Below are 48,804 nucleotides of genomic sequence, written 5' to 3' on the forward strand. Positions count from 1 at the left end.
TCACGAAGCGGCATAGGTCATCGACGTGGCCGTGCGTGTCGTCGCCCGCAATGCCCGCGCCCAGCCAAATCACATTTGTCACGCCCAGACAGCGGCGGAATACGTCTTCGTAATTCGCGCGGCTGAAACCGGGGTTTCGCACCTGCGCGCGCGGGTCGAGCAGGCATTCTTCCGTAGTCAGCAGCGAGCCGCGGCCGTTGCCGTCGATGGCGCCGCCTTCGAGGACTACGCGCATGGAGGCGGCGTCCCCGCCGCCTGGTTTTGAATCCGCACGCGACGGGGACGTCGCGTCTACCGTGTGCATTCCCAGCAAACGCGCAATGTGCCCGGCCCACGCGGCATCGCGCGCGAAATTGTCGTACTTGGCCCAGCCGTTGAAACCGAAGCGCACCGCAGTCAGGCCCCTCTCGGGACAAAGCACGAAACACGGCGAGATGTCGCGCATCCAGCCGCGGTCGAGCGGTGTCTGCACAAATGTGATGGCCGTGCTGTCCGCGCCCGCGCGTTTCAGGACACGCCGCGCGCGCGCCTCTTGCGCCGCCGACTGCACGGCGAGGCAGATGCGTTCACCCGGCAGCATGTGACGCGCGATTTCGGCGAAGACCCAGGGGATTGGCTGGAACTTGCCGGGCCAGTCGCTGGTATTCGCGGGCCACGCGAGCAGCGTCGCCGCGTGAGGCTCCCACTCCGCCGGCATCCGCGCCGCAGCCATGGTCACGAATCCTCGAGGAAACGCTGGTCGAGCCCCTGATACGCGTCGATGCGCCGGTCACGCAGGAAGGGCCAATTGCGGCGGATGGTTTCGATGTGCGCGAAATCGGCTTCGGCGATGAGGACTTCCTCGCGGTCCTCCGACGCCTGGGCCAGCATGACGCCTTGCGGGTCCGCGACGAAAGACGAGCCCCAGAACTCGATGCCGGCGGACTCCGGCGCGGGCCGCTCGAGGCCGACGCGGTTCACCGCCGCGACGTAGACGCCGTTTGCGATGGCGTGGCCGCGCTGCACCGTGATCCAGGCGTCGCGCTGTGCCGCGCCGTAGCGCGCCTTCTCGTGCGGGTGCCAGCCTATGGCGGTGGGAAAGAACAGGATGGATGCGCCCCGCAGGGCCATGAGCCGCGCGCCCTCCGGGTACCACTGGTCCCAGCAGATGAGGACGCCGATACGGCCGTATGCCGTGTCAAAGACGCGAAACCCGAGGTCGCCCGGCGCGAAATAGTACTTCTCGTAGTACGCGGGATCGTCCGGGATGTGCATCTTGCGGTACAGGCCGGGCACGGCGCCGTCCGCGTCGATGACGGCCGCGCTGTTGTGATACACGCCGGCCGCGCGCTTCTCGAAGAAGGGCACGACCACGACAACGCGCAATTCCGCGGCGAGCTCCTGGAACAGAACCGTGGACGGGCCCGGGAAAGGTTCCGCAAGGTCGAATGTGCGCGTGTCTTCTTTCTGGCAGAAATATTGCGAGCGGTACAACTCGGGCAGGCAAACGACCTGCGCGCCCGCGGCGGCCGCGGCGCGCACCTGTTCCGCCGCTCCGCGCATGTTGGCCGCGGCGTCGCGGCCCATCGACATCTGGACCAGGCCGATCTTGGCGCGCGATGCCGTCGCCGTCATGGTTTTTCCGCGCTCCCGCCGGTTGCGTTGTGCAGCAGCACCAGATTGTCGCGATGGATGACCTCGTCGAAGTCCTTATGGCCCAGAATCCCCTCGATTTCGGAGCTCTTCCGGCCGCGAATCCGCCCGATGTCGCGGCTCGAATAACTTACGAGGCCGCGCGCGAGATGCTGGCCGGCCGTGTCGCTGACGAGCACCGCCGCGCCGACGTCGAATTCGCCCTGCACCTCGACAATGCCCGCGGGCAGCAGGCTCTTGCCCTGTTTCGTCAGCGCCTTGCGCGCGCCATCGTCGATGACCAGCCGCCCCTGCGTCACGCGCCCAAACGCAATCCAGCGCTTCCGGTGCGAGAGCGTCTCCCGCGCAGGCGCGAAGACGGTGCACGGCGCCGTGCCTCCAAGCACGCTGTGGATGATGCCTTCGATGTACCCGTTCGCGATGACGACCGGCACGCCCGCGACAGACGCGATCCGCGCCGCTTCGATCTTCGTTTTCATGCCGCCGGTCGAGGCGATGCTGCCCGCGCCGCCCGCGCCGGCTTCGATCTCTTCCGTAATGTTTTCGACGTAGGGGATAATCTTCGCGCCGGGAAACTGCGCCGGGTTGTGGTCGTACAGCCCGTCCACGTCGCTCAGGATGATGAGCAGGCCGGCGTTGATTTTCGCGGCGATCTTGGCGGACAGCGTGTCGTTGTCACCGAAGCGCAATTCCTCGACCGCGGTCGAGTCGTTCTCGTTCACGATCGGCACGACCGTCTTCAGGCTGAACAGCGTGTTCAGCGTGTTGCGCACGTTGAGGTAGCTCTGGCGCTTGTCCAGGTCGGATGACGTCAACAGCACCTGTGCGCTGCGCAGGCCGTCGCCGTAGGTCTGCAGCAGCGTTTCGTAGTAGTGCATGAGCGTGGCCTGGCCTACCGCCGCGACCGCCTGTTTGTGGCGCAGGTCCGCGGGGCGTTTCTTCAGCCCCAGCGCGTTCATGCCGCAGCCGATGGCGCCCGAACTTACGATCAGCACGTTCAGGTCGTGCTGCCGCTTGAGCGCGGCGATCTCCTTGACCACCGCTTCCATGACCATGCCCTCGAACGCCTTGCGTCCGCTGAGCAGTTGCGTGCCGATCTTCACGACCAGCGTCTCTATCTTGTCCGGATCGAACTTCACGACCGCGTTTCCAGGTGTTGCCCCAAGAATGCACAGCTTACCGCGCTCCCTTGGCCAAAGACAACTGGCCCATGCCGTGTCACGCGGCAAGGATACGTGCTTCTGCCTGGATGCGAGGCGGCATAAGCGTCTTGGCGTTTGCCCCAAGGTATGACATACTCGATGGTACGAGCGAAGTCTCATGTGGGGCGATGGACTTGGAGGGAACTGCAAGTGAGGCGTGAATTACGCCGCCGCATTCTGTCTATGTGGGCGCTATTCACATTGTTCCAGAAGGGCGAGTCGCAACACGATGGAGCGGTCGCGCCCGCGGACCAGGAAGAAGACGCGCGCCCCAGGCGCATTCGCTGTCCGCAGTGCCGTTGGCGGCCCAGTGCGGGCAGCCGCTGGGTGTGCGGACCCTGTGCGGACCCCGAGCTCTTTTTCGGTGGATGCGGGACCGCGTGGAACACGTTTGATACGGGCGGCGTTTGCCCGGGATGCGGGCATGCGTGGCAATACACGGCATGTCCGCGCTGCGACGAGTGGTCGCTGCACAAGGACTGGTATGAAGCAAGGGCGGGAAGGCGCGGCAGATAGCAGCATTCGTGAAAGCCGGCAAGAACGGACCAGACCTCGCAAAGCCGCCTCGTCGCACTCAGCGACGATGCCTTCCGGCGTTCGGGCGGGGCATCCTTTTCCTGAGGCCGATTTCTCGCGGGCATCTCCGTATTTCCGCTCAAAATTGACGGGTTTTTCGTATTTCCGTATAATAGAAGGCCCTGGATGAAAGCCCAAACCAACCCGGATGAAGGAGGGCGACATGGCCGTTGTAACGAAGGGAATCCCCGCTATCGAGGCGAATCTGCCATTCAAGGTGGCGGACTTGGGCTTGGCGGAGTGGGGCCGGAAAGAGATTATCATCGCCGAGAAAGAGATGCCCGGCCTGATGGCGGTGCGCGCGAAATACGCGAAGACCAAGCCGCTCGCGGGTGCGCGGGTCATGGGTTCGCTGCACATGACGATCCAGACCGCGGTGCTTATCGAGACGTTGCAGGCGTTGGGCGCGCAGGTGCGCTGGGCCAGCTGCAACATCTTCTCGACGCAGGACTGGGCCGCGGCGGCGATCGCGCAAGCGGGCACGCCGGTTTTCGCGTGGAAGGGCGAGACGCTCGAAGAATACTGGTGGTGCACGTATCAGGCGATGTGTTTCCCGGATGGCGGGATGCCAAACATGATTGTGGACGACGGCGGCGACGCGACGCTGCTCATCCACCGCGGCTACGAACTGGAGGAGCACTTCAACAAGACGGGGGAACTGCCGCCCGTCTGCCGCGACAACAAGGAAGTCCAAATCGTCGATACGCTGCTCCACACGGTGCATGCAAGCGACCCGGATCATTGGCATCGCGCGGTCGCGGGCTGGATCGGCGTGTCGGAGGAGACCACGACGGGCGTGCATCGGCTTTACCAGATGATGGCGGAGGGGCGGCTGTATACGCGCGCGATGAACGTGAACGATTCGGTAACGAAATCGAAATTCGACAACCTGTACGGCTGCCGCGAGTCGCTGGGCGACGGAATCAAGCGCGCGACGGACGTTATGGTGGCGGGCAAGGTAGTCGTTGTTGCGGGCTATGGCGACGTGGGCAAGGGCTGCGCGCAGGCGATGCGCGGACTCGGCGCGCGCGTCATCATCACGGAAATCGACCCGATCTGCGCGCTTCAGGCGGCGATGGAAGGCTACCAGGTGATGCGCATGGTCGACGCCGCGCCCATCGGCGATATCTTCGTCACTGCCACGGGCTGTTGCGACGTAATCACGGGCGAGCACATGAAGCTGATGAAAGATCAGGCGATTCTGTGCAACATCGGCCATTTCGACGCCGAAATCGAGATGGCGTGGCTCGAGTCGCAGCCGGATATCCGCGAGGAGAACATCAAGCCGCAGGTGGACAAGTTCCTCTTTCCCGACGGCAAGGCCCTGATCGTGCTGGCGCGCGGACGCCTCGTGAACCTGGGCTGCGCGACGGGGCACCCCTCTTTCGTGATGTCCAATTCCTTTGCCAATCAGGTGCTGGCCCAGATTGCCCTCTACGCCGAATCGGACAAGTATGAAGTGGGCAAGGTCTATACGCTGCCGAAGAAACTGGACGAGGAGGTGGCGCGGCTGCATCTGGGCAAACTCAACGTTGACCTGGACACGCTGACCGGGAAGCAAGCCAAGTATCTCGGCGTGCCGCCGGACGGACCCTTCAAGCCGGAGTGGTACCGGTATTAGGCAAGACAGTACGGTGCGGGCCGCCACCCTTTCATGAGGGCGGCGCACTGTATAGAATAGAGGATATCGCCGGTTGCACGCGGCCGGTTATGGTTTTCGCGAAGCGCGCCAAGCTGGGTTCCATGGGAACCGCTGCACGCGGGAGGATAGGGCCCATGGCGGAAATGGACCGGTATTTCAAGCTGATGGTGGAGCACAACACGTCGGACCTGCACCTGTGCACGGGGTGCCGGCCCATGTTTCGCAAGGACGGTTCTATCGTGCCGCTCAAGACGGCGGAACCGCTCACCAACGACCAGGTGTCCAGCCTCTTGTTCGAGGTGATGCCGGAGAAGAACAAGGAGGAGTTCCGGAAGACAAACGACACGGACTTCGCCTATGAATTGGCCGGCGTGGGCCGGTACCGCATGAATATCTTTCGCGACAACAAGGGGATCGGCGGCGTGGCGCGGCTGATCCCGTCCGAAGTGCTCACGCTTGACCAACTGAAGGCGCCGGAGGTTCTCAAGAAATTCTGTCAGCTCAGCAAGGGGCTTGTGCTCGTGACCGGTCCAACGGGCAGCGGCAAATCGACGACGCTCGCGGCCATGCTCGACCACATAAACAAGACACGCAACGACCACGTTATCACTATTGAGGACCCGATCGAGTTCGTGCACCGGAACCAGCGGTGTCTGATTAATCAGCGGGAAGTCGGGGTGCACACGGACAGTTTTAAGCGGGCGCTGCGCGCCGCGTTGCGGGAAGACCCCGATATCGTGCTGGTGGGCGAGATGCGCGACCTCGAAACGACCCATATCGCCATCGAAACCGCCGAGACGGGCCACCTTGTCTTTGGGACGCTGCACACCACGACAGCTATCTCGACGGTGGACCGCTTGATCGACCAGTTCCCGCCCGAGCAGCAGCAGCAAATCCGGCTGATGCTCGCAAACACCTTGAAAGGCGTCGTGGCCCAGAACCTGCTCAAGAAGAAGGGGGGGGGCCGCGTGGCCGCCCTCGAAATCCTCTTTGTGAACGCCGCGGTCGCCTCGCTCATCCGGGAGGCCAAGAGCGCACAGATCATGAGCATCATGCAGACCTCAAAGAAGGAGGGGATGACCCTGCTCAATGAGGAACTCCGGCGTCTGGTCAAAGAGGATATTGTCGAACCGGAAGAAGCGTATCGCAAGGCGGTGGACAAGGACGGCCTCCTGAAGCTGCTCCAATCGGACAATATCAAGTTCCAGGCGCCGCAGGAGGACTAGGCGTTCTGCCCCCGTCGGGGCGTATTTACTTTCAGCGAGAGACCGTATATACTATATGTTGTGTGGCGGGGAATGTCCGGCCCGCATCCCTAGCATGCCGAGGAAGAAGCAGGAACTGTCAAGGAAGGGATACTGGAGACCATGAAGCACATCAGCGTGACCTCGAAAGGCCCGGGACGGGCGCAGTTGTCCACCAGCGAGATTCTCACCATTGTAGCCACTGCCTTGTCGGCGGTTGCTACGGTGCTGGCCGCGGTCGTGCCCTTGATCGGCGAGAAATAGTCGCCGGACAAGCGGAGCGCTCGAGAAGAAGCGGGGGCGAAGCTGCGGCACGAAAAGTCGCCGCATTTTGCTCCTTCTGTTGGCGTAGAGGATTTGGCGCTGCCATCCAGCTGCGCGTGTTTCCATGTGCCTTGATGACCCTGGAAGGCCGGTGCTACCATGCGATGTGAGTCAGCACGGGGCCCAGTGATTGCCCGGGAACATAGCATGCTGCGTTGGACCAAGAGCGCCAAGCCGGAAGGCGTCGCAAACCCGTCGGCCTCCGCGCCGCCGCGCCCGGCCGTTGAGGCAAGGCCCGGGCCGCCGGTGCAGCCCGACGGGTTACCGTCCCGGCGGAGTCTGGCGGAGGTCTTGCTTGAGGCGGGCAAGGTCGGCCGTGAACCCCTGGACCGCGCTCTCAAGGTACAGGCGGAAACGGGTGAGTTTCTGGGCGAAATCCTGGTTCGCGAAGGCATCCTCGATGAACGCTCCTTGACGTCGTTTCTCGCCAAGTACTGCAAGATTCCCCATCTGAGCCTGCTGGACTACCTGATTGACCAGGAGGTCGTCCGGATTTTGCCGAGAGAGGTCTGCCTGCAGTATCGCGTGCTGCCCATCGACAAGCTGGGCCAGAACCTCACCGTCGCCATGGTGAATCCGCTGAACGCGGAGGCGCTCGACAAGGTGCGTGAGCTATGCCCTGACCTGCGGATCAAACCCATTCTCTGCGCGTACCAGCATTTTGTGATGGTCACGCAGAGGCTGTTTCAGGGAAAAGAGTCCGGCGGACCGATCGAATTGACGGCGTCGAGTCTGGGCCTTTGCATTGAGCGTACGGCGCCAGGTTCGGCCGCGGAGGTTTCAGCCTCCGTGGCCGCGCCCACAACTGTCCCGCCCGTCGAAACGGTGGAGGAAGAAATCCCCGAGGCCGTCGAGATACTTGCGGAAGCGGCCGAACGGCCCTTCGACCACGACGCGGTCATCGCCGGTGCGTTTCCGGCAGGGGCGGCCCCACCCGCCGTGGAAGCCGCCTCGGAGCCGGTTTTACCACCGCAGCCGGAGGCGGTGCCCGAAGAAGCGACGGGCATCATGCAGGAACTGGCCAGCGTCATGATGGACAGCATGCGCGATACGTACAGCATGCTCGCCCGTCGCGTGGACCTGTTCCGCGGCGTAGCGCCCGAAGACGTGGCTACGATCTTCGCCAGGGGCATGACCGAAGAGTATGAAGCGGGTCATGTGCTGTTCCGCAAAGGCGACCCGGGCGACAAACTGTACATTATTTTAGGCGGCAGTGTGGAAGTCTTTGACGAAGACCGCGTGATAGCCGTGCTCAGCCGGGGCGAAATGGTGGGCGAAATGGCTTTGCTGAGCAAGGCGCCCCGCAGCGCGGGCGTTCGCGTGCGGGAGACTACCAGCCTGCTTGCGCTGAGCGACGAAATCATCTGGAGCGTGATGCCGCGGGAAGTGTCCATGCGACTCCTCATCAATATCGTGGCAACGCTTAGCGACCGTCTGCGCCGCGCCAATCAACGCTGAGGCAGGCCCTTCTGCACCCGGCCGCGCGCGGCCGTCATCGCCAGATATACCAGACGAGCAGGGCCGCGGGCACGACGGCGGCGATGGTGAAGGGGACGGAAATCCTCGCGAACTCACGGAAGGTCACGGGGTGTCCCGCCTGCCTCGAAAGGCCGCAGGCAACGATGTTCGCGGACGCGCCGATGGGGGTGATGTTTCCACCCAGGCTCGCGCCGATGAGCAGGCCGAAAAGAAGCAGCGAGGGCGCGACTCCCAGCGACTGCGCCATGTTCTGCGCCACCGGCAGCATGGCCGCCAGGAACGGCACATTGTCTACAAATGCGGACACAAGGATGGCGAAGACGACGAGCCCCGCATAGCCCAGGAGGGCGTTGCCGCCGGTCAGGCCCGAAAATGCGTTCGAGATGGAGTCAATCCAGCCCGTGACGGTGAGGCTCTCGACGATGATGAAGATGGCCATGAGAAAGAAGGTGGTATCCCAGTCGAGTTTGCGCAAGGTGGCAAAGGTGTGCGCGCCGCTCAGGCGTGTCTGCCACAGAAGCATGAACACGCCGAACACCATGCAGATAACGCCCGCCAGGAATGAGAATCCCGTGTCGAAGAAGGATGACACGGCGAGCGCGGCGATCAGCGCGATGAGCAGCACGGGCGGCAGCCAGGAGCGCACCTGCTCGACCGGCTCCAATTCCGGTTTCTGGGTCAGCCGGCGGAAGATGAAGAAGAGCACGAAGAAGGACGTGATAGCGCCGAGTTCGACCGCGAAGAAGATACTCGGTTTCCCCTGATAGACAAAGAAGTCCATGAAGGTCATCTTCGCGTAGCCGCCCAGGATCATGCTGGGCGGGTCGCCGATCAGGGTGGCGGTCCCTTGCAGATTGCTGCTGATGGCGATGGCGATCATGATGCTTTTCGGGTCCAGGCGAAGTTTCTGGGCCAGCGACAGAGCGATCGGCGCCACGATGAGCACCGTGGCCACGTTCTCGACGAAGGCCGAAATGACGCCCGTCATCATGCAGATGAACAAGAGCGCCCAGGCGGTGTTCCGGGCGCGATTCACGATTACTTCCGCGAACCAGGCGGGGAACCGGCTCTCAATGAATACGTCCGCCGCGATGAGCGTGCCCACAAAGATGCCCATGACGTTCCAATTGACGGCGGTCAGGGTCTCGCGGGGCGAAAGGACGCCCGCCGCCACCAGTATGCCCGCGGCCACCACCGCCACCAGGCTGCGAAAGCGGGGCAGAAAGACGAACAGGAGGTAGGCCGCGACAAATACCAGCAGGGCGATGTTTTGATGGTCCATGGGTTCCCAACTTCCTTACAACTGATCTTCCTGAAGTGCAGGGACGGCCGCGCTGTGCCCCGCGCCGGCATGCGGCGGGCTGGCGGTCAATCGTTCCGGCCCCAGAAATCCCCCCGACATGATCAAAGAGATGGCCTCCTCCATCGAGATTTGGAGCACAGGCGTCGTGGCCGCCGGCACCAGTTCCAGAAAGCCCGTGGTCGGGTTGGGCGTCGTAGGGATGAATACCTTGAAGTATTCGAGTCCATCCGGCCCGGTAATCCTGCCCGTGACAAACCCGAACGCCCGCAACCCGGGACCGGGGAATTCGACCAGTACCACCTGCTGGCCTTCGCCCGGCCGCTGGTTCAAGAACAGGTCGATGACCTGTTTCGAGACGGAGTACACCGTCTTCACCAGGGGAATCTGGTCCACGATCCATTCCGCGAGGTGAATGAGCCTGCGGCCGATGACGAGCGACGCCAGCATGCCGGTCAGATACAATGCGAGGAACAGCACCAGAAACGAGAAGAGCGCTACCACCGGGTAGGGCATGTCCACGAGAAAGGCATGGGCCAGCGGCACGACCATGCCAACCGTTACATTATAGAAGAAAGACAGTATCAGCAGGGTGATGCCCGCGGGCACCACGACGAGGAGGCCGGAGACGAGCCGCTTGCGAATACTTTGCAGGGTGCTATCCGATTTCATGCGCGGAACCTGTGATATGCCTGAAGAGTAGATCTATGAGGAGCTGGAATCCTGGGACAGTTCATCATAGCACGGCAGCGGCGTGTAACGCGACAGGCAGGTCGCGCACTTGACGCCGTCCCGCTGTTATGGAACCATGCATGCGCTTGCGCCGCCCGTGTCCCGCGCACGGTGGGAGAGACCCAACGGCAAGGAGGAGAGGAATCGTCATGGCTGAAGTGCATCAGCGCACGTTACGCACCATACTGACCGGCACACCCGGCTTATTGGCGCTGAAGAACGGCCAACTCGCCTACGAAGTGGCCAATCCCCGTTTTTGCCAGTTCGTGGCGAAGGCCCCCGCCGAGATCGTTGGTAAGACCGACGCCACGCTTTTCCCCAAGGAAGAAGCGGAACTCTCCGCGCGCGAGGAACGGACGGTCGTTGAAACGGGTGTCGCACGCCGCCTCGAGCAGCTACTGACCGGTGCGGAGGGGCCGCGTTGGTTCGAGGTCTCCCGGTCCCCCATTCTGGACGACAACGGCACCCCGGCTGGCGTTCTTGTCTATGCGCAAGACATCACCTTGTTCAAGAAACGCGAGCAAGCCCTCAAGGAGGGGGAAGCGCGCCTGCAAGAGGTGCAGCGGCAGGCGGCCGAGGCCGCCGACCGGGTGCGTCAAGCCGAGGAGAATTTGCAGACGCGCGAGGCGGAACTGGCGCAAGCCGGGGGCGAGCTGGAGGTGCTGAAGACGCAGACCGCCGAATGCGAAAAACAGCGCGCGGCCCTCGAAGAGCAGCTCGCCGTGGTGCAGGACCAGGCCAGGAAACAGGTCAGTGAACTGGAGGCGGCCCTCGACCGATCCAGGACGGCGCAGCAAGAAGCGGCCAAGCTGGCCAAACAACTGCTAAGCAAACTGGACACGAAGCAAGAGCAATGCGGAAGTTGAAAAGGGGGGCCGCCCGGTGGGGGTGGACCGGACGGCCCGGATAAGTAACCCTTGGCGGCGTATTGCGCGCCGCCGTGGGGAGGGGAGCGTTTAGTACATGTCGCCCATGCCGCCGCCGGGCCCGCCGGGGCCGCCGGGCATTGGCTTCTCGGGCTCGGGGATTTCGGCCACGAGCACTTCCGTCGTCAGGAGCAGGCTGGCGACGCTCGAAGCGTTCTGCAGCGCAGTGCGCGTCACCTTGGTCGGGTCGATGACGCCCGCCTTGAGCAGGTCTTCGTATTCGGCCGTATCGGCGTTGTAGCCGACGGCACCCTTCTTGCCCTTGACGGTCTGAACGACCATGGCGCCCTCGTCGCCGGCGTTGGCGGCCAACTGGCGCAACGGCTCTTCAAGCGCGCGGTTGACGATCTTCACGCCGATCGCCTCGTCGCCTTCGAGCTTCATGCCTTCCAGCGCAGACTGGCAACGCAGCAGCGCAACGCCGCCGCCCGGCACGATGCCCTCTTCGACCGCGGCGCGCGTAGCGTGCAGCGCGTCCTCGACGCGGGCCTTCTTCTCCTTCATCTCGATCTCGGTCGCGGCGCCGACGCTGATGACCGCGACGCCTCCGGCCAGCTTGGCCAGGCGTTCCTGCAATTTCTCGCGGTCGTAGTCGGACGTGGTCTCTTCGATCTGGCGGCGGATCAGGTTGATGCGGCCCATGATGTCGCCGCTCGAGCCGGCGCCCTCGACGATGGTCGTACTGTCCTTATCGACCGTAACGCGCTTGGCGCGGCCCAGTTCGCTGAGCGTGATGCTTTCGAGCGTGCGGCCGAGGTCCTCGGTGATGCAGAGGCCGCCCGTCAGGATAGCGATGTCTTCGAGCATGGCCTTGCGGCGGTCGCCGAAGCCCGGCGCCTTGACGGCGCATGCCTGGAACGTGCCGCGAATCTTGTTGACGACCAGCGTCGCCAGCGCTTCGCCCTCGACGTCTTCCGCGATGATGAGCAGCGGCTTGCCGGCCTTGGCGATCTGCTCGAGGAGAGGCAGCAGGTCCTTCAGGCTCGTGATCTTCTTCTCATGGATGAGGATGTAGGGCTCTTGCAGCACGCACTCCATCGCCTCGGAATCCGTGACGAAGTACGGCGAGAGGTAGCCCTTGTCGAACTGCATGCCTTCGACCACTTCGAGCGTGGTCTCGATGCCCTTGGCTTCCTCGACCGTGATCGTGCCGTCGTTCCCGACCTTTTCCATGGCCTCGGCGATGATATTGCCGATTTCCATGTCGCTGTTGGCCGAGATGGCGGCCACGTTCTTGATCACTTCCTTGTCGTTCTTGACCTGCTTGCTGAGCTTCTTCAGCTCTTCCACAACGACCTCGACCGCCTTGTCGACGCCGCGCTTGAGCGCCATCGGGTTCGCGCCTGCGGTCACATTGCGCAGGCCTTCACGGAAAATGGCCTCGGCAAGGATCGTCGCCGTGGTCGTGCCGTCGCCCGCCACGTCCGACGTCTTCGACGCGACTTCTTTAACCATCTGCGCGCCCATGTTCTCGTACTTGTCTTCCAGTTCGATTTCTTTCGCGACGCTCACGCCGTCCTTGGTCACCGTCGGGGCGCCCCATTTCTTGTCCAATACAACGTTGCGCCCCTTCGGGCCCAAGGTCGCCTTGACGGCCTTGCTCAACTTCACTACGCCGTCCAGTACCTTGCGGCGCGCGTCTTCTCCAAACGATAACTGTTTCGCAGCCATTGCAACATTCCTCCTGTATGACGCTTACGCCGTCCCTTAGTCTTCAATTACCGCGAGCACATCGTCCTCGCGCATGATGATGTGCTCTTCGCCGTCGATCTTGACTTCCGTGCCCGCGTACTTGCCCATGAGAATCCGGTCGCCCTTCTTCACCTCGAGCGCGACCCGCTTCCCGTTCTCATCGAGCTTGCCCGGGCCGACTGCCACGACCTTGCCCTCTTGCGGCTTCTCTTTCGCGCTGTCCGGAATGATGATCCCGCCGCGCACCGTTTCTTTTGGCTCTTCCCGCTTCACCAGAATGCGGTCTGCCAAGGGACGTACCTTCATGCCACTTCTCCTCCGTTTGTTCTTGTATTGCCCAGAAGTTTCAGAGCCGTGCAGCCCGGCCTACAAACAGGCTATTGCCATTTTGGCAAGACTGACCCGGCTCGTGAGCGCGCTTAGCACTCACTACGCTGGAGTGATAATAGCACGAGAAGGCCGCGCCTGTCAATAGGCATTAAGTTGTTGCACGATAATATTTTATAACAAGACACCCTGCAACACGCCTCGCACATGCACGCCGTCTTTCCATGGATCGCGCCCGCGACGAGACCAGAGAGCATGCAGGAGGTTGTCAAATTGACACAAACATGCGGGCTGCACCTGCCGGATGCGCGTACGCACTCTTGCCATGCACTGGGGCAATGTTCCCGAGGCGCCTGTTGAATCGAGTCAAGCAGTCAGAAAGAGGTACGGGAACGCGTAGAAAGGCGTTGCCCCGGCAGCTGGGCCTGATTTCACCTCTTCTCCCTGTGTATAATGTATGACATTGCCTCCTCAGGATTCCGCATGCCATGAAGCCGCTCGTGTCTGTTGTCATACCCTGCTTCAACGAGCAGGAGAACGTGCCGCGCCTTTGGGAGAAGGTTGCGGCGGTGTTCGCCACACTGCCGGATTACGAGTATGAGATTCTCTTCGTGAACGACGGCAGTTCAGACGGCACGCGCGCGGCGATGGACGCGCTGGCGGCACAGGACCCGCACGTGCGGCCATTGCATCTGGTGCGCAACATGGGCCAGTCCGCGGCGGTGTACGCGGGGATGATGCGGAGCCGGGGCGATTACGTGCTCACGCTGGACGGGGATCTTCAGAACGACCCGGCGGATTTCCCGCGTTTTCTGGAATTGCTGCAGCGATACGATTGCGTATGCGGCTATCGGGCGGAGCGGCACGACGCGCTGGTGCGCAAGGTTTCGAGCAAGGTGGCGAACGCGGTGCGCAATTGGGCGCTGCGCGACGGGGTGCGCGATTCGGGCTGCGGCGCGAAGGGTTTCCGGCGTGCCTGCCTGGTCCACCTGCCGCCTTTTAACGGTCTGCACCGGTTCATGGCGGTGTTCATTCGCGCGGCGGGATTGAGTCTGGTGGAAGCGCCGGTGCGGCATCATGCGCGGCAATTCGGCGTATCCAAGTATGGCATCGGCAACCGGCTGTGGCGCGGCATCTACGACTTGATCGGGGTGCGCTGGCTGCGCCGCCGGTTTGTAGCGGTGCGGGTGGAGGGGGAAGAGCCGCGTGTGTGACTGGTTTCAGGCGCCCCTCGCGCCCAAGCTGTGGGAACTGACCGGTATCGTCGGGGCCTGCATTTTTTACGGGCGCTTCTACCTGCAATGGATTGTGTCGGAAATCAAGAGGCGCAGCGTGATACCGGTGGCCTTCTGGTATATGAGCTGCGTTGGTTCGCTGATGCTGCTGGGTTATGCCGCATATATCCGGTCGCCTGTAGGCGCGCTCAGTCACTGCTTCAACATCGTCGTCTATTCCCGGAACCTCGTGCATATCTGGCGGGAACGCGGCGCGCTGACGCGGGCGCTCTATGTGGCGGTGCATGCCGGGGTGGCCGTGGTCGTCGCGGGCGCGCTGGCGCTCGCGGTTCACACGTGGTTGCGCGAATATGAGGCCACGAAGGAAGCGCCTGCCGCGGCGGCGAACTGGTTCTGGATCGGTGTCGGCGCGGCGGGTCAGGGCCTGTTCGCATGCCGGTTCCTGGTCCAGTGGGTGGCCACGGAGATGCGGCGGAGAAGCGTGGTGCCCGCGGCATTCTGGTATTTCAGCGTTGCGGCGGCCGCGCTGGTCTGCGTATCGCACCTGCAGCGGCTTGAATGGGTGTTCGCGGCGGGGACAGCCTCGACGCTGCTGGTGTATCTGCGCAATGTCTGGTTTATTCACCGGTATGGCGACGCGCCAGCGGACGACTGAAGGGACGGAAACGGTTGCCCTCCGGAAGGCGCGCCCGCGGTCGTCCACCGGAGGGGCGGCCTTGGCTTGGCGGAGGGGGCCGCGGGTCTGCTGGCCAGTAAGCAGGCCAGACGTCGGGTGCGGTGTTATCGCCCGGGGCCGCACATTCGTTACAATACCGCGCGTTGCCCCGGGTGGCGTAAGAGGAGGAATCAGGGTATGTGGAAGACGTCATATGTCGTGCTGGCATGCCTGCTCGCGGGAACCTGGCCCAGCGTGGCCCAGACGGCGTCCCAGGCGCCGGTCATTCTCAACTACTGGACCCACCTCAACGACATCCTGAGCAACGAGACGTTTCGCCGCAACACCACTTCCGTGCGTCCAGGCGGGCGTTATTTGCCCCGAAAGGTGTACCCTTTCGAGAACGTGCAGCATCTGCGCGCGCGCGACTTGATGCGGGCGGTGCAGGAGGGGATTAACGCGGCCCGGACGGCATCGTGGGGCAAGCCAGCGGAGGAGGTCCAGCGGCAAATCCGGCAGAACATTGTGACCGCGCTCGAGTACTATCCGCTGGTCGCGCAAGATGAACGGGAACTCAAGCCGTTGTATTACGCGATGGCGGATGTCAACGGGGAAGTGGAACTGCGGATGTTTCTGCTGCGCAGCAGCATGCCGGGCGCGTCGCGTCCGTCGTTGTTCGGTCTTTATCTTCGGGAAGCACTGGCGCATAACACCGGAGAGACGCGCAAGTACCTGAAGACCATCGTGGACCACGTAACGGAGAATCCGCAGGTGCAGCGAACCGCTATCGAGGCGTATTTCTACTACATGGAACTGGCCTATACGCAGGTGCTGAAGACCGACCCGGCGGTGGCCGCGTTCGCGGCAGACCGGGGCCAGGCGTTTCGCCCGGCGATGTTGATGGAGGCGGGCGCGCCCCAGCCGTCGGGAAGCGTGGCCCAGTTGCTCAAGGACTACGACGCGCAATGGTTCGATTTTGCGCTGACGCTCTCGGGCTACGCGCAGCCGGGCAGCAACCGGCCGATCGAGGTCCGCGAGGCATCGCGCGCATGCCTCGAACGGATATACCGTGAAATGCCGCTGTCGAATCGTGATGTCATAAAGGAATTGCTGGACCAGACGGCTCCGGTAACGCCCGCGTGACGTTGCGGGCCGGTCTGTCTGTAGCGCAAGTGCAGAGGCGGCGAAGGACGCAATCATGAAGCCGACAGTGCGGCAGATGTGCCTGCTGGGTGTCCTTTCTTTCTTTCTTTTCGGGTTTGGCATCAGTGGGTACGACCTCTGGCCGCCGGACGAGCCCCGCTATGCGCAGGTGGCGCGTGAAATGCGCGACCGAGGGGACTTCCTGACCCCCCACGTGAATGGCCAGCCCTACTATGAGAAACCGCCGCTCCTGTTCTGGGCCATGGCGGCCTGTTCCGCGCCATGGGGCGATGTTACGGAACCCGCCGCGCGCATTCCATCCGTCGCCAGCGGGGTCGCGACGGTCCTGCTGACCTGCCTGCTCGCGCTGCGGCTCTTTGACCGCCGTACGGCGTTCTGGGCGGCAGTGATTCTCATGACCGGCGCGCGGTTCTGGTGGCAGGCGCGCACGGGCCAGATCGACATGCTCCTGACGGCCTGCGTCACTGCGGCGCTGTACGGACTGTGGCGCTGGGAGGAAGACCGCCGCGGCGGCTGGCTGATTCTGTGTTACGCGGCCACGGCGGCCGGCGCGTACGCCAAAGGCCCCGTGGCGCTCGTGTTTCCGCTGCTCTTTATCGCGGTATTCTACTGGCGCAACCGCCCGGCGCGCCGCCGCACGCACTGGCTGCTGGGCGCCGGCTGCGTACTGCTGGCCGTGGCGGTATGGTATGTCCCCGCGCGCGTGTTCGCGGCGGAGACGGCGGAACAGGCCGTTGCTTCCGGCATGGGCGGGAATCTGTTCCGCAATATCGTTGGTCGCCTCTTCCTGGGCGTGAGCAAGGCTCAGCCGCCGTGGTACTACGCGACCACACTACCGGTAGACCTGCTGCCGTGGACGCTGGTCCTGCCTTGGGCCTTGCCCTGGGTCTGGCGGCGGCGCGCTTCCGAGAAGGCCATGTGGTTTCTCTGGTGCGCAAGCGTGCCCGCCCTGATCTTCTTCTCTCTTTCCGTGGGCAAACGCGCCGTGTACCTCCTGCCGCTATTCCCGGTCTTGGCGATATGGCTGGCCGTTTCCACGCTTGACCTGGTCGATGGGGCGCATGCCCGCGGGCGCCGCCGGATTGGGCTGGCCTGGTCCGTTGTCTTGTTGCTGATGGCCGGCGCCCCGGTCGCCCTGCGGCACACGGAATACGCGGCGCTTGCCACGCGGCAGGTGACGTATTTCGCCGTGCTCGCGGGGTGCCTCGGCCTCGCGCTGCTTGCCGGGAGCCTGCTCACGGACATGAAGCGCCTGCATGTGGCCCTGGCGGCCTCTTTCGCGGTGCTGGCCACGGCTGCCGTCTGGGCAGTGTTCCCGGTGGTGAACACCGTGAAATCCGCGCGCGCCATCTGTGCGCCGGTCCGTGCGCTGGCGGACGCCGGGGCGGACTTCCATCTGTATTCCGTGGGATTCTCCCGCGAGGAATACGTCTACTACAGCCGTCATCCCCACGAAGAGGTGTTCACGAACCTGGTCGGAAACGTACCCGCCGATTCCAAGGCCCTGCTGCAAGCGGCGGAAACGCAAAAGGCGGCCCGAAAGCGTATCGCCGGGGCAGTGGACGGGGTGCCCGTCGCCAATATCGCCGCGGTGACCGTCGAGGAACGCGCCGCGCTGCGCCATGCCATCGAAAACGCCATCGAGAGTGCCGAAGAGGATATCCAGGCCCTGCGCACCTTTGAAAAGGGCCTGACCGAGGAAATCGACGCGTTCGCGGCCCTGTTTGCCGCGCCGGACCCGGCCTTTGTGTTCGTGCAAGAGGAGGACTGGCGCTGGCTGGTGCCGTTGTTCACCACGGTTCCGGCCTATCATGTTGTCCAACATCGGGAGGTCGGGCGGCGCGAGGTGCTCCTGCTTGCCAACGACGCAGCCATGCGCTTGGCGGCAGGGACGGTCCTGTGAGGTTGACGTCCGGAGTCTTGCCGGGGCCGGGTATTGTCCCGGGGAGCCGGCGCAGAGGACTGGCCCGGTCACAATGCTCATCAGAACGGACGAGCACGGCATCTTGAAGGGTTGTTTCCGCTGCTGTAGCATGGCGGGGAAGGAGGAACGGGCGTGAAGAACATCCTGGTGACCGGCGGCGCGGGGTTTGTTGGGTCATGCCTGGCCTTGGGCGTGAAGGCGCGGCGCGAGGGGATGCGCGTCGTTGCGCTGGACAATCTGAAACGGCGCGGTTCGGAATTGAACCTGAGCCGGCTGCGCGCGGGCGGGGTCGAATTCCTGCACGGTGACATCCGCAACCCTGAAGACCTGGAAGCGGCGGGTAAAGTGGACCTGATCCTGGAATGCAGCGCGGAGCCGTCCGTACTGGCGGGCTACGACGGGTCGCCGCAGTACGTGCTGAACACGAACCTGACCGGCACGCTGCATTGCCTGGAGCACGCCCGCCGCCATGGCGCCGCACTGGTTTTCCTGTCGACAAGCCGGGTGTATCCCATCGAAACGATAAACCGCTTGCCGTTGGAGGAGACGTCGACCCGGTTCGAACTGGCGAAGGCGCAGGACACGCCCGGGGTCTCCGCGTCGGGTTTTTCGGAGGCGTTTCCGCTCGACGGCGCGCGGTCGCTTTATGGCGCGACGAAGCTGTGCTCGGAACTGGTGCTCCAGGAGTATCTGGCCATGTACGGGCTGCGCGGCGTGATCAACCGTTGCGGCGTCATCGCGGGGCCGTGGCAGATGGGCAAGGTGGACCAAGGCGTTGCGGTGCTCTGGGCGGCGCGGCACGTTTTCGGCGGAACATTGAACTATATCGGTTTTGGCGGCACGGGCAAGCAGGTTCGCGACCTGCTGCATGTCGAGGACCTGCTCGAACTTGTCCTTTACGAAATCGGCCATCTGGATGCGCTGTCAGGCAGCGTGTTCAATGTGGGCGGGGGGCGCGCGGTGAGCCTGTCGCTGCTCGAAATGACTCGCGTTTGCGAAGAACTGACCGGGAACCGGCTCGAGATCGGGCGTATCCCCGAAACGCGCGCCGGGGATATCCCGATCTATCTGACCGACCACGGTCTTGTAACGTCGGCGACGGGATGGCGGCCCAAACGGGATGCAAGGGGTATACTGGAAGACATATGCCGCTGGATTGCGGACCACCGGGATTCCCTGGCGGTGATCCTGGGTTAGAGGTCGCGGAACGGCCCGTTCCACGGCGTTGAGATGGGTCTTGCAGTTGACGATGCCGCGCCGGAACAGGCGCGGAACTTTCGATGAAAGGCGCGTATTCATGAGAACAGGCGGGCGCAGCGGCGACTCCCGGTTCTCGCGCGAGCCACCAGGTGCGTTCCATAAGGAGCGAAGGGGTACGGAAATGAGCATCCGGCATTTTCTCAAACGTTCACGTCAAGCGCTCGTTATTCTCGCCTTTGCGGCGGCGCTCGCCTGGCTGGCGGGGCCGTACCGGCAGTCCGGGGAGGAGGGGGCAGGTGTTCGCGCTGAAGCGCCCGCCCCCGCGCCGGACGCCGCGGCGCCCGCTGCGGAGAATGCCGCGGACGCGGCGACGCCGTGGCTTGATATCGTGGGGCGCGTTCCGCTGGAAGGCGACTTGTTCGACGGGCGTCTCTTCCTGTTCTTCAATACGGCGATCCAGGCTCCGTTCGATGCGGACGGCAATCTGCTGCCGCCGCTGCTGCTGGAACCGGCCCTGCCGGGCGCATTTGCGGTGAAGGAGAACTGCGTGCAGTTCACCGCGGAGAATCCCGCGAATCTCGGCGCGCTCATCCTCGGGGTCCGTCCCAGCGAGCAGTTGCGCGGCACGGACGGCCGGGCCCCGAACCCGGCGGCCGCGCCGATCAACCTGCTCACGCGCGCGTACACCGCGGAGCGGATGTGGGTAATCGAGAAATCGGGCGATGCGCTTGTGCTCGGGTTGAACTTCACGTTCCTGCCCGACATGACGCAGCTGGCCGCCTTCCTCACCATCGTGGACAACGCGCAGCAGTCTGTGGCGTTCACGGTCGAACTCGGCACCAGCGACAAGGGCGCCTATGCGCGGGTGCGCCTGCCAGGCAACGTTGCGTTACCGATCACGATCACGGTGGCGCCGGGCGTGCCGGACGCGAGCGGGCGCGTCGTCACGCGCGAGGGCAAGCAGTTTATCTACCCCATGAAGGACCCGCTCCGCGTCGAGCGTCTTTATCTGGACACGTCCCGCGACGAACAGTCTAAACTGTCCTTCAAGTTTTCGGGCAAGGTGGCGCCCGCGGATCTTACCGCGCGCCTGCACGTCAACTATCTGAGCGACGGCGCGAACCTGCCCTTTACCCTGGAGGGGGAGGGCGCTGCGCGCGAACATGAGGTCCTGCTGACGGAAGAGGTGCAGCCCGGCCAGACGATTGTAGTGACGCTCGACGCGGGTTTGACCGCGGAAGATTTCTCGGTCATGCGCCAGCCGTTCAGCAAGCAGTTGAAGCGCGAGACGAAGCCGCTGCGACTGGAATCGCACTGGTGGAACAACCTGGGGAAGGACGGCGTCGAACTGCGCTTCTACCTGAACGAACCCGTCAGTCTCGACGCGCTGCGGCAGCACGCGGCATTCGAGCCTGAGGTGCCCGGCCTCGAATTCGTGCATGAAGGCTGGTCTTCCTTCTCGATCCGCGGCGATTTCCGTTCCGAGGGCCGCTACCGGCTGATCCTGCAGCCCGGCCTCGCCGATAACTCGGGCAACTACGCCGTATCAGAGCGCGAGGAGATCGCGCTCGACATCGTGCCGCGCGCCGCCGGCGCCGGGTTCGGCTACGCGGGCAAGTATTACTTTCCGCGGCGGCAGGGCACGGAATTCCTGATCGAATCCCGCAACCGCAGCGAAGCGCAAATCACGGTGTCCCGCCTGTTTCCCTCGAACATCGCGGTTGCGCTGGAGGCCATCGAAGACGGAAGCGGTTCGTGGGAGTTTGACGACCGCTGGGCGGAAGTCCTGAAGACGACTAAGGTGGTGTTCCGCGACGCCCCCGACGCGCTCGTGCGCACGCCCGTCGAATTGCGCGCCCTGTTCGACGACAACTGGCGCGGCGTGTTCCGCCTGAGCGTGGATGACGGCGGCTCGGGCAAGATCGTCGTCTGGACCGATATCGGCGCGCTGGCGCATTGGCAGGAAGACGAGGTCGTCATCTTCGCCCATGACCTGACCACGCTCGAACCGATCGCGGGCGCTCAGGTCACCGTCTATTCGCATAAGAACCAGGTGGTTGGGACGGCCAATACCGACGCGCAAGGCATCGCCCTCGTGCGCGGACTGAACCCGGCACTGGGCGCGCCGCAGGTCGCCGTTATCGAGACCAGCAAGGACTACACGTTCCTCGAGCTCGAACGGCGCGAGGACGACCCCGTAACGTACAACGAGGATATGCCTGCCTTCGACAAGGACGGTTACGACGCGTTCCTCTACGCGGACCGCGACCTCTACCGTCCGGGCGAGACGGTGTACTTGCACTGGCTGGTGCGCACAAACTACGGCGATGCGCTGCCCAACGTGCCGCTCAAACTCACGGTGAACCGGCCGAACGGTTCCGTGTATGTCTCGGAAGCCGTGGCCCTGTCTGAACTGGGCACGGGCGGGCGCTCCTTGCAGACGGACAAGTCGGACCCGACGGGCCGGTACACGGTGCAGCTCAGCGCGCCCGGCGACCCGTCGCCGATCGGCATGTACTACTTCAGCGTGGAGGAATTCGTGCCGAACCGGATCGCCGTCGAAACGGCGCTGGACCCGGGGCTATGGACGCCTGGCGGGCAATACCCGATTCATGTTCAGGCGCGGCATCTGTTCGGGGCGCCGGCGGCGGAGCGCAAGTGCGAGGCGGAAGTGGCGCTGCTGAAAGGCGATTTGAAGACGGAACAGTGGCGCGAATACCGGTTCACGAACAGCGAAGAATACAAGGGCGAAATCGTGCCCGCGGGCTCGGCGCAGACCGATGCGGAGGGCAAGGCGGAATTCACGTTCAACGTGGAACTGCCGGGCGAGGTCACTTTCCCCGTGCGCGCGCTGGTACGGGGCCGCGTCTTCGAACTGGGCGGGCGCGCCGTTACTTCAACGAGGGAAACGACCGTGTTTCCGGGCGAGGTATGCCTGGGCCTGCGTTGCGCGGAAGCGGCGGACCATCAGGGTGTCGAGGTGTTCGTCGCGGCAATCCGGCCCGACGAATCGCCCGCGCCCCTCGAAAAAGTGAAGGTCATCCTCGAACGCGAGGAATGGAGCTACTACGTCCGCGCCTATGACGGTTATAACGATTGGGAATGGACGAAGGTATTTGAGGAAAAGGACAGCCGTGACGTGCCGTTGACCGAAGGACGGGGCTCGACGGTTTTTCCACTGTCAGGCTGGGGATACTACCGCGTGAAAGTAGTGTCCGACGCGACCACGCAGTACAGCGACCAGCAGTTCTACGGCTACTGGGACGGTCGCGTGGAACTGGTCGACCAGGCGCGGCCCAGTCTTTTGAAACTGACCCTGAACCAGCAGGAATATACCGTTGGCGAAGAAGTCGAGGCGCGGCTTGAATCGCCGTTCGACGGCGTCGGCTACGTCGTGGTGCAGGGCGAAAACATCAGCCGCGCGCAAGCGGTGCAAATTGTCGATGGCGTTGGCTTGGTGCGTTTCGCGGTCGGCGACGAAGAAGTGCCGAACGTCTGGATCGAGGCAACGGTTGTGCACAAGGCCGCGGAAGACTCGGCGCACGTGTATCCTTACGCGAGTTTCGCCATGGCCAACGCGGTAGTGCGCAATCCGCGGCGGATGCTCGCCGTGAGTTTCCCGGGCCTGCCGGAAGAGACACGTCCCGCGCAAGACTGGCAGGTGGCCATCGAGACGCGCGACCACGCGGGCGCGCCGGTGGCGGCGGAAGTGACGGTGGCCGCTGTCGATGAAGGCATTCACGCGCTGACGGACTATGCGACGCCAGAGCCGTACGCGTGGGTCATGCGTTCGCGGCAGCCCGATTTCAGCCGGGCTCACTACTACGACCGCGTGGCCTACGACTTTGGCAAGACACCTATCGGCGGCGACGCTATCGCGAGGCGGTTCGGCAAGGACGCGCCCTTTGTAGGCGACAACTGGATCAAACCCGTCGCGCTGTGGTCGGGCGTGGTGCGCACCGATGAAACGGGGCGCGGCCTGGTGACGTTCTCGCTGCCGGAGTACTCGGGCCAGTTGCGGCTTGTGGCCGTGGCCTGCACGCAGGGCGCCGTCGGCGCGACAGGGCAGGACATCTATGTGCGCCGGCCCTACATGTTGCGCACGAGCATGCCGCGCTTTGCGCTGCCCGGCGACCGGTTCCAGTGCCGCGCCGCCGTTTTCAATACGACGGCCGCGCCGTGCACGGCGCGCATTTCATGGAAGGCGCAGGGCGCCTTGACGGGAGGCGAAGGCTCGAAGGAGATCGCCGTCGAGCCGTCGCGCGACGCCTCGGCCCTGGCCGAGTTCGCGGCCGGCATGGCCATGGGCCAGGGCGCGATCCTCTGGCAGGCGGAGATTGTCGACGCCGCGGGCGCGGTCGTCGAAACCTTGAAGGAGGAAGCGCCGATCCCGGTGCGGCCGCCCGCCATGTATCAGACAACGCACGAACTGGCCGTGCTCGGGCCGGGCGAGAGCCGCACGTTCAAGAATGCGCAGTACATCGACGCGGCGAATACGACGCTCGACATGTCCGTGAGCGCGGACCCGACCTTGCGCTTGCGCGATGCGCTCAAGTACGTCGTCGGCTATCCGTACGGATGCGTCGAACAGACGACGTCGCGGTGCCTGCCCATGTACCTGCTGCGGCGCGACACGGCGCTGCTCGGGGCGGCGTTGGAGGCGCAATGGCCCGTTGACCATTACCTGCAGGCGGGCGTAGACCGCCTGTTCTCGATGCAGACCGGCGGCGGCGGACTGGGCGGCTGGCCTGGCGCGGCGACGCCGTACGCGTACGGGTCCGTATATGCGTGTCATTTCCTCACGCTGGCCCGGCGCGACCACGAACTGAAGGTGCCGGAGCAGCCATTCAAGGCGCTGCAGGACTACGTGCGCGCGGTCGCGAATGACTGGGACGACTCCTCGGACACGTACGAGAACTATCACGGGTATTCGGCCCTCTATATGCGCGCCTACGCGCACTACGTGCTCGCGCTGGACGGCGACATCGAGGCGATCCGCGGCATTGAGCGCTTTGACACGCTAAGCCTGCCGGCGGCGGCGCGTTATCTGCTGGCGGCAGCCCTGGCGATGAACACGCAGGACACCGACCGCGTGAAACTGTACCTCAGTTCAGCGCCGTCGGAACCGTACGACGTCACGGAGCAGGACGGCACGCTGAACTCCGATATCCGAAACGAGGCGGTGCGGTTGATTGCGCTGCTGCAGATAGACGGGTCTGACCCGGCCTGCTTTGAGACCGTGAACAAGCTCACGCGCTACCTGGAAACGCACCGGTACGGCAGCACGCAGGAGACCGCGTTCATCGTTACGGCGCTGGCCATGTACTACGGGCGTCTGGAGGAGCAACTGGGCAAAGCCGCGGCGACCATCGTCACGCCGAAGGGCGACAGCGTTCAACTGGACCTCGGCGCGGGCTATCGCGGGAAACACGAAGGGCCCGGCGGCCTCTTTGTGGTGACGAACACGGGCGTGGGCCCCATCTTCGTCAGTTTCACCGTGGGTGGCACGCCCGCACAGGCGGAGACCCAGGCGATCTCCGAGGGCTTCCAGGTGGTGCGCGACGTGCGTTCGGTGCGCGACGGCGCGGCGGTCTCGGGAGAATTCCGGCAGGGCGACAGCTACATCGTCGAGATCACGCTCCAGGCGAGCGACGAATCGAAGAACGTGATCGTAGACGACCCGCTGCCCGCGGGGTTCGAGATCGAGAATCCGCGGCTGGACCCCGACCTGCTTGCTGGCGTCGAGATACCCGAAGCGATGACGCCGACCTATCTCGAAGTGCGAGACGACCGTTACGTGGCCGCCTTCGACGCGCTCGCGGCAGGCGAGCATCACCTGTACTATATCGTGCGCGCGGTCACGCCCGGAACCTTCCAGCGTCCCGGTGCGCGGACCGAATGCATGTATGACGCGGCGGTGCGCGGCACGTGTGTTCCGGAGACGATCGCGGTCAAATAGGCCAAGTGCCGGGACAGCGCCCGTGCGATGCCGGCGCAATAGCCTCGTTGCGTTTTTGCCGGGGTGTGCCGCGTTCAGTTAGCGCCGGATGTCACGTCGGGAATCAGCGACGGCGCAGCGACGACCGTCACGGGCGCGATGCGTTCGAGTCCGGCTTGCAGCCGCTGCGCGGGCCCGGTCACGACGATGACCAGCTTGCCCGTGTCCACCGTAGCGCGCGCAAGCGCGGCGCAGGCCGCGGCGTCGGTTGCGGCGACGGCGTCCATCATGCGCTGGAAATAGTCCGGCGGCAGGCCTTCGGATTCGAGCAGCCACACGTCACCTGCTTCCTGTTGCGGCGTTTCGCGCCGCGCGGCGAGGCTGCCGGTGAGGAAGGTCTTCGTGTCGCCAAGTTCCTGGTCGTCGGGCGGAACGTCGCGCAGGCGCTCGAACTCAGCGAGCACGGTTCGGATGGCCTCGTCCACGGCATCAATGTTCGTGAAGGTCCCGGCGCCGAACTCGCCTGCCAGCCGCTGCGCCGAATAACCGCCCCACGCGCCGTAGGTCAGGCCTTTCTCGACGCGGACGGCCCGGTTGATCCGGCTGCCGAAGGCATCGCCGAAGTAGCCGCTGGTCACCTCTGCCGTGAAGTATCCGGGGTGGCTGCGCGTGATGCCGCGCTGGCCGATGCGGATTTGCGCCTGCGTCGCGGGCATGTCGACGATGTAAATGTGCGTCGGCGCGGGTTCCGGCAGCGGCGGCAGGACCGTTTCCGGCTTTGCGCCCTGTGCCTGCCACGCGCCGAAGGCCTTTTCGGCGAGCGCGGCGGCCCGCTCCATGTCGATATCGCCCGCGAAGATGAGCCATGCGGCATCCGGGCGGGCGTTGTCCGCCCACCACTGGCGCACATCATCCGGTTCGAGCTTGGCCACGTCGGCAACCTCGCCGCGGACCGTGCGCGCGTAGGGATGGTCCCCGTAAAGCCTGCGCCGGTATTCGCGCGCGACGATATAGCCCGGCTCCATGGCCTGCACGATGAGTTCCGTGGCGACCTGCTGCTTGAGCTTGGCCAGTTCCTCGCCGGGGAACGCGGGACGCAGCATCGCCTCGGCCATGAGGTCCACGGCGCGCTCCGCGTGTTCGGTCAGGCACCCGGCATAGATGGCCGCGCTGTCCATCGCGGCGATGCCATTCATGGAAATCGCGTAGGTCTCCAGTTCGTCGGCAAACTGTTGCTCGGAAAACCGCGCCGAACCCCGGGTGAGCATGCTCATCGTCATGGCCGCCGCGCCCGGCTTCGCCTCGGTCCACGCGCCGCCGCGCAGGTGCAGTTCGATCGATAGATAGGGCACCTCGTGATTCTCGACCACGATGACCCTGACGCCGTTCCCGAGGACGCGCGACTGCGCCTTTGGCGCGGGGTCGTAACTGAGCGCGGCCGTCACGGGCGGGGTTTCCGGCCAGTCCGCGGGGCGCGTCACGCCCGGCCTGCCCGTGGGCGGCGGCTGCAGTTCCGGCGTGGGCGCCTGGACCGGTGTTTCTTCGATGCCGCCGGAGAACAACGTGCCGAACAAATTCTGCGCGACGCGAATCTCCGTGGCCTTATCGGGCGTGAGATAGGTCCGCGCAACGCGCAACAGGTCCGCTTCCGTGCAGCGGCGAATATCTTCGATACGGCGGTTGACGCGTGCGGTGTCGCCTTCGATCACGCATGCCTGGCCGAGCGCGGCCGCCTTGCTGTCGGCCATGAGCCGTTCCGTTACCAAGTCGCGCAGCAGGTTGTTCCGCGCCTTTTCGAGTTCGCGCGGCGACACCGGCGCTTCGCACAGCCGGGTCATCTCCTCGAGCAGCGCGGCCAGCGCCGCGTCGCTCTTGGTTGACAGCGGCAGCAGCAGCGCGCCGATACCGAGACCACCGTCCCGTTCAAGGAACAGGGACATGCCCTGCGCCGCGACCGCAATCTGGTCCTGGGCCACGAGGCGGCGGTAGACGCGGCTGCTGTGGCCGGAGCCGGCAATGTGCGCGAGCAGCGCGAGCGGCGCGTAATCGGCGTGGTTCACGGGCGCCGTCGGGTAATAGAGCGCCACGACTGGCGCGGGCGCCTTCTCGGGCCGGAACGTGAAGGCGCGGCGCGTTCCCGGCGGCAGTTCGGCGGCGGCCACGCGCGGCGGGTCCGCGGCTTGCGGGATCCACCCGAAATACCGTTCCGCCAGCGCCATGGCCCTGTCGTGACCGACCGCTCCGGCGATAATCAGCGTTGCGTTATTCGGTACGTAATACGCCGTCCAGAAGGCGCGCAACTCGGATACCGGCGCCGCGCGCAGATGAGCGATCATGCCCAGCGGCGTCCAGCGGTAGGGGCGTCCCTCGAAGACCACCGGCGGGATGTCCAAGAGCAGCGTGCCGTAGGGCTCATTCAGCGCAAGCCGCGATTCCTCCTCGACGACGCTTCGCTCCGTGTCGAAGGATTCCTGGTCGATTTTGAGGAAGGTCATGCGCTCGGCTTCGAGCCAGAGCGCGAGTTCAAGCTGATTTGCCGGGAGGGTCTGGAGATAGACCGTCTGGTCGAAACTGGTGTAACCGTTGTTATAGCCGCCGACACGGTGGATGTAGTCGAAGTGGCCCGTGGGCCCGAGGCGGTCCGTGCCCCGGAACATCATGTGCTCGAACATGTGCGCAAACCCCTGCCGCTCCGGGTTCTCGTCCTTCGACCCCACGTGATACCAGACCTGCACGCTCACAATGGGACAGGAGAAATCTTCGAGCGTGATCACTCTGAGCCCGTTGTCGAGCACGCGTTCGCGATAATCGAACGCGCCCGAATCCTGGGCGAAGGCACGGCATACCGCAACCGTAAAGACGAACGTGAAGATGACTGATTGTGCCGCGCGCATGGGAACCCTCCCTCCGTGCCCTCAGACACGCAAGACATCCTACAGAATCCATCAGCGGCGCCGCCACTGCATTGCGGCATTCCAGGGTTGGCTTGTTCAAAGGGGTTGTCTCACGCCGGAGCGATGGCCGAACACCGTACTGTCGGCCGAATTTGGCCGGTGTCCAGATGGGCCCCCCGTTTCCGGCGGTATCGCCGGGGCATGGGCCGGGGAGAACCGAGGCCATGCAAGGCGGTTTTTCTGAACCTTTTGCCAAGCGGGAGGATTACACAGGCGCGCGGCCGCGTAACGGCAAGGGTGCTGGCCGGATGGTTACAGTATAATGCGTGAGAGCGGATTCCGGATGCTCGCGATGAGTTTACGGCGGAACATTTCGGTAAAGGCGAGGCGCTTCCTGCGCGCGCTGGCGGCGCTTGCCGCGGTTGTTGCGCTGCTTGCCGCCTTGTCGCTCGCAGCCGGCGAGTGGCTGCTGCGCAGGCCTTTTGACACGGCGCCGTATCTGCGCGTGCGTGCTTCGGGCGAGATGGTAGACCGCAATGGCCGCCTGCTTTACGCGTTCTTGAACCCGGATGAGCAATGGTGCTTTGAACGCGGCCTCGACGATTTTAGCCCTTGGCTGATCCAGGCGACCGTGGCGGCCGAGGACCAGCGCTATTACGCGCATCACGGCGTGGACCTTTGGGCGATCGGCCGCGCGGCCACGCAGAACCTGTTTGGCGGGCGTGTCGTCTCCGGCGCGTCCACGGTCACCATGCAGGTAGTGAAACTGACACAGGGTGACACGCGTTCGGTCGCGGGCAAGGCGCGGCAAGCCTGGAATGCGCTGCGTCTCGAAAGAAACGCCAGCAAGCAGGCGATCCTGCGCAGCTACCTCAACAATGCGCCGTACGGCATGAACCTTATCGGCGCGGAAGCGGCGGCGCGCCGGTACTTTGGCGCGCCCGCTTCGGAATTGACGCTGGCCGAGGCGGCGTTGCTCGCCGCGCTGCCAAAGGCGCCCGGAGGGTGCATGCCGCTCGCCCACCCGCGGCGCGCGCGCGCGCGGCGCGACTATGTGCTGGGCCGTATGCTGGCCGAGGGATTCATCACGCGGGACCAATACGGCCGGGCCGTCGCGGACCCGGTTGCCGCGCGCTGGCATGAGTATCCGCAGCTGGCGCCGCATCTGGCCATGCGCCTGCGCGACGCCATCAAGACGGAAGGATGCGTGCGGGTTACCCTCGATGGCGTGGTGCAGGCGCGCATCGAGGACATGCTCAGCCGCGCACTGAACCGGTTCGAAGGCGATGTGACCAATGCCGCGGCGGTGGTTGTGGACGCGGCCTCGGCGACGCTGCTCGCGCGCGTGGGTTCCGCGGACTTCTTCCACACGCCGGGCGGCGGCCAGGTGGACCTGTGCGCCGCCGCGCGATCGCCGGGTTCGGCGCTCAAGCCGTTCCTGTATGCCCTGGCGATAGACCGGGACGTGCTCTACCCGCCGGAGATGCTGCTCGACGATACGATGGATTTCGGATCCTACAATCCAGGCAATTTTGACGGCGAATACCGGGGCCTGATCAGCGCGACGGAGGCGCTGAGGCTTTCGTTGAACGTGCCTGCCCTGATCGTGCAACACCGTATCGGCGCAGCGCCGTTCCAGCGGTTTCTGTGCGGGCTGGGGCTGAATACGCTGACGAAAGCGCCGGAACAGTACGGACTCGGGTTGACCTTGGGCAACTGCGAGGTGCGGCTCGAAGAACTGGCGGGCGCCTACGCGGCGCTCGCGAATCTGGGCGAATATCGCCCGATCTCGTATCTTGCGGGCGCCGCGCCCCGGACTGCAACGCGCGTCTTGTCGCGGGGTGCGGCGCTGGCCCTCTACACGATGCTTGAGCAGCCGTTTCCGGTCGAGCCGCGCGAAGGCCTGGTCCGCGCGCGGGGCGCGCAGCCGCGCGTCTGCTGGAAGACGGGCACCTCGACCGGCTACCACGACGCGTGGGCCTTCGCTTTCAACCGTCAGTACGTTGTCGGCGTCTGGGTCGGCAATAACACGGGCAAATCGTCGCGGCGGCTGGTCGGCGCGCAGGCGGCGCTGCCTATTGCGGCGCGCGTGATCCGGGCCCTGCCCGCGCTGAACACGCCCGCATGGCCCGCGCTGGACGCGGACGTGCGCCGGGTTGTCATCTGCGCCGTTACCGGGCTGCCCGCGGGTGAGCACTGTCCGAATACCCGCGAGGGCCTCGTCGCGCGCAAGCAGTATCTGCACCGGCGCTGCGACGTGCACCGGCCCGGGGCGGATGGCGGCACGGCTGCGCGGTGGCCCGGTTCGTCCATCGGCTGGGACCTGGCGCGCGTGCGCACGCCCGACGCGGCGCAGGCGCACGCGGGCACGCGGCAGAACCTGCAGATTCTGTCTCCGACGGACCGGGGCAAGTACGTGTTGACTGGCGAGACGCGGGGCGACCTGGTGCGGCTCAGCGCCTCGACGGGCGGCGAGGAACCGCTACATTGGTATGTGGACGGGCGCTATCTGGGCGAATCATCGGGGACAGCAACGCCGATGAACTGGAAGCTGGAGCCGGGCACGCACGTCGTGGCCTGCATGAACAACGACGGTGAAACGGACGAGGTGCGCTTCGAGGTCGTGCCGCCCAGGCCGTTCCTGGACCTCAAGAAAGGGGTGTGACGCGCCGCGCGGGGCTATTCCCCGGCTGCCCGCGCGGCCGTGTATTCGCGGATGCGGAAGGCAACGGCGGAGAACACGACGAAGACAACCGAAACGATGAACAACGTGAGCAGCGCGTCCTGGTTCTCTATGGGGATGGCGTTCTTTTGAAAGCCAAGCGCGGTCTGCTCGAAGACATCCTGGGGCCGCGCCACGTCCGATTTCGGGTACAGGGTCTCGAGGTATTTCTGCAGGGTAAGAAAATCGACCAGCCCGGGAATCTGCATGGCGACACGCTGCCAGCCGAACAGCAGCAGGAGACCGTAGATAATGGGGCGCTTCGAGAAGGTGCCGAGGAACAGGCACAGCGAACCGTACGCAAGGATAGCGAGGGTCAGCACGCCGCAGTACTGCAGCAGGCGCAGCACGTGCGCCGCGGTGAATTCCAGGTTTGCCAGGCTGCGGCAGCCGGCAAACACCAGCGCGGCCGATACGCACAGCAGGCTCGCGCACAGGAACACGTAGGCCAGAAAACGCCCGACAATCCATGCGGACCGGGGCAGCGGCCGCGTGAGGATGTAGGCGATGGTCTGGGTCTCCACGTCCTCGCCGACGAGCATTCCCGCGAAAAACAGAGCGAGCACGGGCGCAAGGATGCCGACGTAGAGGTCTTCCATCATGCGGACGAAGGTTACGTCCCCGAGGGCGGCGAAGGGAGTCCTGGAGAGGAACGCGAGCGCGGGCGGCAGGAGCACGGGCAGCAGCGCAATTGCGGCGGCCAGAATGAGGCGGCTCCGGCGCAGCATCATCACAACGGCATGGCTGAACGCCACGCGCACGTAGCCCGGATATCCGATAACCGGCGGCGCGGCTTGCTCTTGCGCGGCGGACACGGCGGTCTCCTAATGAATCAGGTAATCGAACACTGATTGCAGGTTGTCGTCGGCGCACGCTATCGAGCGTATGCCGAGCGTTTCGTCCAGCATGAGTTCGTTCAGCTTCTCGTAGCAATGATTGGGGTCGCGCGTGCGCAGCGTGGCGCGGCCATCCTCGAATTGGATTCCGATCGTGGACGGTTCCGTGACGAAATGGGCGGACACGCGCCTCGGGTCGCCGCATTCGACCGTGATCGTGTGGGGATGTTCGTCGATGAGGTCGCGGATTTCGCGCACGTGGCCCTGCGCTATCAAGGCGCCGTGGTACAGGAGCACGACGTTGTCCGTGGCGCGCTCGATCTCGTGCAGCACATGGCTGGACACCACGACGCTCCGGCCTTCGTCGCCAAGACGGCGGATCAACTGGAACATCTCCTCGCGGCCTTCGGGGTCCAGGCCGCTCATGGGCTCGTCCAGGAGCAGGAAACCGGGGTTTGTGGCGAGGGCCTGTGCGATCTTGATGCGCTGGCGCATGCCCTTGCTGTATTCGCGGATCGGGTCGTGCATGCGCCCGGTCATGTGCACCTGTTCAAGCGCGTCGTTCGCGACCTTGCGCGCGGCGCGGACCGTCATGCCCCAGAACCGGTTCATCCAGTAGACGAATTCGAACCCGCTCATGTTCTCGTAAAACTTGTCCGTTTCGGGGCAATAGCCGATGCGCCGCAGCACCCGCCGGTTGTTGCGCGGCGCTTCGCCGAAGACTTCGATCTCGCCCCGGCTCGGCCGGTACAGGCCCAGCGCTATCTTGATGAAGGTGCTCTTGCCCGCTCCATTCGGCCCGAGCAAGCCGGTGACCCCTTCCTCGATAACCACGCTCAGGTTGTTCAGCGCCACGACCTCGCCGAACCATTTCGAGAGTTCCTTGACTCGTATTACGGCGCTCATGCGGCGACCTCCGCCCGGCGCACGGCGCGGCAGATAATCCAGAACAGGACCGCGCAGACCGCGCCCAGCACGCCCACCGCCAGACCCAGGTCGATGCGCGTGAGGTAGCCGCGCTGCTTGAGACAGGCAATGCCGATGCGGTCCACAACCGTGGGGATCGAGACGACGAGGTATTCCGGGTCGCGCAGCATCTGGGCAAGCAGCACGCCCATGCCCGAACTCGCGATAACGACCATGAACACGGCGATGGCGGCGTAGCGCTGGCTGCGCGAAAGCGCCGACGCGGCAAGCACGCCCAGCGCCGCGGGCGCCACCATCGCGCTGGAGAACGCGAAACTCGCGGGCGCCCACCACCACGTTGCAGCGAACTCCGCCGCGTCCGCCATGAGCGCATTGTGCAGGACCACGAGCAGCGCGGCGGGCAAGGCGGTCAACGACAGGCCAACGGCGGCCAGGGCGCAGCACTTGCCAAGCACGTAATCGATCCAGGTCAGCGGCTTCGCGAAGTAGACTTCCATCAGGTTATTGACGAAATCGTTGCCGATCGCGCCCGACCCGGAGTAAATGAGGGTCAGAAACACGATATACGACTGGAAGTGCAGGAACATGTAGAAGAGGCGTTCGTCGACCAGGAAGGCGCGCTGTTGCAGCAGGAACCGGAGTTCTGTCTGCTGAAACAAGGCCATGTTCTGGCGGCTGAAATCATAGAGTACGACGACCAGCACGTAAAAGAGGAGGTGCAACATTGCGAGCAGCACAAGCCCCTTGAAAATGCGCGCGCGGGCGAGCAGGCTCAGTTCCTGCGCGGCGACGGTCCACCACCGGAAGCGCCTGCGAAGCGTCCCGTCGTACTGGCGGTAGGTCTGCGGGTAGATCGGCACGGTTACGCCTTTCCCAGCGCCTTGAGGAAGACTTCTTCCAGCGAGGTGCGCACCGGCTGGAAGTGGCGGATGTGCGTCTTCGCGGCGCGCGCCGCTTCGAACAGGTCCCCGGGGCCGTTGCCCGCGGTCACGAGGAGACTGCCGGCGCGGTCCTTTTTCCAGCGGGCGCCGCGGCGTTCGAGCGCGGCGCAGAATTCGGACTCGTGGTCGCGCACGCGCACTTCGAAGTGGTCGTCGTGTGCCGCCGTGAGTTCGTCGATGCGGCCTTCGCGCACGATCTTGCCATTGTTGATCATGACTACGCGCTCGCAGACGTGCTGCACGTCCGGCAGCAGGTGTGAGGAAAGCAGGACGGTGACGCCGCGCCGTTCCGCGATGTCGCGGATTAAATCGAGCATCTGGATGCGCCCGGTCGGGTCCAGGCCGTTGGTCGGTTCGTCGAGCAGCACGAGTTTCGGGTCGTGAATGAGCGCCTGAGCAAGTTTGACCCGCTGCAGCATGCCGGTCGAGTACGTCTCCATGAGGCGGTAGCGGCTGTCGCCGAGGCGGACGTAGCTCAGCACCTCGTGCGCCCGCTCCATGGCGTCTACGTACGTCATGCCGATCAGGCGCCCGCAGTAGGTAAGGAAATTGACCGCACTGACCTTCGGGCTCGAAACCTCGCGCTCGGGCATATACCCGATGCGGAGGCGTACCTCCAGCGCGTGCCGCGGCATGGCCTTGCCGAACAGCGAGACGCGCCCGCTCGACGCGCGATTGAAGCCGAGGAGCGTCCGGATAAGCGTGCTCTTGCCCGCGCCGTTCGGCCCGAGCAGGCCGACAGCGCCGCCTTCGATGGCGCAGGTCACGCCATCGAGCGCAATGAAGTCGCCATAGGCGACCACCACATCTTCGAGTTCGACCAATGCCATGGATGCAGCCGCGCAGGGAGACTGGCGCGCCTTTTCCTCGATTTCTCCGGCCTGGAGTACGGTCAAGGCTCTCGAGAAAGCCGCGTAGCCGATTCAGCCGGTCAGAACACGTTGACCACCAAGTCTACGGGAATCACCTCCTGGCCCGCCACTTCGATCAGCGTGCTGTGCACGAACCGGATCTCCGCGCCAAACACGTAGTATATGTCCAGTTGGTACTGACCCGGCGGGATGCCTTCGATCAGGAAGAAGCCCGTCCCGTCTATGACCCCGCTGGGCAATTGGAAGAAGTCGGAAGACAGGCCCAGCAGGCTCGTGGAACCGCCCAGCGCCAGCGGCGACGCGCCCGGATAGCGAAGCGCGGCCAGCCCGCCCGGCAGTACGCCCGCAAGCGACACCGGCGGCGGGGAGCACGTGCCTTCAATGACTGCGCCTTCGTCCGTATCGAAATTGACGGTAGTCACCCCGCCGTCCGTGACTTCCGCCTGCCGCATGCGCATGTTGACCACGGCGGAGATGTCGCCGCTGAACGGGAGCGCGGTCACGCCGTAGCTGCCCGGCGCGAGACCGTCGATGCGGTAGTCGCCGTTAGCGTCGGTTTCGGTCACGCGCGGCTCGCCGTCGCCAAGCGCCGTTACGACCGCGCCTTCGACGCGCCGTCCGTTGTAAGCGACGTAGCCCTCGATCGAACCGCCGAAGGTGAGCCGCAGTTCGATACCGGTCGCGTTCCCGAGTTCTTCCAGAAAGATGGTCTCGCTGCGCGCGGCGGTGTACCGTTCATGCCGCGCGACGGCGACGTACTCGCCCGCCGGCAGATTCTCGAAGACGAACGCGCCGTCGTCGCCCACGCGCATCGAGCGGCCCGAATCGCCCCCGCCCATGGCGGCCTGCGCGGCCTCGACGGGGGTATCCGCGTTGAGCAGTATCACGAGCGCGCCTTGGGGACTGCGCCCGTCGGCGGTGGTGACGCGCCCTTCGATGCGGCCGCCGTCCTCGCTCACGTACAAGTCGATGTCCTCGAGCACTTCCCCGGCCTCAACGCTGACGACCTGCCGGCCTGGCGTGTATTTGGGGGCCGAACCTTCGATGCGGTACGCGCCCGGGCTCAACTGCAGTTCATAGCGGCCCGCGGGGTCATTGAAGGCGAGCGATTCGGGCGTCTCGAAGAGGCGCAACACGTCTGCGCTGCTCTGCGTCTCCTCCGCGAGCGGCGTCGCGCTGACCGTGTATTGCGGCGGTGGCGCGCTGGTCCCTTTCACGAGGACGCGGCCGCTCACGATCCCCGTGGCGTCGAGCGTTACCCGGATTTCGCGGTCGAGGAGGACGTTGCGCACCGTCTGCGCGCCGTAACCGTCCTTCGATGCGGTCAGAACGTACAAGCCGGTCTCGATGTTCGTGAATTCGAAACGCCCCTCGGTGTTGGTCGACGTCGTCTGCGATGCGTCACTGAGACTTTCGGAGCCTAACCCGTTCAGGCGCACGTCCACACCCGAGAGCGGCTGCCCGCCGCTCTCGAACACGATCCCGAAAATGGAATGCTGGCCCGACTCGACGGGATACAGGATTACGTCCACGCCGGACAGGCTGTTGTAGCCGTCGGAGTAAATGGATTCGCCGAATGCGCTGAATTTGTACCCTTCCTTTCGCCCGAGAATCTGGTATTCGCCAGGCGGCAGTTCGCGAATGGTGAAAACGCCCCTGCCGTCGGAGTCCGCGCCGCGGAATGCCTGCGGCGTGCGCATCGGCGACAGGAGGCTCGAATAGGCCGGAATGCACACGACGTTCGCCTGCGGGATGGGCGTGCCCTTGGGCTCGATGACGCGCCCCGTGACCGTGCTCCCCGTGTAAAGGAACAGGTCCACCTGCACCTCTCGGGTTCCGGCGGTGAGCGCAACCTCCTGCGACAATTGCGGCGCATATTTCTCCGAGACCGTATAGACGCGCCACGTCTCCTCGAGCGGCACGCCGAGCAGCTCGTAGTAGCCGTCTTCTTCGGACCGGTCGCTCACGGGCGGCGCGCGCCGCACCATGGCGTTGAGCGCCTGCGACACGACGCTCGCGGACGTGCACAGCACCACTTCGCAGCCGGTCACGGGTTGCTTCTCGACGGACTGCACGTAGCCCCAGATGACGCCCGCGGCCTCCACAGTGAAATTGACGTTGTTCAGCCGCTGCGTGGGGTTGGCGATAGTCACCTTTTGATACGGCAGTTCCTCCGCGGCGCGGTAGGGGGTGTCGCGCAGTTGCAGCGTCACGCCGCATACGCCGACGCCCAGCCCGGAGACCGTGTAGTTGCCGTCTTCGTCCGTGGTCGCCGGGGGCAGCGGGGAGTCCTCGATCTGGACGCCAATGCCCGGCGCGCCGCGCGAGGAGCCGGATTCCGTGACCCGGCCTGCAATGGACGCGCCGGTTGACAGCGCGGCATCGACGACCGACTCGCGGTGCTCCGCATCAAGCGTCTCGGCCTCGCGCGTAGCGGGCAGATAGCCCTCCTTTACGATAAGCACGCTATAATCGCCCGGCTCGGTCACGCGGATTTCGTAGACCCCCTCGGCGCCGGTCCTTTCCTGCCTGGTGAACTCGAGCCGGTCTTGAACAAGCCGCATTTCGCGCACCCGATCGAAGTTGCGCGCATGGATGGCCTCGAGATGCTGCGCTTGCCAGCCGGCCCGCTCTTCGGGCGTCCAGTTGCGGCGCACCTCGACGCGCACGTCCGCGAGCGCCGTTCCCGACTGGGCGTCGGTGATGCGGCCGCGAATGACGAATGGGGGCTCTTCCGCGGCAGGCCCGGCCGCGGCGGGCGCGGCCGGTTCCTCGGGGCGCGGCGCGCGCATGCGCGGTTCCGGGGGGGCGGGTAGCGGGACGCCCGGTTCGAGCGGGGTGGAATCGCGGTCGGGACGACCTTCGAAAGCGACCTGGGACGGAGGCGGGGGCGGGGTCTTGCGGGGCGCGAACATAAGCGCGAACGCCACGAGCGCGGCCAGCAACAGCACCATTACCGCCACGATTCGCAGTGTGCCGAAGGACGAACCCTTGCGATTCGGACGCGACATCGCGCCGGATGCTCCTTGCGTCGTGATTGCGGACAGACCCGCTGCGACGCAAATATCTCAAGCCAATGTTTTCACGACCAAGCCGCGCGGGGCGGGCAAGCCAGCTAGTGTCGCCGCATACGCTCGCGCAGCGGAACAATCACCAGAAGCAGCGTGCCAAAAGCGAGGAAAAGCGTCAGGCCAAGCGAATACGCGCCCGTATAGCCGGTGAAGTACAGGGCCAGATTATGCACGATGTAGTCCAACTGCCCTTTCGCGCCCGGCGCGCCGTAATCGGCCACGTGACGCAGATTGGTGAACGCGACAAACAGCGCGCCGCCCAGCAGGATAGCCACGAGCGCCACGCACATCATCGCCATGCTGGCCCGGAACCGGGCGCGCTCGCGGTCCATCAACGCCTGCACATCGAGGCGCCGCATGACGCGGTCATGCAGCGCGGGCGGTGTCGGCAGCATGGGTTCGCTGCGCAGCGCCGAGTCGACCAAGGCGTCCAGGTCTTCATTCCGCATAGCGAAAAACCTCTTTGCTCACGATCTTCTTGAGCTGCTTGCGCGCGCGATGCATCCAGGTCTTCAGAGTGCCCATCGGGATACTCATCGTATCCGCGATCTCTTCATACGAGGTGCCGTTCAGATAATACAACGTCACGATGGTGGCGTAACGGTCCGGCAGCAGCGTGACGCAACGCCGGACCAATTCGGGGAGGTCAAAATTGTGGCTCGGATGCACCGCCGCCTCGCCAGTATGCTGCGGCTGCAACGGGACCTCGCCCCGCTTCTTGCGGCGGCTGAGTTCCGTCAGGCAAACGCTGCACGTCACCCGGTACATCCAGGTGGAAAAACTGCACTCGCCGCGGAAACCCTTCAACAAGCGGAACGCCTTGATAAACGCCTCCTGCGCCATGTCTTCCGCAAGCGCCGGGTCGCGCATGAACCGGTAGGCTACGTTATATACGATGTTCTGATGCCGCCGGACCAGTTCCGAAAACGCTTCCCGGTCGCCGCGCTTGCTTCTCCGGACAAGGTCAAGGTCGGAGGTCTCTGGTGCGGCAAGGCCCTGGGCGGTTGCGGTCATCACCGCACTCGCGGACGGCGTCATGTTTCGCTCCTTCCAATAAGGATATCCCCGGCAAACGTGCTCAGGGTGAGTTGTGTCTCCGATTGACCGATAAAACCACGCAGTTCCGTTGGTTTCTGGCCTCCGGAGAGCGGCACGACCTCGAAGTCACTTCTTACAACGCCCTGTCGGGTGATGGCGTTGACTTCCGCCGAACACCCCGGATGCATACTAAGTGTAATATCTCCGTTGGTCGTGGTCAAGTCGCACCCCCGCACGCCGGGCCGGGGCAGGCGCACGTCGATATTTCCATTCACCGTGTTGGCCACCAGCAGGTGCCCTCCGAAGATGGCGCGCACATTCCCGTTGACCGTGCGCAGCATAGCCTCCCGCGCCGCGTCCAGCAGATCGATACGCCCGCTGGTCGTCTGGGCCCGGACGATGCCCTGGGCACTGCGTATCTCTATGTCCGACACCGCACTGCGCACATTTACGTCGCCGCAGTTCTCGCCTACGTAGATATTGCCGCGCGTGGTCTCGATTTCCACGTTCGTGCCTGCCGGGACGCCAATTTCATACGCCACATTGAGGTCGACGGCGCCGGGCCGCGGCTTGGGCTCCGTCACGAGACGGAGGCTGTCACCCTCGACCTCCGCCTTGCACAACGACGCCACGTGACGTTCCGCCGTCTCGCGGTCCTGGTAAGAACGCACATATGCCGAAATGGTGGCCGTGACATCGACCTGGGACCCATCGTGCACCGTGACGCGCACGGCCCCGTCCGTATTGACCAGGGAAATATGGGAAATCTGGCCGAACTGGCGCGTCCACGTGGTGCGTACGTCGGGGCGGCACACCTCGCGCGGCAGGAAATCGGCCAGTACGCCGACCGTGAAACTCTGCACCGCTGCCGCGATAAGCACCGCCGCCACGGCGCTACGAACGAAAAGGTTCATCTTCGGGCCCGCTCGTTGCTATACTCTAAGCTGCTATAAAGACTAATACCGCTGTGGACCAGGTTTCATTCCAGGGCGGGACCGTGCGGCGAAACTCGCCTTGGTGCTCGCCGGTCGAACAGGAGGAAAAGTAAGCCTGATGTTGCGGATGATCGTGCTCATGTTGCCGTTTCTGCTGGTTGTTTCTACGATCCTCTTCGCGCTGGTGCGCAGTATCGGACAGGTCTGGGTGCGCCACCGCGTGCAGATGACGTTGTTGGAGCACCTCGAGAGGCGGCCCGAGCTGGTGGAGGAATTCCAGGAAATCCAGGAATTGGCGGTGCGCGCCCAGGAGTCCGAGCCTTCAACCTGGAAACCGGATTATATTCTGACGGGTGTTATCCTGGCGGTGCTGGGGATGATTTGCGCGGTCGTCTGCGCCGCGGTGGGGGGAAGCCTCACAGCGACGGCCGCCTACTTCGGCGGGGTCCTGTGCGTATGTCTCGGATTCATCATCGCCATGGTTGGCCTGCTGGTGCGGTATCTCTCGCACAATGTGGTGAAGGGCCTGCACGACAAGTGACCCGGCCCGCCGCGTCCCGATACCGTGCATGTTTCCCGTTTCCATAGTGTATAGTGTCTTATCGCGTGTTCAGCGCGCGGAAATTGGAGCAGGGGACGCATAAGAATGGCGCCGCGAGTCGTCACGTGTGCCTGCGGACAACAGATGCGCCTGCCGGAACGGGCCGTGTCGGGCCGGGGCCGCTGCATACGCTGCGGCGCGCTTATCCGGATCAAAACTGAAACCCCGCAGGCGGACAAACTGCCCCCGGCCCCATCGCCGGAATCCTTCGAGTCGGATGACCCCATCACGGAAGCGCCGCCCGCAACGGAAGAGACCTTGCCCCGCCATCCGGCGTATGCGGACCTGACCCCGCCGCCGCGCGATGCCAGGATGGAACGCCTGGAGGCGCTGTGGGGGGACGAAACGCCCGAGTTGGCGGCGCAGGCGGGGCAGGCCGGGCCGATCCGGCCGCCGGTTACGGTTCCCCGGGACATTGCCGCTGCCGTTTCGGTTTCCCAATGCGCCCGTTGCGGTCGCGCGTTCCGCGGCGACTGGGACCAACACGCCGGAGAGGAGGGGACGCTCTGCACGATTTGCGCGCGCCAGTCGCCGGAACCGACGCCCTGGGACCCGCCTTCGGGCGGCCCCACCATCGCGCCGCCCAGCAAGGCGGAACTGCGCGAGATGCGCTCTGTCCAGGAACGGCTGGAACGGGAGAAACAGCCCCGGAAGGAACGGCGCGGCCTCGTGCCGTTCCTGATATTCGCGGGCGTGGTGATGTTGCTGATTCTGGTATTGCCCGTCGAGGACTGGTTGGGCCGGGCGGCGATGGAGATGAAGGAGCATCCTCCCGAAGCAATCGACACGCGGTGGGGCTGGCCGCTTCGCGTCGTGAGTCTGCTGCTCGTGTTCCTGAGCTACTATATCCCCGTTTACCTGACGTTCAAGGAATCGGGCCGGCTTGATTTCGACTCTTTCTTGTCAAACGCCCTCTATACGTCCAAGTATGCGCTGGGTTTCTTCATTGTCGAGGTTTTTATCGGCAGTTTTGGCGGTCTCGGCGGCCCGATACTGCTCATGGCGCTCGTGGTGACGTTCAAGCTGTTGATCCCGCCGCTGATACTTTGGGCTTTCGTGGGTTTTTCAGGGCGCGAGATATTCCACCTCTACGTCTTCCTCTGGATCACCGCATTGATGGTCTGGATGCTGGAGAGACTCCTGACCGGCGGCATAGCCGTGCTCGCCCAATAAGGGCGCACGCCCGGCGCCGCACGACAGGGACGCCCCGCGGACGCGGGGTGCGCGCGGCGCGCTCAGGCACTGTCCATCCTGTCCGCAGGGCTTCCCCTTATTTCAGCCAGCGCTCGAACCAGGCGATGGCGTCGTCCTGCGCCGGAACTTTGAGCGAGTGCGGTTCGTTGTAATAGTTGCAGACAAACCGGTCGGGCGCGCCCATCCGCTCATAGACCTCCGCGATGTGCGCCGCCGCCTCCTGCGCTCCCTCGGCCGGGAACAGGTGGTCCTGGCTGCAGTGAATCATCATGAAAGGCCGCGGCGCGTTCAGCGTTACCACGTCGGGCAAATCCAGCCATGCGTACTGGCCGGGCACATAAATCATCCAGGTATGATGCCGGACGTGATTGCGCAGCAGCGACCGGTACGTGCACATCCATCCCGCGACCACGCCGGCCTTGACGCGGGGGTCGAGGCCGAACGTATGCGCGCTGCGGTAGCCGCCGAGCGACAGGCCGATACAACCCACGCGCTCCGGGTCCACCTCGGACCGCGACAGCAGGTAGTCCAGCGAGGCCTTGTCCCCCTGATACTGGATGCCGGGCCATGTGGCGCCCGCCGTGAAAATCGTCTTGGCCATCAGCGGCTCGTGCCGCCCGGCAATGGGATTGAACGCGCGGATGTAATCGTCGGAGCCGGGTTGCTTGCCCTCCAGTCCCGCGGCGTATTCGGCCGGAAGCGACGCGGGGTCCAGGCGCTGCGACCCGAAATAGAAGGCGTCGGGCGCGAACACGACGTAGCCGCGCCGGGCCAGTTCGTCGCCGACGGTGCGCCCGCCATAGGTATTCTCGATGAGCTCCTGAAGCGCAGGCGGCGGGTCGTCCATGGCTACGACTTTCTCTTTCCCGAAGTAGTAGAAACCGCTGTGGTCATGCAGCGCCAAGATAGCCGGCGCGGGCGCGGTCAATCCGTCCGGGATGAGCAGGTAACCCTCGGTTTTCCGGCCTGGCGCAATGGAAATCCGCACGTGATGCCGCGTGTAGCCGTCCTTCGGGACGGACGCAAGCGTTTCGGCGTCCGGCGGCACGCCTGGCGGCGCGTAGGCGAGCAGCTCTGCCATCTTCGCGCGCCCCGCCTGACGCCACTGCTCGACATCCGGCCATGACCCGGACAAGAACGACAACGCGATGGGGCTGGACTGCGCATAGGCGTCCAGGAAGGGAAAATACGAACCCGTGTCGCTGGGCGACATGGTCTCGGGGTTGGCGTGCAGGGCAATGGGGATCATCAGGAACAAAGCGGTCGGCATGGCGGGCGCTCCTCACTCTCTCGCGCGTACTATACGCGACGGCGCGCCCCGTTTCGCAAGCGTCTGGCGTGAGATCAGCTTGTTTCCCGCCGCGGAAAACTGCATGATTCCCGCCAACTTCTAACGAGGACGCCGAAGATGGGAGTATACGTATTCGGCATGGCGGTGGCGTTTCTGGCGGGCATGATCCAGGGATGCGCGGGGTTCGGACTCGGTCTTGCAAGCGTGCCCTGTCTCATGCTGTTTGCCGCGCCCGCGGTTGTGGTCCCGACGGTGCTGGGCATGAGCATGGTCAACAGTTTCGTGACTGCGTTGCACGCGCAGCGGCATTTGTTGTGGCGGCTCGTGGGCATGCTGGCCCTGGGCAGCATCGCGGGCATACCGCTGGGCGTGTATGCGCTGCGCGTTATCGACCCGAACATAATGAGCATCGGCGTCGCGGTGTTGATTCTCCTCTTCGTGGCAGCGATGGCCACCGGTTGGACCCGCCCCCTGCGGCGCCCGCAGCGCGCGCTGTTGCCCCTTGGCTGCGTGTGCGGCATCCTCGCGGGCAGCACCTCGATGAGCGGGCCGCCGCTTATCCTGTTTCTTGCCAACCAGGACACGCCCAAGGACGTCTTCCGCGCCAACCTCATCAGCTATTTTTTCCTGGAAGGCGTCTTCACGCTCATGCTCTACCTGGCGTGGGGCATGTATACCCTTGAGGTTGCGCGCCTCACCGCGGCGCTGGTCCCGGCTGTGCTGCTCGGGACCACGGTGGGCATCCGGCTCTCGAAATACCTGCCCGAGGCTGTCTTCCGCCGCATTGTGCTTATCGGCCTCACGCTCATCGCCACCGTGCTCCTTGTCACCAGCCTGGGGGCCACACTCTGACAGGGCTGGGTCAAGCCCCGAGATATTCCCGCCGCCAGTGCTCGAAGAGCAGCAGCGCCCAGAGGTGCCAGGTGAGGTCGCGGCGGCCGGCGCGGTGGTCGGCTATCATCTGCTGGACGGGTTCGGGACGGAAGAAGCCGGTCCGGCGGAGCGTCTCCGGCGAGAGGTATTCCTCGACGAGCGGGCGCAGGCTGGTATTGAGCCAGACGCCCATGGGCGGGTTGAGCCCGGTCTTCTTGCGTTGCAGCACGTCTTCGGGCAGGCGGCCCCGCATGCACCGGCGCAGGAGCGATTTCGTGCGCATGCCTTTGATTTTCAGACTGGAGGGGATGCGCGCGAGCAATTCAATCAGACGCACGTCTGCGAGGGGCACGCGGGTTTCGAGGGCATGGGCCATGCTCATGCGGTCGCCGTATTGCAGAACGTTGTTCGGCAGGAACGAATGCAGGTCGATGTACATGGCGCGCGCGACTGGGTCGTCCGTATCCGCTTCGCGGGCCAGACGGTGGATGAACGCAAGCGCGTCATGGTCACCCACGGCCCGCCGCGTGCCGGGCGTGTAGAGGTCGCGGCGTTGTTCGGGGGTGTAGTAGCTGATCCAGGCGGCGTACATGCTCACGGGGTCAAGCAGGCTGCCCGCCGAGAATTCGCGGAGCCGCCGCGGCGCGTGGAAACCCCTTGTGCTCTCGGGCAGGCGCTGCACCAGCGGATTGATGAGCCAACGGCGCAGGAACGCCGGGATGCGCCGATACCGCTCGGCCATGGCCGCGCCCGCATAGCGCGGGTACCCGCCGAAGTTCTCGTCGCCGCCGTCGCCGGAAAGAACGACGGTGACGTGCTTTCGGACGAGCCCGCAGATCGCGTACGTGAGCAGCGCCGTGGGATTGCCGAATGGCTCGTCGAAGTGGCGGATGATGCGGGGCAGCAACTGCCTTGCGTCGGTTTCCGCGGTCAGTTCGCGGTGGGTGGTCCCGAAATGCCGCGCCATGCCGCGGGCTTCCACCGTCTCGTCGTATAGCCGCCCCTCCGGCCCGAATCCAATCGTGAACGTGTTCACGGGGGCGCTCGTCTGGCGCAGCATGTGGTGCACGATCGTGGCGGAATCGAGTCCGCCGCTGAGGAACGCGCCGAGCGGCACATCGGCGATCAGGTACTTGCCGATGACATCGTCTAGACATGCCGACACGGCCTCAAGCCACTCGTCTTCGGACCGGATTTCCTCACGAAACGCGGGCCGCCAATAGCGGCGCTCGGTCCATGCGCCGTCGCGCCACAGGGCGAGCGTGCCGGGCGGCAACTGGCGAATGTCCCTGAAAATAGTGCGGGGCGGCACCGTGTAGAGGTACGTGAGGTAATCGTCGAGCGCGGCGAAATCCAGGACGCGCGAGACGCCCGGGGCGGGCAGCAGCGCCTTAATCTCCGACCCGAAATAGAGCGCATCGGCGCACCGCGCGTAATAGAGCGGTTTTACGCCGATGTGGTCGCGGGCGAGCAGGAGTGTCTGCGTCCGGGTGTCCCACAGGGCAAAGGCGAACATGCCCTGCAACAGCGGGACGCACGCCTCGCCATGCGTTTCATAGGCCGCCAGGATGACTTCGGTGTCGGATTGCGTGTGGAATACGCGGCCGCGCGCTTCAAGGTCGCGGCGCAGTTCCTTGAAGTTGTAGATTTCGCCGTTGAATACGATCCAGGTGTTGCCCGACGTGCCGCACATGGGCTGATGCCCCGTGTCGAGGTCGATGATGCTGAGCCTGCGGTGTCCCAGCGATACCCGGCCGTCATTATAGAAACCCTCATCGTCCGGGCCGCGATGCGCGAGCGCGCGCGTCATGGTCTGGACCAGGGCCGGGTCGGGCCGTCCGGCTATGCCCGCAATGCCGCACATGACGTTATGGCCGCCGCTGCGGGCGTTGTGCGGCGCGATTGCGCGGCGGTCCGGGCAGGATGTCGGTCATGCGGCTCCTCACGGCGCGGTTCCGGTTCCGCGGGCGCTGTCCAATGCCGCGCGCGCGATGCGCGTGGCGCGCAGGCCATGCTGGGCCGTTACGCTCAACTCCGCCTCGCCGCGCACGGCCTGGATGAAGTTCTCGAGCAGGCCGCGCATGCCCTTGTCGACCGTTCTCTTGCGGACGCTCTTTCCGGGCAAGCCGGCGATGTCGACGCCATGGAAATCGTCAATGATGATGCCGCCGTTGCCGCCGTACCACTCGATGCGTTCCTTGGGCAAAGCGGGCGCGCCCACGCAGCAATAGAAGACGTTCGCGAGGGAACCGTCGGGATAGCGCAGCGTAACGCAGAGGTTGTCTTCCGCGATGGTGTCCGCCGAGTCCGCGTCGATGCGTTCCGCGGCTACGGACACGGGATCCGCGCCGAGGAACCAGCAGCACAGGTCGAAGAAATGGACCGCTTCGCCCACGATGCGGCCGCCGCCTTCGACGGGGTCGGTGGCCCAGTGCCCGAGCGGCAAGGGCCCGGCATTGCAGCGGTAGAGAATCATCTTGGGTCCGCGCGCGCGCGCCATGGCGGCCTTCGCCTGCGCCGCATAGGTCGAGAAGCGCCGGTTGAATCCCACGGTGAGCAACACGCCCGCGCGCGAAACGGCCTCGCACATCTCCTCGCAGTCGGGGACGGTCAACGCCATGGGCTTTTCAACAAGGATGTGCTTGCCCGCCGCGGCGGCGGCCAAGGCGATTTCCTTGTGCAGATTGTGGCGCGTGGCGATGACCACCGCCCGCACTTTGCGGTCATTCAGCACATCCGCGTAATCGGTGGTGCAATACTGCGCGCCGAACTTGTCGCCGGCCTGCTTGGCCACCGAGCCTTTCGCGTCCGCCACCGCCACAAGGCGGCAACCGGGAATTCGTGTCAGATTCGGCAGATGAAACCCCTGCGCGAGGTTGCCCGCGCCGATTACCGCCACGCCGATTTCGCCCGCGTCTTCCCGCGCGGCCCGCAGCGTGAACACCCGGCTGGGCGCTTGGACCGTTGCCGGCGCGTCGAGACCATAGCTGAGCAACGCGGCGACCGTGTTCGTGGCGGGGTCGAGCACGGCGTCGTAGGCTTCCTGCGCGGCATCGACGGGGCGCACTAAGGATATGAGCGGCTTGACGCGAAGTCTGCGATCCGCGATGAGACGCAGCGATTCCGCCATGTTCCGGCCTTCGGTCCAGCGCACGTAGCTGATGGGGTAATCGAGCCCTTTTTCCTCGTATTGCGCGTTGTACCGGCCCGGGCCGTAGGAGCAGGACAGCAGGAAATCGAGTTCCTTCGTGTACAGTGGTTCGCGCTGCAGTTCCATGCCCACGGCGCCGACGACGACCACGCGGCCTTTCTGCCGGCACAGGTCCAGCGCCTGATTGGTAACCCCGCTCTCCTTGGACGCCGCGCAGATGATGACCCCGTCCGCGCCGTAGCCGCCGGTCCAGTCGGCCGTCAGGTCCGGCAGTTCGCCGGGCGCGCAGACCGCGTCCGCGCCCAGTTCCTGCGCCAATGCGCGTTTCGCGGCGATCGGGTCGCAGCCGATGGCGCGGCAGCCTGCGGCGCGCACGATCTGGCAGGTCAGCTGTCCCACGAGGCCGAGGCCGAGCACCAGGAACGTCTCGCCCAGCGTGGTTTGCGCGCGGCGCACGCCCTGCATGGCAATCGCGCACAGTGCGACGAACGCCGCCTCGTCGAAATCCACGCCGTCGGGGATGGGCGTGAGCAGTTGATGCGGAACGGCGTTGTATTCGGCGTGCGAGGCGTAACCTACGCCCGCGCACGCGACCCGGTCGCCCACGCGCAGCCCGGGCGTGTCCGGTCCGGTCGCGGCAACGACGCCGGAAGTGCTATAGCCGGGCGCCTGAAACTCGAACAGCTTGTTCCTGATGACATCCAGCGTGCCCTTGACGCCGACGCTGGCCAGCTTTCGTTTCACCTTCTCGATGTTGAGCGGGTCGCGGGCCTTCTTGAGCACGTACGACGCAAGCCCGCCTTCCGACACGAACCCGGACTCCGTGCCGGAACTGATGAGCGAATGGCTGACACGGACCAGCGCCATGCCCGGCCCGATGGCGGGCGGCGGCACATCCAGCAGCTGGACTTTGCCGCCCTTCACCAAGACTTGTTTCATGTCTGGATTCCTTGTACCCGTGTTGGCGCGGGTATCCACCGGAAGACAGGGACATTATGGACCATAGGGACGGGGTGAAGGAATCGCGTCCCGGACAAACGCCGGCAATCGGACCCCGCCCGCTGCGTCTGCCCTGCCCATTTCCGGGTTTCGCCGGGCCATGGCGCGAGCCTAGACCGTAGCCGTGAACTCCGCGATGGCGTCGCCGATCTTCGCGGTCGAACTGCCTTTTTCCTTGATTTCTCTCGCGGACATGCCGGGGCACTTGTCCGACTGCAGAAAGGCGATAACGGCCCGCTCGATTGCCGCGCCCGCTTCCGTTTCGCCGAGATGCTCGAGCAGCATTTGCCCGGCGCAGATGCACGCTATCGGATTGATGACGCCCATGCCCGTGTATTTCGGCGCGCTGCCGCCGATGGGTTCGAACATCGACACCCCGTTGGGATTGATGTTGCCGCCCGCCGCGACGCCCATGCCGCCCTGGATCATGGCGCCGAGATCCGTGATGATGTCGCCGAACATGTTGCCCGTCACGATCACGTCGAACCACTCGGGGTTCTTCACCATCCACATGGTCGTGGCGTCGACGTGATAGTACTCGCGCTTGATGTCGGGAAAATCGCGCGCGCCCATTTCGTGGAAAGCGCGTTCCCACAGGTCGTAGACGTAGGTCAGCACGTTGGTCTTGCCGCACAGCGCCAGCGCGTTCTTCTTGTTCCGCTTGCGCGTGTATTCAAACGCGTACTGGAGGCAGCGGTCCACCTCGTTGCGCGTGTACACGCTGCACTGCATCGCCACCTCGTAAGGCGTGCCCTTGCGCTGCACGCCGCCGATGCCCGTGTACATGTCGGCGGAGTTCTCGCGGACCACGACGAAATCGATGTCTTCCGGGCCTTTGTCTTTCAAAGGGGTCTCGACGTTCGGATACAGCTTGACCGGGCGGAGGTTGATGTACTGGTCCAGCTCGAAGCGCACGCGCAGCAGGATGCCCTTCTCAAGAATGCCCGGTTTCACGTCCGGGTGGCCGATGGCGCCCAGGAAGATAGCGTCGTGCTGGCGCAATTCGTCCATGGCCGAATCTGGCAGCACTTCGCCCGTGGCCAGGTAGCGGTCACCGCCGAAATCGTACGGCGCCGTGTCGAAACGGAATCCAAACCGCGCCGCCGCGGCTTCGAGGACCTTCACGCCCTCGCGGAGCACTTCCGGGCCGGTGCCGTCGCCGGGCAACAGTGCTATCTTGTACTTCGCCATGGCGTAATCTCCATTGAAAATGGGGGAACGCAATCGTGGGCAGTATGAAGAGCGCACAATCCTATCACGGCGCGCG

General features: G+C 64.7%; 35 protein-coding genes. 15 read left to right on the forward strand and 20 right to left on the reverse strand.

Annotated features, from left to right (window positions below; all coding sequences use genetic code 11):
- The 3 genes from KA184_06245 to proB form a co-directional block, all read right to left on the reverse strand.
- The coding region (locus KA184_06245; protein ID MBP8129165.1) for an agmatine deiminase family protein at nt 1-697 on the reverse strand (697 nt) is incomplete at its 3' end.
- A gap of 17 nt (nt 698-714) precedes the next feature.
- Nucleotides 715-1,614: a carbon-nitrogen hydrolase gene (locus KA184_06250; protein ID MBP8129166.1), complete on the reverse strand. Its 900-nt coding sequence runs from the start codon at nt 1,612-1,614 to the stop codon at nt 715-717.
- Nucleotides 1,611-2,954 carry a glutamate 5-kinase gene (proB, locus tag KA184_06255; protein MBP8129167.1) on the reverse strand — a complete coding sequence of 448 codons (1,344 nt, stop codon included), beginning with the start codon at nt 2,952-2,954 and terminating at the stop codon, nt 1,611-1,613. The genes KA184_06250 and proB overlap by 4 nt, the downstream gene beginning before the upstream one ends.
- A 619-nt stretch (nt 2,955-3,573) precedes the next feature.
- Between proB and KA184_06260 the strand changes: the two genes are divergently transcribed.
- The 4 genes from KA184_06260 to KA184_06275 all read left to right on the forward strand — a co-directional run bounded on the left by KA184_06260 (nt 3,574) and on the right by KA184_06275 (nt 8,078).
- Nucleotides 3,574-5,031 carry an adenosylhomocysteinase gene (locus tag KA184_06260; protein ID MBP8129168.1) on the forward strand — a complete coding sequence of 486 codons (1,458 nt, stop codon included), beginning with the start codon at nt 3,574-3,576 and terminating at the stop codon, nt 5,029-5,031.
- Between the two features lie 155 nt (nt 5,032-5,186).
- On the forward strand, nt 5,187-6,278 hold the full coding sequence (locus tag KA184_06265; protein MBP8129169.1) for a type IV pilus twitching motility protein PilT: 1,092 nt from the start codon (nt 5,187-5,189) through the stop codon (nt 6,276-6,278).
- 141 nt (nt 6,279-6,419) lie between these two features.
- Nucleotides 6,420-6,560, forward strand: coding sequence for a hypothetical protein (locus KA184_06270; protein MBP8129170.1), 141 nt, complete (start codon nt 6,420-6,422; stop codon nt 6,558-6,560).
- A 207-nt stretch (nt 6,561-6,767) separates the two neighbouring features.
- Nucleotides 6,768-8,078, forward strand: coding sequence for a cyclic nucleotide-binding domain-containing protein (locus tag KA184_06275; GenBank protein MBP8129171.1), 1,311 nt, complete (start codon nt 6,768-6,770; stop codon nt 8,076-8,078).
- Nucleotides 8,079-8,112: 34 nt separating this feature from the next.
- On the opposite strand, the gene KA184_06280 is transcribed toward KA184_06275, so the two are convergent.
- On the reverse strand, nt 8,113-9,381 hold the full coding sequence (locus KA184_06280) for a TRAP transporter large permease subunit (protein MBP8129172.1): 1,269 nt from the start codon (nt 9,379-9,381) through the stop codon (nt 8,113-8,115).
- 15 nt (nt 9,382-9,396) lie between these two features.
- Nucleotides 9,397-10,071 (reverse strand): DUF502 domain-containing protein, encoded by a 675-nt coding sequence (locus KA184_06285; GenBank protein ID MBP8129173.1) that lies wholly within the window; start codon nt 10,069-10,071, stop codon nt 9,397-9,399.
- Nucleotides 10,072-10,280: 209 nt separating this feature from the next.
- On the opposite strand from KA184_06285, the gene KA184_06290 reads away from it, so the two are divergent.
- Nucleotides 10,281-10,997, forward strand: coding sequence for a PAS domain-containing protein (locus KA184_06290; protein MBP8129174.1), 717 nt, complete (start codon nt 10,281-10,283; stop codon nt 10,995-10,997).
- A gap of 90 nt (nt 10,998-11,087) precedes the next feature.
- On the opposite strand, the gene groL is transcribed toward KA184_06290, so the two are convergent.
- Nucleotides 11,088-12,728: a chaperonin GroEL gene (groL, locus tag KA184_06295; GenBank protein MBP8129175.1), complete on the reverse strand. Its 1,641-nt coding sequence runs from the start codon at nt 12,726-12,728 to the stop codon at nt 11,088-11,090.
- 36 nt (nt 12,729-12,764) lie between these two features.
- Complete coding sequence (gene groES / locus KA184_06300; GenBank protein MBP8129176.1) at nt 12,765-13,055, reverse strand: co-chaperone GroES; 291 nt, start codon at nt 13,053-13,055, stop codon at nt 12,765-12,767.
- Between the two features lie 509 nt (nt 13,056-13,564).
- Between groES and KA184_06305 the strand changes: the two genes are divergently transcribed.
- The 6 genes from KA184_06305 (at nt 13,565) to KA184_06330 (ending at nt 25,213) form a co-directional block, all read left to right on the forward strand.
- Nucleotides 13,565-14,290: a glycosyltransferase family 2 protein gene (locus tag KA184_06305; protein ID MBP8129177.1), complete on the forward strand. Its 726-nt coding sequence runs from the start codon at nt 13,565-13,567 to the stop codon at nt 14,288-14,290.
- A 163-nt stretch (nt 14,291-14,453) separates the two neighbouring features.
- Nucleotides 14,454-14,966 (forward strand): lipid-A-disaccharide synthase N-terminal domain-containing protein, encoded by a 513-nt coding sequence (locus tag KA184_06310; GenBank protein MBP8129178.1) that lies wholly within the window; start codon nt 14,454-14,456, stop codon nt 14,964-14,966.
- A 198-nt stretch (nt 14,967-15,164) separates the two neighbouring features.
- On the forward strand, nt 15,165-16,109 hold the full coding sequence (locus tag KA184_06315; GenBank protein ID MBP8129179.1) for a hypothetical protein: 945 nt from the start codon (nt 15,165-15,167) through the stop codon (nt 16,107-16,109).
- Between the two features lie 55 nt (nt 16,110-16,164).
- Nucleotides 16,165-18,033 (forward strand): glycosyltransferase family 39 protein, encoded by a 1,869-nt coding sequence (locus KA184_06320; GenBank protein MBP8129180.1) that lies wholly within the window; start codon nt 16,165-16,167, stop codon nt 18,031-18,033.
- A gap of 153 nt (nt 18,034-18,186) precedes the next feature.
- Nucleotides 18,187-19,251, forward strand: coding sequence for an NAD-dependent epimerase/dehydratase family protein (locus KA184_06325; GenBank protein MBP8129181.1), 1,065 nt, complete (start codon nt 18,187-18,189; stop codon nt 19,249-19,251).
- A gap of 184 nt (nt 19,252-19,435) precedes the next feature.
- Nucleotides 19,436-25,213, forward strand: a complete 5,778-nt coding sequence (locus tag KA184_06330) for a hypothetical protein (protein MBP8129182.1) — start codon at nt 19,436-19,438, stop codon at nt 25,211-25,213.
- Nucleotides 25,214-25,287: 74 nt separating this feature from the next.
- Here the strand turns inward: KA184_06330 and KA184_06335 are convergent, their stop codons facing one another.
- Nucleotides 25,288-28,086, reverse strand: a complete 2,799-nt coding sequence (locus KA184_06335) for an insulinase family protein (GenBank protein MBP8129183.1) — start codon at nt 28,084-28,086, stop codon at nt 25,288-25,290.
- A 352-nt stretch (nt 28,087-28,438) separates the two neighbouring features.
- Here KA184_06335 and pbpC point away from each other — a divergent pair, with 352 nt between their 5' ends.
- Nucleotides 28,439-30,751, forward strand: a complete 2,313-nt coding sequence (gene pbpC, locus KA184_06340) for a penicillin-binding protein 1C (protein ID MBP8129184.1) — start codon at nt 28,439-28,441, stop codon at nt 30,749-30,751.
- A gap of 14 nt (nt 30,752-30,765) precedes the next feature.
- Here the strand turns inward: pbpC and KA184_06345 are convergent, their stop codons facing one another.
- The 8 genes from KA184_06345 to KA184_06380 form a co-directional block, all read right to left on the reverse strand.
- Nucleotides 30,766-31,623 (reverse strand): ABC transporter permease, encoded by an 858-nt coding sequence (locus KA184_06345; GenBank protein MBP8129185.1) that lies wholly within the window; start codon nt 31,621-31,623, stop codon nt 30,766-30,768.
- Nucleotides 31,624-31,632: 9 nt separating this feature from the next.
- Nucleotides 31,633-32,550 (reverse strand): ABC transporter ATP-binding protein, encoded by a 918-nt coding sequence (locus KA184_06350; GenBank protein MBP8129186.1) that lies wholly within the window; start codon nt 32,548-32,550, stop codon nt 31,633-31,635.
- On the reverse strand, nt 32,547-33,431 hold the full coding sequence (locus KA184_06355; GenBank protein MBP8129187.1) for a hypothetical protein: 885 nt from the start codon (nt 33,429-33,431) through the stop codon (nt 32,547-32,549). Before KA184_06355 ends, KA184_06350 begins: the two co-directional genes overlap by 4 nt.
- A 2-nt stretch (nt 33,432-33,433) precedes the next feature.
- On the reverse strand, nt 33,434-34,408 hold the full coding sequence (locus KA184_06360) for an ABC transporter ATP-binding protein (protein MBP8129188.1): 975 nt from the start codon (nt 34,406-34,408) through the stop codon (nt 33,434-33,436).
- Between the two features lie 35 nt (nt 34,409-34,443).
- Nucleotides 34,444-37,395 (reverse strand): carboxypeptidase regulatory-like domain-containing protein, encoded by a 2,952-nt coding sequence (locus KA184_06365; GenBank protein MBP8129189.1) that lies wholly within the window; start codon nt 37,393-37,395, stop codon nt 34,444-34,446.
- Nucleotides 37,396-37,499: 104 nt separating this feature from the next.
- Complete coding sequence (locus KA184_06370) at nt 37,500-37,904, reverse strand: hypothetical protein (GenBank protein MBP8129190.1); 405 nt, start codon at nt 37,902-37,904, stop codon at nt 37,500-37,502.
- Complete coding sequence (locus KA184_06375) at nt 37,894-38,493, reverse strand: RNA polymerase sigma factor (protein ID MBP8129191.1); 600 nt, start codon at nt 38,491-38,493, stop codon at nt 37,894-37,896. The genes KA184_06370 and KA184_06375 overlap by 11 nt, the downstream gene beginning before the upstream one ends.
- A complete protein-coding gene (locus KA184_06380) occupies nt 38,490-39,407 on the reverse strand; it encodes a hypothetical protein (GenBank protein ID MBP8129192.1) in 918 nt (305 codons plus the stop codon). Before KA184_06380 ends, KA184_06375 begins: the two co-directional genes overlap by 4 nt.
- 139 nt (nt 39,408-39,546) lie before the next feature.
- Here KA184_06380 and KA184_06385 point away from each other — a divergent pair, with 139 nt between their 5' ends.
- Nucleotides 39,547-39,969 (forward strand): hypothetical protein, encoded by a 423-nt coding sequence (locus KA184_06385; protein MBP8129193.1) that lies wholly within the window; start codon nt 39,547-39,549, stop codon nt 39,967-39,969.
- 105 nt (nt 39,970-40,074) lie between these two features.
- Nucleotides 40,075-41,202 carry a hypothetical protein gene (locus KA184_06390; GenBank protein ID MBP8129194.1) on the forward strand — a complete coding sequence of 376 codons (1,128 nt, stop codon included), beginning with the start codon at nt 40,075-40,077 and terminating at the stop codon, nt 41,200-41,202.
- A gap of 97 nt (nt 41,203-41,299) precedes the next feature.
- Here KA184_06390 and KA184_06395 read toward each other — a convergent pair whose 3' ends face one another.
- Nucleotides 41,300-42,493, reverse strand: coding sequence for a dienelactone hydrolase family protein (locus tag KA184_06395; protein ID MBP8129195.1), 1,194 nt, complete (start codon nt 42,491-42,493; stop codon nt 41,300-41,302).
- Nucleotides 42,494-42,631: 138 nt separating this feature from the next.
- On the opposite strand from KA184_06395, the gene KA184_06400 reads away from it, so the two are divergent.
- A complete protein-coding gene (locus KA184_06400; GenBank protein ID MBP8129196.1) occupies nt 42,632-43,366 on the forward strand; it encodes a sulfite exporter TauE/SafE family protein in 735 nt (244 codons plus the stop codon).
- Nucleotides 43,367-43,376: 10 nt separating this feature from the next.
- Here the strand turns inward: KA184_06400 and asnB are convergent, their stop codons facing one another.
- The 3 genes from asnB to KA184_06415 form a co-directional block, all read right to left on the reverse strand.
- Nucleotides 43,377-45,251, reverse strand: coding sequence for an asparagine synthase (glutamine-hydrolyzing) (asnB, locus tag KA184_06405; GenBank protein MBP8129197.1), 1,875 nt, complete (start codon nt 45,249-45,251; stop codon nt 43,377-43,379).
- Between the two features lie 78 nt (nt 45,252-45,329).
- Nucleotides 45,330-47,477: a bi-domain-containing oxidoreductase gene (locus KA184_06410; GenBank protein MBP8129198.1), complete on the reverse strand. Its 2,148-nt coding sequence runs from the start codon at nt 47,475-47,477 to the stop codon at nt 45,330-45,332.
- Between the two features lie 171 nt (nt 47,478-47,648).
- Nucleotides 47,649-48,728 carry a 3-isopropylmalate dehydrogenase gene (locus KA184_06415; GenBank protein ID MBP8129199.1) on the reverse strand — a complete coding sequence of 360 codons (1,080 nt, stop codon included), beginning with the start codon at nt 48,726-48,728 and terminating at the stop codon, nt 47,649-47,651.
- Nucleotides 48,729-48,804 lie beyond the last annotated feature (76 nt).

The organism is Candidatus Hydrogenedentota bacterium, from assembly GCA_018005585.1.
Taxonomy (GTDB): domain Bacteria; phylum Hydrogenedentota; class Hydrogenedentia; order Hydrogenedentales; family JAGMZX01; genus JAGMZX01.

Bases quoted from the DNA above. Each gene is read 5' to 3' on its own strand.
- KA184_06250 (MBP8129166.1), bottom strand. From the start codon at position 1,614: ATGACGGCGACGGCATCGCGCGCCAAGATCGGCCTGGTCCAGATGTCG.
- proB (MBP8129167.1), bottom strand. From the start codon at position 2,954: ATGAGACTTCGCTCGTACCATCGAGTATGTCATACCTTGGGGCAAACG.
- KA184_06260 (MBP8129168.1), top strand. From the start codon at position 3,574: ATGGCCGTTGTAACGAAGGGAATCCCCGCTATCGAGGCGAATCTGCCA.
- KA184_06265 (MBP8129169.1), top strand. From the start codon at position 5,187: ATGGCGGAAATGGACCGGTATTTCAAGCTGATGGTGGAGCACAACACG.
- KA184_06270 (MBP8129170.1), top strand. From the start codon at position 6,420: ATGAAGCACATCAGCGTGACCTCGAAAGGCCCGGGACGGGCGCAGTTG.
- KA184_06275 (MBP8129171.1), top strand. From the start codon at position 6,768: ATGCTGCGTTGGACCAAGAGCGCCAAGCCGGAAGGCGTCGCAAACCCG.
- KA184_06280 (MBP8129172.1), bottom strand. From the start codon at position 9,381: ATGGACCATCAAAACATCGCCCTGCTGGTATTTGTCGCGGCCTACCTC.
- KA184_06285 (MBP8129173.1), bottom strand. From the start codon at position 10,071: ATGAAATCGGATAGCACCCTGCAAAGTATTCGCAAGCGGCTCGTCTCC.
- KA184_06290 (MBP8129174.1), top strand. From the start codon at position 10,281: ATGGCTGAAGTGCATCAGCGCACGTTACGCACCATACTGACCGGCACA.
- groL (MBP8129175.1), bottom strand. From the start codon at position 12,728: ATGGCTGCGAAACAGTTATCGTTTGGAGAAGACGCGCGCCGCAAGGTA.
- groES (MBP8129176.1), bottom strand. From the start codon at position 13,055: ATGAAGGTACGTCCCTTGGCAGACCGCATTCTGGTGAAGCGGGAAGAG.
- KA184_06305 (MBP8129177.1), top strand. From the start codon at position 13,565: ATGAAGCCGCTCGTGTCTGTTGTCATACCCTGCTTCAACGAGCAGGAG.
- KA184_06310 (MBP8129178.1), top strand. From the start codon at position 14,454: ATGCTGCTGGGTTATGCCGCATATATCCGGTCGCCTGTAGGCGCGCTC.
- KA184_06315 (MBP8129179.1), top strand. From the start codon at position 15,165: ATGTGGAAGACGTCATATGTCGTGCTGGCATGCCTGCTCGCGGGAACC.
- KA184_06320 (MBP8129180.1), top strand. From the start codon at position 16,165: ATGAAGCCGACAGTGCGGCAGATGTGCCTGCTGGGTGTCCTTTCTTTC.
- KA184_06330 (MBP8129182.1), top strand. From the start codon at position 19,436: ATGAGCATCCGGCATTTTCTCAAACGTTCACGTCAAGCGCTCGTTATT.
- KA184_06335 (MBP8129183.1), bottom strand. From the start codon at position 28,086: ATGCGCGCGGCACAATCAGTCATCTTCACGTTCGTCTTTACGGTTGCG.
- pbpC (MBP8129184.1), top strand. From the start codon at position 28,439: ATGAGTTTACGGCGGAACATTTCGGTAAAGGCGAGGCGCTTCCTGCGC.
- KA184_06350 (MBP8129186.1), bottom strand. From the start codon at position 32,550: ATGAGCGCCGTAATACGAGTCAAGGAACTCTCGAAATGGTTCGGCGAG.
- KA184_06365 (MBP8129189.1), bottom strand. From the start codon at position 37,395: ATGTCGCGTCCGAATCGCAAGGGTTCGTCCTTCGGCACACTGCGAATC.
- KA184_06370 (MBP8129190.1), bottom strand. From the start codon at position 37,904: ATGCGGAATGAAGACCTGGACGCCTTGGTCGACTCGGCGCTGCGCAGC.
- KA184_06375 (MBP8129191.1), bottom strand. From the start codon at position 38,493: ATGACGCCGTCCGCGAGTGCGGTGATGACCGCAACCGCCCAGGGCCTT.
- KA184_06380 (MBP8129192.1), bottom strand. From the start codon at position 39,407: ATGAACCTTTTCGTTCGTAGCGCCGTGGCGGCGGTGCTTATCGCGGCA.
- KA184_06385 (MBP8129193.1), top strand. From the start codon at position 39,547: ATGTTGCGGATGATCGTGCTCATGTTGCCGTTTCTGCTGGTTGTTTCT.
- KA184_06390 (MBP8129194.1), top strand. From the start codon at position 40,075: ATGGCGCCGCGAGTCGTCACGTGTGCCTGCGGACAACAGATGCGCCTG.
- KA184_06395 (MBP8129195.1), bottom strand. From the start codon at position 42,493: ATGCCGACCGCTTTGTTCCTGATGATCCCCATTGCCCTGCACGCCAAC.
- KA184_06400 (MBP8129196.1), top strand. From the start codon at position 42,632: ATGGGAGTATACGTATTCGGCATGGCGGTGGCGTTTCTGGCGGGCATG.
- asnB (MBP8129197.1), bottom strand. From the start codon at position 45,251: ATGTGCGGCATTGCGGGCATAGCCGGACGGCCCGACCCGGCCCTGGTC.
- KA184_06410 (MBP8129198.1), bottom strand. From the start codon at position 47,477: ATGAAACAAGTCTTGGTGAAGGGCGGCAAAGTCCAGCTGCTGGATGTG.
- KA184_06415 (MBP8129199.1), bottom strand. From the start codon at position 48,728: ATGGCGAAGTACAAGATAGCACTGTTGCCCGGCGACGGCACCGGCCCG.